This is a genomic window from Saprospiraceae bacterium, from assembly GCA_016712145.1.
Taxonomy (GTDB): Bacteria; Bacteroidota; Bacteroidia; order Chitinophagales; family Saprospiraceae; genus Vicinibacter.
This window is the reverse complement of the sequence record JADJRO010000001.1, coordinates 1-57,671: the sequence shown is the minus strand read 5'-3', so window position 1 is coordinate 57,671 and position 57,671 is coordinate 1. Positions and strand designations below refer to the sequence as shown.

Genomic DNA, 57,671 nt, shown 5'->3' with positions numbered 1-57,671 from the left:
AATTTTTACTAATTCTTCTGAATCAAAAATGCCGGGACGTAAGCGTAGTACTTTTAAATCTGTATGATGGTGATCCAGATTTGATAAACTGAAGGATGCCAAAAAAGATGCATACCTGTCCTGAAGGATGTTTTGTAGTTGGGATTTTGTCCAAACATAATAAGTGCCTTCATGTCCTTCAGAATCTGCATCCATTGCTGCATAAAACATGCCCGAAGCATCCTGCATGTGTTGCTCAAAGAAACGAATGGACTGTCGGGTTCTTTGTTTGAGAAAGCCATCATTGGTAATTCTACAAGCTTCAGCCATCGTTTGAACCAGTTGCGCATGATCGTACAACATTTTTTCAAAGTGTGGAACATCCCATTGGCCATCGACGGAATACCTGCAAAATCCACCTTCCAATTGGTCGTAGATCCCACCAGCCCCCATAGCTTTCAAACTGAATATACCATGTTGAATTAGACGGCTTTCTTTTTTTAGAATCCCCAATTGAAATAACAATCGAATCAAACTGGCATGTGGAAATTTTGGTTGATTTCCGAAGCCTCCTTGATTCAAATCAAAATAACCTGTTAGTTGAGTTATTAATTTTGGATAGTCAATTCCTTGATTTTCTGTACTCACTTTCTGACCTGCTGCACTCAGCTGAATCAAATGCTTTGAAAGTTCGTCTGCTTGTTGGGTGATTTCATTGTTTTTTTGAATAAATGCTTCATGAACAGATACTAAAATTTGCTTCCAGGAAGCTCTTCCAAAATTAGGCGTTGGGGGAAAATAAGTACCGCCATAAAATGGTTTTGCATCGGGAGTCAGAAAACAATTCAAAGGCCAACCTCCCGAAATACCCATTGCCTGAATGGCATTCATAAAATAATTATCAAGATCTGGACGTTCTTCACGATCAATTTTAATATTTATAAAATAATCGTTCATCAGTGTTGCAATGAGTGGATCTTCAAACGACTCATGCGCCATCACGTGACACCAATGACAGGTGCTGTATCCAATGCTTACCAGGATTGGTTTTTGTTCGCGTCGGGCTTTGGCCAAGGTCTCGGCGGACCAGGCATGCCAATCTACGGGATGGTCTTTGTGTTGTTTTAGATACGGACTGGTTTCAAACTGCAATGGGTTCATGACGAGAGATGGATTTGCAATCCATCATAGGCTAAACGAATTGAATCGTTTAATGTTTTTTCAGTAGCCGAATGGCTTCCCATTTGGTGGCTCAGGTGCGTTAAAAACGCTTGTTTGGGTTGTACCTGTTGAATTAATTCTAAGGCTTGTTCTAAATTAAAATGACTGTGATGAGTTTTGTGCCGCAATGCATTCACAACAAGACATTCACAATTTTTAATGAGATCAATTTCAACTGCATCCAAATGACTGGCATCTGTGATGTAAACAAACTGGTTCAATTTGAATCCTACAATATTCATCCGTCCATGTATCACTCGGAATGGGAGGATGGGATCTTCTCCGATGGTAAATGGTTGATTGGGTGTTATCTCAATCAACTCGAGTTGAGGCAAACCGGGATATTCATTTGGACCAAAAATGTAATAAAATCGTTGTTTTAAATCTTGGATCGTATGGCCTTCTGCATAGAGTGGAATTTTCCGGTCCATTGCAAAATTAATCGGACGGATATCATCCATGCCCGCTGTATGATCTGCATGTTCATGGGTCAATAAAATGGCATCTATCCTTGTAATCCCATGACGCAAGGCTTGCTGTCGAAAATCCGGACCTATATCAATTAAAATAGACTGTTGATTGGTTTCAATCCAAACAGAGGTCCGCAATCTTTGATTTCGCGGGTCATCTGAATTGCAAACCTGACAGGTACACCCTATAACCGGAATGCCTTGTGAAGTCCCTGTGCCGAGAAAGGTGATGCGCATAGGACAAAGGTATGGAGATTAATTAAAGGAGACAGGAATCGGGAGACAGGAGTCAATAGTTAGGGGTCAGGAGTCAAAAATTCAGAATTGTAGTATTGCAGGATTGCAGAATTGGAACATTTCTCCAAAGACTTCTTTTCTAAAGACTATTTCACAATAGGTATCACTACATCACCTAAAGCAATAATTTATCCACTGTTTCAATTACCAATTCAGTATAGGCTTTATAGGCATCCGGAAGTCTGTCGATGCTGGTGTCCAGGATCCAAAAGTTGTGTGTGGATTGCGATTTATACTCTATATAAACTCCGCCCTGGTCGTGGGCATCTGGTATTCCAAAAACTCTTTGAGAATCACTAAGAAATTGTTTTGGAAATTGACTCCACAGCTTTTTGGCCTCATTAAATTTTTCATTGGAACGCAATTCAAATTGTCCTTCATAAAATTTTGTTTGAGATGGATAGTCATCCCGGGTGTCTTCCAATAGTAAACTGTCTGACAATTTGAATATTGCAATGCATTTAGGTCCGCTGCAAAATCCTCGGTAAACTCCAAAAACTAAATAATCGGGTTCAAGGTTAACGCAACAATCTTTTTCACTGCATGCAGCTAAAAACAAAAAAATAATTAAAAAAAATAATGGGTATTTCATATGAGGATTTGATGTAAAACGTTTGATGGGGCTGGAATGTTATTGAATACTGTTGAGATGGCATTTAGTTAATTGAGACAAAATCAGGGAAAAATGAGCCTTCAGTTCAATTTAGTCCGATTCATGCGTTTAGTAAAAATTGTTGCTTTCCTATTCAATCTATTTTTTTTTGATTGCACTGCGATTGCAAATACGAATTGGGTCCATAAATATGGCAAACTCAACTTTTTTCAAGCGTTTGGGGTTCTTTTTTTATGAAAGTGCCTGATCGGGTGCCATAAGTCAATATTACAGAATTGCTCCCTTGAACCATTGGAACATTTACTACCTTTGTCGCGCTTTTTAAAAAGAGAACATTTGCAACCAACAGATATCAAAAATCCGGAGTATTTTCATAAGGTAGTGGACTGCCAATATGCTTGTCCTGCCCATACACCGGTTCCGGAATACATCCGCTTAATAGCGGCCGGAAAATATACCGAAGCGTATATGATCAATTGGGAATCCAATGTGTTTCCAGGTGTTTTGGGTCGAACGTGCGACCGGCCTTGTGAACCAGCCTGCCGTCGGGGTCGTGTTGAGGAAGAGCCTGTCGCAATTTGTCGATTGAAACGAGTCGCTGCCGATCATAAAGGAGATGTCAGTGACCATATGCCTAAAGGTCCCTTTCCTCCGAATGGCAAGAAAATTGCATTGATTGGTGGCGGTCCGGCATCTTTGACCGTTGCACGCGATCTTGCGCCCCTTGGTTACGAAATTCATCTGTATGATGACCAGGAGTTTGGCGGTGGGATGATGCGGAGTCAAATTCCTTCATTCCGTTTGCCGGATGAGGTGTTGTCGGAGGAGGTAAATTTCATCCTAAATCTAGGCATTCACACGCATTTTAAAACTTATGTCAGCAGCCTTAAAGAAATTCTTTCAAAAGGTTATGATGCAATCTTTGTTGGAACCGGAGCTCCAAAAGGAAAAGACCTTCCAGACTTACCAGGTCGGTGGGATGCTAAAGAAAACATCCATATCGGAATCCAATGGTTAGCTAATGTGGCGTTCGAGCATACTGCCAAAATAGGCAAGAAAGTAATTGTCGTTGGTGGGGGTAATACGGCTATGGACTGCTGTCGTACCTCACGCCGTTTAGGAGGCGAAGAAGTGAAAGTCGTAGTTCGGAGTCCATTTGCAGAAATGAAGGCATCGCCCTGGGAGAAAGAGGATGCGATGCATGAAGATATCCCAATACTCGATTGTCATGTTCCCAAATCTTTTGTAGTTGAAAATGGACAACTCAAAGGCATGCGCTTTGAAAAAGTTAAAGCTATAAAAGACGATTCCGGAAAACGAAAATTAGTCCCTTCTGGTGAACCCGAAGTGTTGATTGAAGCGGATGAAATCCTATTGGCTATCGGACAAGAAAACAGCTTTCCCTGGATCGAACGGGACTTAGGCATTGAGTTTGACCAGTGGGAAATGCCTAAAGTAGATGTGTTGACCCATCAATCATCCATTCCCAATGTATTTTTTGGTGGGGATGCGGCCTTCGGGCCAAAAAATGTAATTACTGCTGTTGCTCAAGGGCATCAGGCTGCAATATCCATTGACTTGTATTGTCAAGGCAAAAATCTGACCGAACGGCTTCATCCTATGGTCAATCTGGTTTCTCAAAAAATGGGTATTCACGAATGGGCTTACGACAGTAAAATTGTTGATGACCTTCGATACATCGTTCCACAAGCAGATAAAAAATTAACACTCAAAGACCGCAAGAAAGAAGTTGAATTGGGATTTGACCTCGAAAACGGATTCAAAGAAGCGCAACGCTGTCTAAACTGCGATGTGCAAACAGTTTTCACAACCAGTCGTTGTATTGAATGTGACGCATGTGTTGATATTTGTCCAACGTCCTGCATTTCTTTTGTCGATGATGGCGAAGAAATGGATTTGCGTACCCGTCTTTCTGCACCTGCAAACAATCTTACACAGGATTTATATGTTTCCGAAGTCCTGCCAACCAAACGGGTTATGGTTAAAGATGAAGATGTGTGTTTGCATTGTGGATTGTGTGCCGAACGGTGTCCGACAACTGCATGGGATATGCAAAAATATTTTTATCAAGTTACTAAAGCCGGTTCATGCAAGCACATTCTATAATTAATGATTTTGTAATTCGGTTTGCAAATGTAAATGGTACCGGAAGTGCGAGTGCCAACAATATGTTTGCCAAAGCAATATTTAGAATGGGCATACCAGTAAGTCCTAAGAATATTTTTCCATCGAACATACAGGGTTTGCCCACTTGGTATGAAGTGCGCGTCAACGACCAGTTTTATCTTGGCCGTCGAGATGGAATCGATTTGATGGTTTGTGTAAATCCGCAATCGATGTTGCAAGATGTGGCAAGCGTAAAACCGGGTGGATATTTTATTTATGACAATACAAAACCGCTTCACAAGGAATACATTCGGGAAGATTTAAATTATATAGGAATTCCTTTAACTGAAATAACCATTCAGGAATATACAGATCCGCGTCAACGGATGTTGTTTAAAAATATCATTTATGTCGGTGCTTTAGCTGCATTAATTGATATTGAAATGGATGTGTTGCAACAATTGGTCAACGAACAATTTAAAGGAAAGGAAAAATTAATTCAACCGAATCATCATGCTTTGGATTTAGGCTATCAATACATTCAGAAGCATTTTGCACATCCACTACCCTATCGTTTGCAAAGACGTGACCTTTTAAAAGATAAAATTTTATTTGAAGGAAATGCAGCAACCGCATTGGGTGCAATTTATGGAGGAGCAACTGTTGCTGCCTGGTATCCAATTACACCTTCTACTTCGGTAGTGGATGCATTTGCAGATTATGCTGCTGAATATCGGGTGGATCCTGAAACAAATGAAAACAATTATGCCATCGTTCAGGCAGAAGATGAATTGGCCGCTATGGGAATGGTCATTGGTGCGATGTGGAATGGTGCCCGCGCATTTACAGCAACCAGTGGTCCGGGTGTTTCACTGATGCAGGAATTTTTAGGACTAGCTTATTTTGCTGAAATTCCTGCAGTATTGGTCGATGTGCAACGCACAGGTCCATCAACCGGAATGCCGACTCGTACACAACAATCCGATATTTTAATTGCAGCCCACGCTTCACATGGCGATACCAAACAGGTATTATTGATTCCAAGTTCACCGAAAGAATGTTTTGAATTTGCTGCTTTGTCGTTTGACCTTGCAGAACAATTACAAACTCCTATCATCATCCTTTCAGATTTGGATTTAGGAATGAATGATCATGTAAGCGATGCATTGGAATGGAAAGCCACAGCCCAATATCGACGCGGAAAAGTGTTGACCGCTGAACAGCTGGATCAAATCGGTCGCTTTGGTCGTTATTTAGATTCCGATGGAGATGGAATTCCTTATCGTACCATTCCAGGGACACATCCTACAAAAAGGCTCTTTTTTACAAGAGGCTCTTCGAGAGATGAATATGCAATTTATACAGAAGATGGAAATGCATACAAACGCAACATGGATCGATTGTTAAAAAGTGGGAGACGATTAAATCCTATGTTCCAAAACCTGAACTCATGCAATCAGAATCCAATGCATCCATGGGCATGTTGTTTTTGGAACCAGTCATTTTTCATCTGTTGAAGCCCATGATTTACTTGCAAAAGATGGAATTGAATTGGATGCGATTCGTTTACGCGCGTTTCCTTTTACACAAGAGGTTTGTGATTTTGTAGAAGATCATGAAATTCTATTTGTGATCGAACAAAATCGCGATGCACAAATGCGGACTTTATTAATCAACGAATTGGAAATAAATCCGGATAAATTGATTCGCGTGTTGAATTACGATGGAATGCCAATCACAGCTGCACATATTTACAAAGAGATCACCAATTATATTCAAAAAGAAAACAAGAGAAGCAAAGACTTTTCTTTTGAAATGAATGCCTCATGAGTTATATAAAACCAAGTTTCAGACATCCAGATTTACCTGTAAATAATTTAGGGTATAAGCGAAAAGATTATGAAGGTTCGTTATCAACCCTTTGTGCCGGTTGTGGGCATGATTCCATATCAGGGGCATTGATTCAAGCATGTTTTGAATTAAACATCGAACCCCATCGTCTTGCCAAACTTTCAGGCATTGGCTGTTCGTCAAAAACGCCGACCTACTTTTTAGGCAATTCACATGGCTTTAATTCCGTACACGGTAGAATGCCGAGTGTGGCAACAGGTGCTAATCTCGCCAATAGAGATTTAATTTATCTTGGCGTGTCCGGAGATGGAGATACTGCTTCTATCGGAATGGGCCAATTTGTACATTTAATTCGACGAAATTTAAACATCACGTACATTGTAATGAACAATGGATGTTATGGTTTGACGAAAGGACAAGATTCCGCAACTGCAGATAAAGGTTCTAAAAGCAAAGCCGGTTCAACCAATCTATTTCAGAATATTGATTTACCTGGTTTGGCTATGGAATTGGGGGCTGGATTTGTAGCGCGCAGTTTTTCTGGTGATAAAGTACAGTTGATTCCATTAATTAAAGCAGCATTGGCACATCCTGGTTTTGCCCTCATCGATGTGATTTCACCTTGCGTAACTTTTAACAACAATGTTGGATCTACTAAATCATATGATTATGTACGCCAGCATATTGATGCAACGGCTACTGTAGATTTTGTGCCCCATGCATCTGAAATTAAGACTGATTATGAAGCAGGTAGTAACAAACTGGTTACCATGCATGATGGCTCATTCATTAAACTCAATAAATTGCAAGCAGATTGGGATCCAACGAATCGGGATTCGGCAGTACATGCATTGCACGAAGCCAATAAAAATGGTGAAATTTTAACCGGTTTGATCTATATCAATGAAGAAAGTCAGGAGTTACATCAAATATTAAATACAACAAAGAAACCACTCAACGCCTTAACCGAGTCTGAATTGTGTCCTGGCGATAACGCATTAAAATCGATTAACGAAAGTTTACGTTAATCTTTAAAAGAGTTTGTCCCGCAGATCTCGCAGATTTACGCAGAGTAATTTTTCTTATTATCGTCCGGCTCCATTATCAGAATGACACAAAAAGAATTTCCCGCAGATCTCGCAGATTTACGCAGAGTAATTTTTCTTATTATCGTCCGGCTCCATTATCAGAATGACACAAAAAGAATTTCCCGCAGATCTCGCAGATTTACGCAGAGTAATTTTTCTTATTATCGTCCGGCTCCATTATCAGAATGACACAATAAGAATTTCCCGCAGATCTCGCAGATTTACGCAGAGTTAATTTTTCTTATTATCGTCTTGATCCATTATCAGAATGACACATAAAGATTGTCCTTCAGATTATGCAGATTTTCGCTAAAGAGGTTTCCTTTCTGCGCTTTTCTGCGTAGTCTGCGGGACAATAAGAATTTCCCGCAGATCTCGCAGATTTACGCAGAGTTAATTTTTCTTATTATCGTCTTGATCCATTATCAGAATGACACATAAAGATTGTCCTTCAGATTATGCAGATTTTCGCTGAAGAGGTTTTCTTTGCTGCCTTTTCTGCGTAGTCTGCGGGACAATAAGAATTTCCCGCAGATCTCGCAGATTTACGCAGAGTTAATTTTTCTTATTATCGTCTTGATCCATTATCAGAATGACACATAAAGATTGCCCTTCAGATTATGCAGATTTTCGCTGAAGAGGTTTCCTTTCTGCGCTTTTCTGCGTAGTCTGCGGGACAATAAGAATTTCCCGCAGATCTCGCAGATTTACGCAGATAATATTTTCCTTTCTGCACATTCTGTGGGAGAACAAGAATTGGCTGCAGGTCTTACATCATTAAAGTTTATTTACTTTCCTAAATATGGCTTTTTCTATATCGACACAATTAAAATTTACCAACAAACCTAATTTCATTCCGGATAATTTCAAATAGGTCAAAACTTGCTTATGATGAACTTCCGCAAGGTTTTCAACGGATTTAATTTCAATGATTACTTTGTTTTCAACGAGTAAATCAATTCGAAATCCCACTTCCATTTTGACTTCGTCATAAATCACTGGCAATGGCACCTGACAATTTACAATTAAACCATCTTTGCGAATTTCATGTTTCAATGCGGCTTCATATACCGTTTCCAATAATCCCGGACCCAGTGTACGGTATACCCTAAAAATAGCTCCTCTTAATTTATAGGTAATTTCATTTTCTGTCATATCGACTTAATTGAAAATTTTTCTAAGCCTAATTTGCAAACCTCAAAAAATTTATTGGCGGTTCATAGTTCTCCATAGTTTTACAAAATTAGACGGATTAGGACAGCTTAATGTCAAATTATCCGGTTAAAATCGTTTACCTTTTTGGGCACCATAAATCCAATCAGTACATTTAGTAATGCCTCCGGATTGTTGCAAGAACAACTTTTGGTTCAATTCCAACAATCTGAATGAATTTTAAAAATAACCGATACCTTTGAAGTTCATATTCCTTCATTATGTTAAAAAATCTGTTTCAAAAAGTATACCCGCATCTGATTGTCATTCTGCTGTTTATCGCAGTCATTTCCTTTTTCTTTGCTCCACACTGGCAAGGAAAAGTATTACAACAAGGAGACGTTTCAAGTTGGGAAGGATCAGCCCGTGAAATATTAGAATACAACAAACAACATCCGGGAGATCCTGCTTTATGGACTGGAACCATGTTTGGAGGAATGCCAGCCTACCAGATATCCACCCCAATGGATTATAATTTCATGATTTATGTCCAAAAGATTTTGGCATTAGGATTTCTGAGTGGTCCCATTGCCATATTCTTCTTTTGCGCTTTATCCTTTTATGTATTGTATTTAGTTCTTGGCCTCAGTATCCCCTTTGCCTGCATGGGTGGATTGGGAACGGCTTTGGTTACCGGAAACTTTATCGTATTAGAGGCCGGACATGTTCCTAAACTGATTGTGCTCTCTATGATTGGGTTTATAATTGCCGGTATGATACTTTCGTATCGGGGAAACTGGTTAAAAGGTGCTGCATTATTTGCTTTGGGAATGGGCATTAATGTGCTCAACAACCACGTGCAAATGAGTTATTACACCATGTTGCTGATGTTGCCCTTGGTATTTGCATTTGCAATTCAATTTATTAAGGATAAGGATTTTAAAAACTTTATGATACCGAGTGGGATTATGGCAGGCATTGTTGTGTTGGCCTTGCTTGCTTCATCCAGTTCAATCCTTCCTACATATGAATATGCTAAAGAAACCATGCGGGGTGGTCACATCTTGAGTAAAAAAACAAACGATGTAACGGGAGATGTAAATACTGCCGGTTTACAATGGGACTATGCAACCAATTGGAGCAATGGCGGCATCGACCTGATGTCTTGTTTAATCCCAGGAGTTGCAGGAGGCGGGACTTCGGAACCTGCGGATGCAAATTCTGAACTATTGAAAAGTTTGCGTAAAAAAGGTTACAATGCACCCAAGCGATTTAAAGCCCCATTGTATTGGGGAGACCTTCCTTTTACCAGTGGCCCATTTTATTTTGGTGCTATCATGTGTTTGTTGTTTGTCTTGGGTATGTTTATTGTTAAGGGCCCAATCAAATGGTGGATTACCATTTCAGTCAGTTTGGGTTTATTGATGTCGATGGGTAAACACTTTGAAATTTTAAATCATTTTCTATTTGATTACTTGCCGCTTTACAGCAAATTCAGAGCACCGAGTAGCATGTTATCGGTTGTGTCCTACTTTTTTCCAATCCTCGGCATGATGGCATTGTATCAAATTTCAAATGCCGATAAAAAGGATGAATCTTTATTAAAAAAATTATATTATAGCATAGCGATTACAGGAGGTATTTGTTTGTTTTTTGCATTGTTGGGTCCGAGCTTTTTTGATTTTAAACACAGTTCGGATGCAGGTTACGCCAACCAAGGATTGGATACGGATGCATTGATCTTGGATCGTAAATCCTTAATGCAAAGCGATGCCTGGAGGTCCTTGATTTTTATCACATTAGCAGCAGCCATGCTTTGGGCTTATCTAAAGTCTAAAATTCAATTGCGTTATGCAGCAATTGCATTGGGGATCCTAACTTTAATTGATCTTGGTGGTGTGGCCACCCGATACATCAGTAAAGATGATTTCGTAAGTAAATCTAAAAAGAACAATCTCAAAACCACGACAAGTTGATACACAAATATTAGGTGACAAAGCAGATTACAGAGTGCTTGATTTAACGGTCAATACGTTTAACAGTTCGATGCCGTCTTTCTTTCACAATCACATCGGCGGCTATCATCCGGCAAAATTGCAACGATATCAAGATTTGATTGATCTTCATATCGAACCTGAAATTCAACAACTCAACGGTTTTTTGCAAAATTTTACTTCCGACAGTAGTTTAACAAATTCACTTTCCGTATTGAGTGTATTAAACATGCTCAATACAAAATATTTTATCTTGGGTCAGCCAGGAAAAGAAATGCCCTTACCCAATCCATTTGCAATGGGTAATGCCTGGTTGGTACATGATGTCAAAATGGTTAGTACACCGGATGATGAAATTGCTGAACTCAATAAAACTAATTTAAAACAATTTGCAATTGTGAATCAAGAATTTGATTCCAAACTAACACAAAAACAATTTGATGGAAATGGTTCCATTAAATTAACTTCTTATAGTCCAAATAAAATGGTCTATGAAGCCAATTGCAGCGGAAATCAATTAGCAGTATTTTCTGAAATCTGGTATGGTCCCGATTTAGGTTGGCATATAAGCATTGATGGGAAGGAAGTAGATTTAATCAGGGCAAATTATGTGTTAAGAGCATGTCAGATTCCAGATGGCAAACACCAGGTTGTAATGGAATTTAAACCCAATTCATTTATGTTTGGTAAAAATCTTTCCATGATTTGCTCAGTATTGTTAATTGGTTTGATGGGATTTGTAGCCTATAAGGAATTGATGAAATTTAAATAAGGATAATTTAATATCACTTATACATTTTCTTGGTAAAAAATTTGGAATTTAATCATTTGAAAATTGTTATTATCAATTCCATACAAAGTCCATTTTTAATTCATGCTTGTTTGAACTAAAAACTCTTTAAAGGGGCTTTAAATTTGTATTCACATTATGCCCATCGTTTCAAAGTTAAATTTTAACAACATCCATTTTGTTAAAACAAAAATTATTGAATCCAGAATCTTATAAATGTTAAGCCTTTGTCAAGGGGTTTGGGTTCGGAAAGTACATGAAATGAAAATAAATTACATGTAATTATCAAGATAATAATTCATTAAATCTGAAATTGCAGTTGTCAGATTTTTACGTGAATAGTTGGCAATTTTAGTTTCATTGTTTGGAAAGGAATTCATAGCAACCATTTCAAAAAGTTTTTCAAGATTCGAGTATAGTTGTTCCGCGTCGGCGTAATCAGCATTCAAACCTGCTTCCGTTTCTTTCAAAATAGTTACAACATCGCTGTCTGCCGGTGAAATTGAATAAATTGGTTTTTGCAAATAAAGGTATTCGAAAAATTTACCGGTAATTACTCCTTTATTTCCGGGCACACCCACCAACAAAAGGAGGTCTGCTTCAAATAAATAATGTTGAAGTTGTGCGTGTGGCATGGATGCAAGGACTTGCACATAAGGTGATAAGCTAGAAGCTTTTAATTGCGAAACGATCAAGGGATCTATATTTCCAATAAGGATCAATTCAAATTTATTTGAAATTGCAGGAACGTCTCTTAAATAATTTTCCAAAACTTTCCAAAAAATACTTGGGTTGCGATCTGCACTTAATACTCCCGCATACACCATTTTAATTTTAGAATGATCCTTCACAGGATTTTGTTTTGGAAACGTTTCATATCCGTTGGTAATTACATATACTTCCCGATTGACAAGTGATTCCAATCCTTTTTTACAATCCGGACTTACGGTAACTACCAAATTGGCTTCTTGCAATACAGATTTTTCCAGTCGATTGTGTATCTTTCTTGATAGCTTGCTTAAGTTGAGTTGTTTAAACGAATAAATCTGTGTCCAGGGATCCCTAAAATCAGCCAGCCAGGGAATATCCAATCGACGTTTTAATGAACGTGCGATTAAATGCGTACTGTGAGGAGGTCCGGTACTTACTATAAAATCAACCGGGTATTTTTTTAAATAGTTTTCTAATAAACGTATGGACGGACGAATCCAAAACATTCGTGCATCTGGAATAAAGAAATTTCCACGGATCCACAGCAAGAGCCGTTTAAACCAGGAACCGCGTTCCATTTCAGAAAAAATGCTTGGATTTACCTGTTCCTTGGTACCGGATAGCTTTTTAAATAAGGTATAAGGTTCCCAAATCGGGCCTTTTATAATTTCCAAATCATCCGGTATATGTTGTTGCAAACTTGAATCTATATAGGGATACTCCCCATTTTGAACCGTATAAATGATTGGTTCCCAATTAGCATCCCGAAGATATTTAGTAAAATACAACCACCTCTGGACACCTGACCCACCGGAAGGTGGCCAATAATAAGTGATAATGAGAACGCGTTTCAATGTTGGAGTACTTATAGCTTGCTTATGCGGGTAAAATTAAGCTTTGAAAAGCTGAATGGGAGAATTGTTTTAGTTTTCAAACTAACAAGATTGGATCAATAAGCCTTGAAGAAAAAGGTTTCCTTCTCTTTTTATAACTTTGCCCTGATACATGTGTGGTTTAGCCGGAATTTTTAATCTAGATGGAGCATCTATAAACAGTCAGGATCTGTTAAAAATGACCCGGATCATCCGTCATCGGGGTCCAGATGATGAAGGCTATTTACTAATCCATACTGCAAACAAGGCCATCCATCACCATGTACACGATGATACCATTTCAGAAATAAAAGCAAGATCATCCGTATTGCCGGTTCAAACCAAGTGCAATCTTGGCATAGGTTACAGACGACTTGCAATCATCGATCTCTCTGCCAATGGCCATCAGCCCATGGCAGACCCCTCAGGTCAAATTTGGTTAAGCTTCAATGGAGAAATTTACAATTACATTGAAATTCGTGAGGAATTGACCAAGCTGGGACATCAATTTAAAACAAACAGCGATTCTGAAGTCTTAATTCATGCGTATTTGCAATGGAACGAACAATGCCTTGGAAAATTTATAGGCATGTTTGCTTTTGTTATCTATGATAACCGGTCCGGTAATTTATTTATTGCAAGAGATCGCATGGGGATAAAACCATTTAATTATTATTTTGATGGCAATCAATTTATATGGGCTTCTGAAGAAAAGCAAATTGCTGCAATTATCCCGGACAAACTCAGTCCAAATCGTCAGGCCTTATTAGAATTTCTTCAATGGAATCGTCAATTTGAAACATCTGCAACCTTTATAACTGAAATTCAACAATTGCCAGCTGCACATTATGCAATTGTTTCTATAAAAGGTATTGAACAAAAAAAATATTGGGATATCCCATTGGTTTCAGAACAAGAAATGCTCAATGAATCTGATTCCTGTAATGTACTTCGAGCGCTATTAAGTGATTCCATTAAATTGCGTTTGCGCAGCGATGTTCCATTGGGTATTGCTTTGAGTGGCGGCATTGATTCTTCTTCAATTTGTTGCTTGGCAAGAAAATTAACCAACCAAGCTATACGCACCTTTTCCGTATATTATGAAGGAAAACAATATGACGAACGAAGTTACATTCAAGCTGTTTTAGACCAAGGTGGTTTTCAATCTACATTTCAAACGGGTAGCAAAGAAATTACTGTTGAAGAATTGAAAGCATGGACTTATCATCAGGATGCCCCAACTGCAGGAGGGAGTCCTTTCTCTGCATTTTTAAATTATCGCAATGTCCGCAAGGCGGGTATCATTGTGTTACTCAATGGACAAGGTGGCGATGAATTGTTTGCCGGCTATCCTTATTTTTATAAATATTATTTGGCACAATGTTATCAGCAAGGCAATATCATGGAACTCCTTAAAACTACTGCAACTTTAGCATATCACCAAGGTTTAAAAGCCGCCATCTCACATAATTATCTTGCAAAACAACGATTAAAGTTAGATTCAGTTGCGCTAAGAAAATTAGAACATAAAAAATATGCATCGCCTAACTTGTATCCAGAAACCCAGATGCAACTTAAAATGCATACCAATCACTCTTTGCTATCAACGGCTTTACAAAATGCAATTCAAATTACCCACTTACCACACATGTTGCATTGGGAAGATCGAAATTCAATGGCTAATTCAATCGAGAGCCGTGTTCCGTTTTTAGATCATCGGCTGGTTGAAAAATCATTTTATATACCCGATCATTTAAAATTGCATCAAGGCGAAACAAAATACATCTTACGAGAAAGCATGAAATCCTATGTTCCAGAAAGTATTCTTAAAAGGAAAGACAAAATTGGATTTGCCACTCCTACTTCTTATTGGACACATACTGTATTAAAATCAGCGATATTGGATATGGTGCATAGTTCCGGTTTTTTATCCAGAGATTGGTGGCACGGCAAACAAATACAAGATCGAATTACAAAAGATATCAATCAATTTGGTGAAAACGAATTGTGGAAAATTTTCACCAGCGAATTGTGGTACCAATCGACTTTCCAAACGAACCAATAAATTAAACTTCGTGCAAACCAATCCCAGTTTAAAAAGAATCCAAGAAGTAGCTTTTCAATTACAAAATGATTTGTTGCAACTTGATATCGATGCATTGGATGTTTCTGAAAGTGTTAAAAGTTATTTTCGATACGATCTTACGAAGTTGAGTTATGTAAGTAAATGCAATGCTTTTATACTATATCACTTATTATTAAATCCGAAATCAAATAAATCAAGTACGATTATTGTAGATCATGGTGCAGGTATTGGTTTATTTTCGTTTTTAGTAAAAAGAATGGGTTATACCTGCATCAGTCACGATTTATTTGATGAGTACCTTGATGGCATTCGAAAAATAGGCACTGCACTCAATGCAAGGCCGGATTATTTTGTATTAGGTGATACCAATGCCTTAGTTGCGTATTGTCATTTTCATGATATAAACATACTTGGCTTGGCTTCCCGCAATGTAATCGAACATTTACCCGATTATCGAGCATTTTTTAATGATATTGCCAGTTTAGGTCCAGAAGGTTTCAGTATTGTAATCACTACATCTGCCAACATACACAATCCGTTGGTAAAACGACTGCATTTAAAAATACATAAAGAATATGAATACAAAGGCAGTCGGGTTGATATGGACCACCCGGATTTGGATGAATCGCTCAGTGGAATTCAATTGCGTTCTGCGTTGATAAAAAATCATTTTCCACAATTAGATTCTGAAACAATCAGAAGGCTTGCCATTTTAAATCGCAGTTATATCGAAAAGGAAATTTTAAAACGCACCGAATATTACATTCAATCAGGCCACTGGCCTGCTCCTCCAAATGAATCAAGCAATACCTGTGATCCAATTACTGGAGCCTGGGTTGAACGCTTGGTAACTTATGCAGACTATCAATCTGCGGCACAAGCAGCAGGATTTTCAATAGAAGCATTGCCTGGTTTTTATAATACGAATTATTCTTCGTTTATTATAAATTGTATGTCAATTATACTAAATGGATTGCTTAGATTTAAACATCCATTCATTTTGAATCTGTCACCTTTTCTTGCCATGAAACTCACAAAAAAGTAAATGAACTTTTACAAAACAAGTTTTATGAGTGGCCTTTACGCTGTGATCAATATGATTACTGGCCTTATAATAACGAAGTTGAGTGCAAAAATAATAGGTCCGGTTGGTACGGCTTACATTGGTAAATTTGGAAACATCTCAGGACTGATCCTAATCATCGCGACTGCTTCAATTGCTACCGGCATTGTAAAATATGTTTCTGAGCACAAAGACAACAAACAGAAACTTAAAGAAATAATTCAAACTGCCTTTAGCATTATTGGAATTGGCTCGCTAATCTGTTGTCTCTTTGTATTAATCAGCTCAAGTTACTTGAATCAAGCTGCATTTAAAGATCAGGATTTTAAAATTGTATTTATACTGTATGGTTGTTTTTTAATACTTATTTCACTTCAAGTTTTAATCACAGGGATATTGAATGGCTTAGGTGAAATCAATAAACTGACTTACGTAAATATAGCCGCTTCTTTATTAAATTTAATCACTACGCTGATTCTTATTACAAAGTACAATGTAATAGGAGCCTTGCTTTCGAATTCACTGTTTGCACTATTTTCTACCTTAACAGGGATGATTGCATTAGGCAAATTGAAATTTCTAAATAGAGAATTTTTCAAATTTCATTTGAATTTGGAATTTGCAAAACAGTTGATTAAATATGGAGTTTTTTCAGCCATTACATCTTTTAGTTGGATGTGGTCTATGATAATAATCCGAGAAATGGTTGAATGGAATCTGAGTATTACAGATGCTGGATTGTGGCAAGCAATGTTTAGCCTTTCAGATCGCTATTTGGCTGTGATTACCGGCACGATGGTCGTTTATTTTATTCCAAAACTTTCAGGCATTTCAGAAACGAGTGAATTGGTTCGAGAAATCCGAAAAGCTTTTAAACGGATCATTCCGGTAATGATTTTTATAGCTGGAACTATCTGGCTTTGTCGTGATTTGATTATATCGATTTTATTAGCAGAAACCTTCAGACCCATGCGTGTTTTATTCGGCTTTCAAATGATGGGAGATGTTTTTCGCATTTCTGCGATCATACTGAGCTATATCATCACATCAAAAGCCATGTTTAGAAGTGGCTTGAAAGCTGATTTATCCTTTCATGCATTATTAATTGTCTGCACTTACTTTTGTCTTAAACAATTTGGTTTAGTAGGCTGTAGTTATGCATATGCAATTGCTTGTTTACTTTATTTCTGCATTTATCTGATTATTTTTAAAGACCTCATCGTACTTATCAAAAAAAGTGTATTGCCAAAACCCTGGAAACAGCAGATGGGGCTGAAGGGAGGAAGGGCTGGAGGGCTGAAGGGCTGAAGGGCTGAAGGGCTGATGGGCTGATGGGCTGATGGGCTATTAGACTGCTAGACTATTGGACTGTTAGGGTGGGGGTTATGAGTATTTTGAGCATTTTTGAATTTTTGTCTACTGACTACTGACTCCTAACTGCTGATTACTGATTTTGGGACTGTTAGGGTGGAGGGTTATGAGTATTTTGAGCATTTTTGAATTTTTGTCTACTGACTACTGACTCCTAACAGCTGATTACTGATTTTGGGACTGTTAGGGATGAGGGTTATTGGTATGTTGAGCATTTTTGAATTTTTGTCTACTGACTACTGACTCCTAACTGCTGATTACTGATTTTGGGACTTTTAGGGTGGAGGGTTATGAGTATTTTGAGCATTTTTGAATATCGAAACACTCCAACAAATATTTAATAAATACACGTGCCAGGATTTAAGAATCTCAACATGTCAACATTGCAGTTTTGCAACATTGAAGGATTGCAACATTGCAGTATTGCAGCATTACTTCATTGCAGGATTGAATTAGAATTTACGATCGCAGGATTCTGAGAAATTCCACCCATGGACCGGCATCCTCTTTGTATTGCTTTGCCATAACCCGTACTATTTGATAAATATGATCCAGATCATGAGCCATCCAGGTAGCAAGCAGTTGACTCAATGTTACTTGGCCAAATTGAGGATGAATGCCTGTTTTTATAAAATCGGATGCTCCTAGCTTCATTTCTTCCAATAATTTCAAATTCGAATTTCGTTCCTGGCGGAATTCAGTGCAAAGTTCGCTGATGGACTTCCCTTTTGAGTTTTCAAATTGTGCAAATCGATCGAAAGATTGAAATGTACCGGAACCATTTCCGTTTAAAATAACTTCAATACGTTGAATCCAGCTTGTCTTTTCTGCATGTACAACATGCCCCATAACATCAAAAGGAGACCAGCTTTCAGCTCCTTCATTAGTATAAATCCATATATCTGAACGACCCGCTACTAGACACTCCAATACATCTGGGCTTCGCTCGAGTACTTCTACTATTTGATTTAAATTAAACGTCATATCACTACTATTTTAATGAAAAATGAGTGATAGTAAGCCCGTAAGAATCATCGTGATTGCAGTCACAATTCCAGCATTGTGTTCCCATTTATGTGAATTGATTTTATTTAATCCACGATTTGCCAATAAGATTCCTGTTAACATTCCGGTCATACTAAAGACCACATAAATAGTCAAAGACAAGCCTAATATTTTCCAACCATAAAAACTGGCATTGATAAAATAGGCTTCTATTTCAAGACAAGGAGAAAGAAACATAAAAGCCAATAAAGCATAAATTACCTGTTTACGGGTTTTAGTTTGCTCCATCATCTGGTCATCAATATGGAAATGATGGTGGGTATGGTGTCTATAAATAAAATATACACCAGATAAAATTAATATTGCTGGACCAAGCCATAAAAGGATTTGTTGATAGGATTGGTAAAATTTATGTGCAAGACCTCCTAAAATCAAGCCCAACAATACGGTACTGAGCACATGAGCAAGCGATAATGAAAATCCAACTTTGATAAGTTCGGACTCAGACCATTTTTGAGCTTTGGCTAAACTCACTAAGGGCAACCAGTGGCTAGGGATTAAAGCATGCAATAGGCTGATAATGAATGTCCCGGTTAAAATTTCAATCATATGGATGCAAATATGGCTGTTTCCTTTTAAAACCCATGGGTTCTTTGATTGTAATTTGACAAGTATCAATAAGCTGATTGATGAAGGTCATGGGAAACTATTGGAAATAGCTGAATTTTTACAGAACGATTTGACTAAGCACTGAACAAAAGTAAATAGAAATAAAATTAAGAAAAGCTATTAAAATGGGTTAATAAAATGAATCACAAGTTATCGGTACAACTATGAAAATTGTAATTAATGATGCTTTAAGCATTCGTGAAATTCAGGAGCTCTTTTCTGCTCGCTACCCTTTCCTGAAAATTGAATTCTTTAGTAAAGGACATTCGAAACACACCGGATCAAAAAAAGAACTCATGATACCCGCAAACCTGATCTTAAAGGATTGCAGGTCAGTTCACAATAAAGGCAGTCTTGAAATTCATCCTTATACGACTGTAATGGATCTTGAACAAGAGTTTCAAGATTCATTTGGATTGTCAATCCAGGTATTTAGAAAATCAGGCGATGTTTGGATAGAAACTACCGTAACGGATGATTGGACACTCGCAAAACAAAATGAGGAAGCTGAGTCATTTTACAATGCAGTTCAAGAAGCAAAAAAGACAGATCGAAATCAAATGTTGTTGTAAGATCTCAACAATACTTTTACAATACCGCCCATTCCAATCAATAAAATTAATACTAAGGTCATTTTTTGAAATCGTTCTGATGGGATTCGATTCAAAATCAATTTACCTAAATAGGTTCCAATTAAACTTACTAGAATAAGCAAAGGCACTAAATAAAGGATGTCATTATGTACATACCCATTCATCACATATACCACGCTTCTGCTTACATCAACCCCAAGATCAATGATGGCAGAACTTGCGATATAAACTTCTTTTTCGAGTTGAAATGCAGATAAAACCAATCCTCTGATAGCACCACCGGTACCCATTAGACCAGCAACAAACCCAGAAAGTGCACCCCCTGTTATAGAATTTACAGGATTTATATTCAACTTTATATTGCGAAATAACAACAATGCCAAACCAAGTATTACCAACAAAATGGAAATACTCAATTCGAAAGTTTCTTTCTTGACATAACGACTTAATGCTGCTCCTAATATAACAAATAGAACTGCCGGAATTCCCAGATAGATCAGAATCCTAGGATCTATTCCTTTGCGAAATAGCCCAATTTTAGTAAGATTGCTTGATACATGAAATAATGCTGTAATTCCAAGGACTGTTTGGAAATCTAAAAAGTACTCTGCCAGAGGTACAAAATAAATTGAAGACCCAAAACCACCAACGGTTCCAAGAATTTCAGCCAGAATTGCCAGAAATAGAAAAACAGCTACGGTAAAATTGCTCAAGGCCAATCAGATTTAATGTAATAATACTCAAAAAGAGCAAGCGCATCAATAGCAATCATTTAGTTCTGGCAATTGATCAGAATCAAAAGATTAGGCAATCTTAATTTCCTTAGATACTTTTTCTTCAAACTGTTCAAGCTTAGGCAAATGAATTTTAAGAATCCCGTCTACATAAGCAGCTGTAATGTGAGATTGGTCTATAGAATTGGGCAAGGAAAACTTCTGTTGAATGCTGTATAGTTAAATTCTCTATGCTTCCAATTGGCCTTATCCATCGTATCCTGCTGGTCTTGTTTTTCCACTGAAATGGTCAATGTGGAATTATCATCAACTTTTAGTTTAAAATTAGATTTTGAAAAGCCAGGAGCGGCGATTTCAATTGAAAAATGTTTAATACTTTCCAAAACATTAATTGCAGGAAAGTTTAATGCATTCCCTTTGAATAGTTCTGAACCTGAAAAGTCATCATACCAGGTAGGAATCGTACTAAAAAAAGGGAAATTCCTGTTAATTCGACTTAAAGAATCCATATAATAATATTTATTGTTATCGCACAACCAGTACCGGGCAATTGGCATGTCTGACTACATCCTCCGCTACACTGCCCAATACAAAACGCTTAATTCCTTTTCGTCCATGGGATCCCATTACAATTAAATCTGCAGTTAATTCTTGCTGAGATTCAATAATGCAAGCACCAATATCATTACTTTCCTTACAGATTAAATGCAATTCCATCTCAGGATGGTCTATTTGTAATTGAGCCATCAATTCATCTAGTTGTACTTGATTTTCCTCTCGCAATTTACTTAAAAGGTCGTCTGCATAAATTTGATTTCCAAATACCGGACTCCCTGTTTCATACAACAAAGGATTAATCATAATATGCAAAATATAAATGGATAAATTATTTGATTCATTCAACTTTAATGTCCATGCTAATGCATGCTTAGAGTATTCTGAAAAATCGTACGGACAAAGAATTTTATTAAAAGGTACCATATTTGAGAATTTATAATTTTCCACCAAATATACTCATTTTAAGCTGGATTGCTGATATACCTTAAAATATCATAAGGCGTCACTAAGCCAAGCAGTTCGTCTTTTTGAACCACAGGCAAACAATGAAAATAATTTGTTAAAAATACATCAATTGCAACCTCAATTCGATCATCTGGCTCCAATTTCCCCAATCTGGTTACCATGATTTGCTTCACCTTTGTGAATTTCAATTTTTGATCACTATGAATTTCAACAGAATTTCCTTCTAATATCGAATTGGCAAATAATAAAAAGTCAGTTTTACTTACCAAGCCTACTAAATTTCGAAAATGGACTACAGGGATATGGTGGATGGAATGGTTTTCAAATAATTCCTTTACCATAAACAAATCATCCTCTGGAGTCAGGGTAACCAACTCACGTGTCATAATATCACTAACTGGCTTCTTCAAATTCATCATTTATTTTTTTGTAAAATTATCCGGGTAATACCAGTTTAATCCTGATCTTTGTCAACATTTAAAATGATATCGCTCAGGTAATGGACTCCAATTCACAACATTTTTATAAAACAGGAAACTTTTTAAGTTCTGTATTAGAAACGGCCATTGATGCGATCATTATTATTAACGCAGAAGGGACGATTCTTCTGTTAAACGAAGGCGCGGCCAAGATATTTGGCTACGAAAAATCTGAATTATTATTAATGAATGTCAATGTTTTAACTCCGGAACCTCACTTCAGTCAACATAATCAATATATAAAAAATCATATTCAATCAGGAATAAATAAAATAATTGGAATTGGTAGGGAGGTTGTTGGCGTTAAAAAAGATGGAACCCAATTTCCAGTTCGACTCGCAGTCAGCAAATTTACAGTTGAAGAACAAATTTATTTTACCGGAGTCATACATGATTTAACTGCCCAAAAAGAAGTCGAACAAAAACTGATCTATGTAAATAAAAATCTCGAAAATTTAGTGGATTCCAGAACAGGCCAACTTCGGGAAAGTATCCACCAATTAAGTTCGAATAACCAGGCACTGGAAACAGAAATCAATGAGCGCATTGAAATTGAGAAAAAATTAAAACTGCGGGAAAAAGAACTTTTGAATGCCTTGGAAAAAGAACGCGATTTGAATTTACTTAAATCCCGGTTTGTTTCAATTGCATCTCATGAGTTCCGAACGCCTCTGGCCAATATCTTAAGCTCAATTAACCTCATTGAGCGCTATGATTCTGAAGAAACCCGTGATAAAAAAATCAATCACTTAGGTAAAATTAAAAACAATATACACTATCTGAATGGAATTCTCAATGAATTTTTAACCTTAACCCGTATAGAAGAAGGAAAATTTAATATTAAATTAGAATCCATTGATCTCATCCATTTAGTCCATGAAATTACAGAAGAATTTAACTTATTAAAAAAACCAGAACAAACCATTCGGATGCGTTATGAAACCAATCCGGAATACCATATTTTAACAGATCAAAATTGCGTCCGGCATATTATAAATAATTTAATTGCGAATGCCGTTAAATATTCGGGAGACACTTCCAAAATCGATATTAAAATCAAGGATACGGAGGAGCAAACAGAAATTTCAGTGGCTGATGATGGAATTGGAATTCCAGAAAGCGAACAAAAATTTATTTTTGATATTTTTTACAGAGGATCCAATGTATTAAATATTCAGGGAACCGGACTTGGATTGAATATTGTAAAAAAATACCTGGATGTACTCCAGGGAAGTATCAGTTTTAATTCAAAAGAAAACGAAGGCACCCAATTTACCATTAAATTACCTAAACATGGCCGACAAAACTAAAATCCTGTTAATTGAGGATAATACAGAAATGCGTGAAAACATTGCAGAAATACTTGAGATTTCAGATTATATCGTATTTACCGCAGAGGATGGCTTAAAGGGAATCCAGGCAGCAAGACAACACCAACCGGATCTGATCTTAAGTGATATTATGATGCCCAATCTGGATGGTCTAGGCATGTTGAAAATCATCAATCAAGATGAGCATTTAAAGGATATACCTGTAATTTTTCTAACTGCCAAAGCCGAAAAAGATGATTTTAGAAAAGGAATGAATCTTGGAGCAGAAGATTATTTAGTAAAACCCTTTGAAGCGGCAGATCTTTTAGCAGTTATTGAAAAAAAGATTAACAAATACAAAAGAATATCCCGGTTGAAATTCGGAAAATCGCTTACTGGCTTATTGGATTTACATCAGATTCAAACGTTTCCCCAGGTCAAACAACTTCTTGATCAAACAGAAAGCAAAGTACTGGGTAAAAAAACAAAAATCTGGAACATAGGCGATAATGTTAACCATGTTTATTTTCTCGAAGGCGGTATTGCCAAAGAGGTCATAGAATCTGTAGGAGATAAAGAATTAATTTTAAATTTTTATCTAGGACCAGATGTCGTTGGCCTTAATCGAATCTTTCATATACGATATTCAAGTGTCTTGGAATTAATTGAGGAGTGTGCTATTAAATCAATTCCTAAAAAACTCATTGAAGACATTATTATTAAAGAAAATTTACTCTACGCATATCAGGCATTTTGTACCGCTTATTCACAAGAATATGTACAAAGACTTTCAATCAATTCTTATGGAAATGTAAGGGAAAAAGTGGCTTACCATCTGATACTTTTGTCAGGATTGTTTAAAGACAAAGCGATTGCGTTAAGTCGTGATGACCTTGCATCTTATTGTGGCATGGCTAAAGAAACCTTGATTCGTATGCTTACGGAATTTAAAGAAGAAAAATTAATACACCTGGATTCTGAAGGCATTAGTTTGCTCCAGGTTCAAAAGTTGAATGCCTTGTTTTTATAAATTTATTCGAACAAACCAATCAGAGGGATTGGCATGAAGTTCTTATAAACCCAATCCTACATGAATGCCAATCAATTGATTAAATGACTGTTTCTTAGCAAAACGAGTTGGTGCAACTAATTCTATAAAAAAATTGTAATTCTTGCTTAATACAAAGGCCTTATTAATTAATGGAGTAAAACCAAACTGATTTTCTCCTGATTCAAAAGCAAGCCTAAGGCCTAACGTAAAGTTGTTTTTCAAAGGAAGCAGGATCCCTGGATGATATAACAAGTGAACATTATAAGGAGTTTCTTCTTCTAAATAAGGTTTGATAACCGGAACGATTTCCAAATCAATTTTTAGTCTACTCCCAGTATTTAATGTAATCCCCATTGGAAACCCGATGGTATAAAAGTCCGACTTATCAAGAAAACTGATTTCTGACTTGTGGACTCCAAACAAAATCTGAACAATCCCTATGTGATAACCAGAAAGTTTCTGCATACCAATTTCTGGTTTCATAATTTCTTGTCCATGGACAAAAGAATAAACACCTAATAAAAGGATCCCTAAAATGCCTGACAATCTGGACATAACTAGAATTTATTTTTAATAATCTACGTCTATACAAAAGATTTTTCTTTATTTAAGACAAATATATCTTAATTTTGTAAACGAACCAAGTTTTTATAAAATCAATTGATTTTTAAGAACTTTTTTTCTTAGAAAGCCAATACATATGAAAACAATCATTGAACCATTCCGGATTAAATCCGTTGAGCCAATCCATTTTAATTCAGCTTTTGAACGCAGTCAGATACTAGCGCGTGCATTTTACAACCCCTTTCTTATACACTCAGAAGACGTGATCATTGATTTGCTCACTGACAGCGGTACAAGCGCTATGAGCAGCAATCAATGGGCCGGAATCATGCAAGGAGATGAATCTTATGCCTGCAGTCCGAGTTTTTATCGATTTGAAAATACCGTTCGCAGAATCACGGGTATGAACCATATAATTCCTACGCATCAGGGACGTGCTGCTGAAAACATTCTCTTTAATATTCTTGGCGGAAAGGGCAAAACCGTATTAAGCAATACCCTATTTGATACGACCCGGGCTAACATTGAATTTTCAGGAGCTCAAGGGATCGATCTACCTTGTGCTGAAGGTAAAATTCCATCTAAACCGGCTCCTTTTAAAGGCAATATTGACCTGGAAGCCTTGCTTAAGCTCATTCAGAATATTGGACCTGAAAATATTCCAATGGTGATTATTACAGTTACAAATAATTCCAACGGAGGACAACCGGTCAGCATGGAAAATATTCGAAATGCTTCGTCGATTTGTAAACAATATCAAATTCCTTTTTTTATTGATGCCTGCCGATTTGCTGAAAATTGTTACTTTATAAAAATCCGGGAAAAAGAATACAGTTCTCACAGCATTGAAGAAATCGCGCATGAATTATTTTCATATGCAGATGGTTGTACGATGAGTGCAAAAAAAGACGCATTTGCAAACATCGGTGGATTTCTGGCCACCCAAAATGCAGCACTAGCACAATCCTGTAGAAATTTATTAGTCATAACGGAAGGATTTCCAACCTATGGCGGATTAGCAGGCAGAGACCTTGAAGCAATTGCAATTGGTTTGGATGAAGTATTGGATGAACACTATTTGCAATATCGTATTCGCAGCATTGAATATTTGGCTCAAAAACTAATGGATCACAACATCCCCATCATGCAACCTGCCGGTGGTCATGCCGTTTATTTGGATGCTAAAGCATTTTTACCACAAATTCCACCGGATCAATATCCTGGTCAATCGTTGGTATGTGCTTTATATATAGAAGGAGGAATCCGCAGTGTCGAAATCGGCTCACTGATGTTTGGAAAGTACCAATCGGATTGTGATCCAAAGGTTTTAATTCCTGCAAACCAGGAATTGGTGCGGTTGGCAATTCCAAGAAGAGTTTATACACAAAGTCACATTGATTATGTTGCTGAAGTGATTATTGAAGTTTGGAAGAATCGGGTTAAATTAACTGGATATACGATTCTGGAAGAAGCCCCTTTATTACGTCATTTTACAGCTAAGTTAAAACCCATTCACACGAACTAATTAAAACACCATGTATATTAAAAGAAGTTGGGCTGAACCCTATAAAATGAAGATGGTTGAATTACTAAAAATGACGACGCCCAAGCAAAGAAAAAAAGCATTAATGGAAGCTGGTTACAATACGTTTCTTTTGCGTTCTGAAGATGTTTACATTGATTTGCTAACAGACAGTGGTACTTCTGTGATGAGTGATCAACAATGGGCAGGCATGATGTTGGGTGATGAAGCGTATGCTGGCAGCAGGAATTTCTATCACCTTGAGAACGTCGTCAAGCAAACTTATGGATACAATTACCTTATACCTACCCATCAGGGTCGAGGTGCCGAAAATATTTTATCCAAAATACTGATCAAGCAAGGGGATATCATACCAGGAAATATGTATTTCACTACGACCCGATTGCATCAGGAACTGGCTGGTGGAAGATTTGAAGATATTATAATTGATGAAGCACATGATCCTGAAAATGAATTTCCTTTCAAAGGAAATGTTGATTTAAATAAACTTGAACGGTTAATTCAAACTTATGGAGCTGATAAAATTCCGTATGTCAGTATTGCAACCAGCGTCAATATGGCTGGTGGACAACCCATCAGTATGTCAAATTTAAAAGAAGTAAGAGCACTTACCAACAAACATTCTATTCGCATTATCCATGACATGACTCGGGTTGCAGAAAATGCCTACTTTATCCAACAACGCGAAAAAGGGTATAAGAACAAATCGATTGCAGAAATCGTACTTGAACTTTGTAAACTTACCGATGGAGCAACCATGAGTGCAAAAAAGGATGCTTTGGTTAATATTGGAGGATTTTTGGCAATCAACGATTGGCAGGTATTTGAAGAAGCTCGCAATCTGGTAGTTGTTTATGAAGGATTGCATACTTATGGGGGCCTGGCAGGTCGCGACATGGAAGCAATGGCCATTGGAATCCGGGAAAGCATCCAAGATGATCATATTAAAGCACGCATTGGACAAGTTGAATATTTAGGAAATCAAATGCAATTCTTTAACATCCCCATTGTCAAACCAATTGGAGGACATGGCATCTTCGTAAATGCTTTAAAATTTCTTCCACACATCCCACAGGGAAACTTTCCGGCTCAAACTTTGGCAGCAGAAGTGTATCTCGATTCTGGAGTGCGAACCATGGAACGTGGCATTGTTTCAGCAGGAAGAAAATCAAGTGGAGAGCACTATTTTCCAAAATTGGAATTAGTGCGTTTTACCATCCCCAGAAGAGTTTATACCCAGGCTCATATGGACGTTATTGCTGAATCTACTGCCCGGGTGTATGATCGTCGCAAGAAAATCAAAGGCATGCACATGACGTATGAGCCGAAATATTTACGATTCTTCCAGGCCCGCTTTGAAATGCTTTCATCTTAAGGGATAAAAGATTCAAGCATTTGGCTTGAATCGATACTATATAGATTATCCTCAATTGAAATGGCTTTTAGCTCATTTCATACATACCGCTCTATTGTATGCATCGCTTTTTTATACCTTCGCCTTGTGACTATGAAACGGTATAGCAATAAGGAACCCATCGTGTTTTTATGGGTTATCCTTCCCTATATTCTGTTTATGAATCTGCTGATTTTTGGATTTTGTATATACAACACATTTGAAGGTGTTTATAAAAGTTTCGCAATCAGTGTTTTCTACTTTCTGCTGGTTTATGCAATTTTTGGTACCGTTGCGGTATTGATTAGTAGACGAATTTCTGCATCAGGAGATTTATTTAAACGGATTGCTGTAATGCTTCCAGTTTTTTATGTTCTAAATATTGTAGCCATTCATGGAATTTATGCATGCTACAATTACTTTCATTGGATGCCCTGTAAGCCATTAGATCAAAATTTGTGGTATACCATTTTATATGCCTGTGTCATGAGCACGGTCATTACATTTATTAATGAAGGAATGGCCAATTGGGAAAAATGGAAGTCTTCAGTTGCGGAAAGTGAAAAACTTCGAAATTCATACCAACGTAGCAAATTGCTTGGACTCAAAGGACAAATTAATCCTCATTTCTTATTCAATTGCTTTAATACCTTATCGGGCTTAATTCACGAAAACGAAGAGGATGCCATTCGATTTTTGGATGAAATGACCAAAGTGCATCGCTATCTATTAAGAAGCGATGAAGACTTTCTTGTAAGCCTGGAAGAAGAAATCAAATTTGCACAATCCTATCTTTATCTCACAAAAGCACGATTTGGGCAGGCGATTCAAAGCAGCATTAACATACCACATGAAATTCGAACTAAATTAATTCCCCCATTAAGTATGCAAGTTATCCTTGAAAATATAATTTATACAAATGCACTAAACAAAAAACAAGCCCTGCAAATTCATATTTATACTGAAAACCAGAAAAAATTAATTATTTCTCATACCCTCCATGAAAAAACCATCGTAAGTAATTTAAATTTGGATGAAGGGCTTGACAATTTAGTCAACAAATACAGACTGTTGAACGAAGATGAGGTTGAAATTTCAGATGATCGGGTGACACGAAAAATAACCCTTCCACTTATTCAAAACCAATAGCATGAGCTTGCATTTTCCTAAACCGCCTCGCTATCAATATATTGGATTCTGGATCTCGATGCCATTTATTACCTATTCATTATGCTGCATATTATTCGGTGAACGCCTATTTTCTGAATGGAACATTTGGTTGGTTTCATATCCAATCATTTATACGATCGGTTATCTATCCTGGAGATCCCATTATGTTTATGATAATTATCTCATTACAAAATATCCAGGATTGGATCAAACCCGTAAAAGGGTATTTTTAAAATTACCGATTAATCTTTTGGTAATGTCACCTTCTGTCCTGCTTATCATATACATTTTTCATTTATTTCATATACAAGGTTATATTTTGCAACAGGAAGACTTAAAATATGCTTTGTTGGTTGGCCTGACAGTGAATGTATTGTTTGAATCTCTTTGGGAAGTAATCTATATTATTGATAAATATAAAGAAGTAATTGAAGAAAAGGAATTTATAAAGCAATTGCAATTGCAACAAGAATTTGACAACTTAAAACAGAAAGTCAATCCGCATTTCCTATTTAATTGCTTTAACACCTTATCTTCACTTATATCTGAAGACAAAGATCAAGCTGAGAAATTTTTAGACGAATTGAGTAAAGTGTATCGTTATTTACTCAGAAACAATGAAAGCGGCATGAGTACGCTAGAGCAGGAGATTTTATTCATTCATTCATTTAATAAATTACTTAAAACAAGATTTGGACAGGCACTGGACATCCAAATGGAGATCACCCCGACCTACAAAGATTCTCAATTACCAACCTTATGCTTGCAACTATTGATCGAAAATGTAGTTAAACACAATATAGTTAGTCGACAAATGCCCATGATTGTGAAAATATATACAGAACCTTCAGGTCGGATCGTTGTAGAAAATAAACTTCAAAAGAAACTCCACGCAGTAGATTCTACCGGAATAGGCTTATCCAATATCAAAGAAAAATACCGACTTCTAAATCGGGAGGACGTATTGATTGAAGAAGGGCCAGATCATTTTAGGGTAAGTTTGCCTTTATTAGACTAAAATTTATGCTTACAATTCAAACATGGATTCTATCAATTCAATTTGGACAAATACCGATTCAACGGAACTCAATCTAAGTATATCTATTCGGATCGTACTTTTAACTTCTATATTAAAAACCGTAACACATTATGAAATTATTACTAATCGAAGATGAGGAACTTGCAGTAAAAAAGCTTCAAAAAACCTTGTTTTCGGTAGATCCGGATATTGAAATTGTTGGAACTGCAGATAGCATTGCCTCCTCAGTGGAATGGCTCCAAAACAATCCGCCGCCTGATCTGATCTTAATGGATATTGAATTGGCAGATGGACAAAGTTTTGAAATTTTCAACCGGATTGAGGTAAACAGTCCAGTTATCTTTACTACAAGTTATGACGAATATGCTTTAAAGGCTTTCAAAGTAAACAGTATCGATTACTTATTGAAACCCATACAAAAGGATGACTTAGAATCTGCACTTGATAAATTTAAACATCTTAAAAAATCATATTCTGGGTCGTCAGACACCTCATTAAATATGAATGTTTTGGTGAGAGAACTTCAATCCAAGCTTCAATCCAAACAGGAATTCAGAAAGCGTTTTCTAGTCAAGCATGCTCAAAAACTGGTTTCCATTGACATTAATCAGATCGCTTATTTTTTTAGTGATGACCGACTCAATTTTTTCAAAACATTTGATGATAAAAAATACCTTGTCGAATACAAATTAGATGAAATTGAAGAAATGATTGACTCATCTCAGTTTTTCAGAATTAACAGAGCCTACATTGTTTCTATAAAATCAATGGATCAAATCAATGATTATTTTGGAAACCGCCTGATCCTTGGCTTAAAACCAAAAAACGAAAAAGAAGCACTCGTAAGTCGCGAAAAAGTCACCGATTTCAAAATATGGATGGGCAAGTAGCATTATTGTTTTTCTAACATTCTTTTTCTAAATGTCCATATTTCTGTGTGGAATCTACCCATGAATTAATAATTGACACTTTAGGCTTTGGTCTCCAGTCAATAGGGCTATAAATCCCAGATTGAGCATATTATAACACCTTGATCAAGAAATTGATCATACACTCTAACGCTTCATTTTCAGACTTAAGATTTCTGAAAACTAAAAAAGGAATTACATATCAATTCAGTTTACATTTTCTACAATTCATGTAAAAGCACCTGGTGTAAAGCATTCAACATGTTCATCTTTGCGTGGTCAAATTAAATTTAATATAAAAAAAATGGATACTTTAAATTCACCTATCCTCACTCCCGATCAACGGCTCCGCGTGTTTATCAGTTCGACCTTACAAGAATTAGCTGAAGAGCGGGAAGCTGCAAGAAAAGCTATTCAAGAAATTCATTTAACACCGGTTATGTTTGAATTGGGAGCCAGGCCACATGCTCCAAGAAATTTATATCGCGAGTATCTCGCTCAAAGTCAGATTTTTATTGGAATCTATTGGGATCGGTACGGTTGGGTTGCACCTGAAGAATCCATTTCGGGATTGGAAGATGAATACCATCTTTCTGGCGATATGCCCAAATTAATTTATATAAAAAAGTCTGCAGGTCAGCGGGAAAATCGTTTGTCAGAATTACTGCATAAAATACAACGTGATGATAAAGTCTCCTACAAATCATTTTCTGAACCTGAGGAGTTAGAACAATTAATAATAAATGATTTAGCCGTGTTATTAACTGAGCGCTTTAATTTGAGTTTACATCGCAAACTAACAGATGCAAAATTATTTCATCTGTTACCAGCTGCTCCAAATCAATTAATCGGACGTGAAAAATGTCTCAATCACATTTCTCATTTATTAGAAAAACCATCCATTCGATTGATCACATTATTTGGTCCAGGAGGCATTGGAAAAACCCGTTTAGCGATTGAAAGTGCCCGAAACTCTGAAAGTTCATTTAAAGATGGAATTGCATTTATTGCGTTGGCACCAGTTAGGGATCCTTTACTTGCCGCTGAAACTATTTGTTACAATCTGGGTATTAAAGTATCTGCTGGAAATACCTTAGAAAGTTTGAAGTTTTTTTTACAAGATAAAAATTTGCTCTTGGTATTAGACAATTTTGAACAAATTACAGAAGCCGCGTCGATCATTGATGACTTATTGTATGCTGCACCCCAAATTAAAATTATGGTTACCAGCCGCGAACGATTGTCGCTTTCATTCGAACAGGTTGTTGCAGTACCCCCATTGTCAGATTCATTCGCAAGTGAAAACGATACACAAAATGATGGTTTACCTCCGGCAGTTGCTCTTTTTATTAACAGAGCACAGGGCATTCAACCAGACTTTGAACTGACAGATTTCAACAAACCTGTACTACTTCAAATTTGCAAGCGCTTGGAAGGATTGCCTCTTGCAATTGAATTAGCGGCAGGTCAAATCAATGCCTTGAGTCCACAGCTTCTACTAAAGAAATTGGACCATCGTTTGGACATCTTAAAGGGAAACTTCAGAGATATCCCGGACAGACAAAAAACAATTCGAAATACGATTGAATGGAGTTTTGATTTGCTTACTGAAAATGAACAGGAATTGCTGTTGCGGATTAGTTTATTTAATGCCGGTGCTTTGATGGAATCCATTGAATGGATGGGAGCAGATTTAAAAGACGATACATTGGGATTATTAGACTCCTTACTAAATAAAAGCTTGCTTACAAAACAAGATGAAAACATGCAAGTGAGATTCCAGATGCTGGAAAGTGTTCGGGAATTTTCACTAGAAAAACTCAGAGGACTAGGAAAACTGGATGCATTAAAAATGCTTCAGGCTGAATACTACCGAACTGCACTGCATACATTCAAATTACAAAAAAATAAAATTGATCAAAGTGAAGCTTTAGCGCTGTTGGAAAAAGAGCATCCAAACATCCGCCAGGTTTTAGACTTTCTACTTGAACGAAATGAAGTATCAAAATTAACTCAAATCGCATGGAATTTATGGTTGTTTTGGTGGGTAAATGCACATACAAAAGAAGCTTACAATTGGTTGAGAAAAGCCTGGGATCAACAAAAACAAGGCAATTCACCATTAGATGACAAAACATTGTGCCTCCTGGTTGCTAATGTTGGTATCATGTCATTTTTACAAAGAGATTTTGAAAGCTATCATGCAACATTACAAAAGAACCTGGACTTGATTCAATTACAAGAAGATGATGAACTGGTTGCAACCGCGCTGTTGATTGCAGGCGTAGTAGCAACCATTATAAAACAATACGAAATCGCAGATAAATATTTAAACTCCAGTTTAGAAAAATATAAAAAAATTGGACTTACAACCGGTATTAGTTTAGCTTTAAGTGGTTTGGGGCGCAATTCCATTTATATGGGAAATCGGTTGAAAGAAGCAAAGGAATATTACCAGCAAAGCATCGAATTAGCAAAAACAGATCACAATGAAATTTCAGTTATAATTTGTCTAAGTGGATTTGCACTGGTCGAGGTAATGCAAAAAAATTCTGATGCTAAAAACTATTTACGGGAAAGTATCTTGCTTAGTCAGAACTTACATTTTTATGAGGCTTTGGCATGGTCACTGGAAATTTGGGCGCTTGTCTCAATTAATGAAAATAAATTTGTCCATGCGGTTACATTATTAAGTGCTGTTGAACATTTACGGGAAACTACCCAAATGCCTGTATGGGATGATTTACAAGCAATCATTACAAATGCTAAAAACATTATTAAACAGCAAATGCCTGTAGAACTTTTTAACCAGGCATGGAACGAAGGAGGTCAAATGACGATTGACCAAATGATTGGATATGCAATGAAAGATTAATTAATTGAATATTATTTTAGAACAGGATTTTAATTTGATTCATTCGAATACGATTTGATACAATAATTAGGTGTTTCCCGGCCATCCTATATTGTAAATCCCTCAGCTTCGAAAATCAATGGCTCCCGCTTGGATCACAACTTAATAAGCGACTCATACAAGGGTCTATTAAAATATGCCATTTGTAACTGGAATCTAATTTGACAAGCTTTTGCAAATTTATGAGTGCTTTCCGGTAGTTGCCTTCTATAATTTGCTCACAAATTCTCACATATACTAATGGAATTTGGCTTTCAGGCAAGGAAATTAATAACTTCATTTCAGCTTTAGCTTGTTTTGTTTTTCCCATAGCAAATAAACATCCAATATAATTACTCAACAATATAAAATTCGTAGGATTGTTAACTAGTGAAGCTTGATAATAAACAAAAGCTGAATCCAATTGATGAAGTCCGAAATGATATATTTCTGCTAATTGCTCAGACTTGTCCGAATGCGTTTCCAAAAATTTAACAGCGCTTCTAAAATACCATTCTGAACTATCCGGTTGGTTTGAAATTTTGAAACAATACGCCTTCTCTGTCAAACATTCGGATGATAAAGAATCCAACTCTAAATAGCGATCTAAAATACTTATAGCATCTTGATATTGACAACGGTGTTTTTGTATCAATGCTAGGTAATAATAAGCCTCTCCATAATCCGGTCTGAATTTAATCAATTTAATTATCAATTGTTCTGCATCTCCATGATTACCCGCATCAAACAAAATCTTTGCTTTTAAAAGCAGGGTCCTTGGGCGATCAGGCATAACAGTCAAAGATTTGTTGACCAATTTTATAGCGAGATTATAATCTCTTCGCTTCCGGTATAAATCTGCCAAATTATTATATCCTTCGGGCAATTTGGGATTTAAGGCAATGGCTTGCTTTGCAATTTGAATTCCTTTTTCAAACTGATAAGTCTCCACATACATTTGAATTAAATTGACATAAGGTGGTCTGTAGTTCTTGTTTAATTCAATGGCACGTTTAAAACAATGGATGGATTCTGAATATGACTTCATATCTCCAAGAGTTATTCCAATACTATTGTAAGCTAATTCCGAATAGGGCAATAAGGTTAAAAAAACATTTAAATAATAATATGAACTATCCAGTTGCTGCATCGTTTGATAATACAAACCCAAGGTATAATGTACATAGGAGGCATTTGGCTCCAGCTGTTTTGAATCCTTCAGGAGTTGAATCGCCTCAACCAGCTTCCTTTGAAATAATGGACCATAATTATTGATGTGAATTCCATGTGCCTTGATCAGTGCTAGTACATAATATTTACGAGCTAAAAAATAATTATGCATATAATGATCTGTATCTAATAAGGCCAGACAAGAATCCAATTCTTCTGAAACGGCCAGACAGGTTTCCAATTTAAAATTAGGATTCTTCCCTTTAATTATCGGACTGACCAGAGAATCAAACCGCGCGTTCAATTTTACGATTAAAGCCCGCTTCAATAAATCGATAATGTAATGTTGCTTGTATTGAGATTCTAAATTTTTATAATAACCATAACTACTAGATTCTGTATGTAATAATGGATTGGTATGCAAACGTTGCTTAAAACCTTCCAGTTCTTTAAGTAAGATCGTATCCGTCATTGAATAAAATAATTGATCACTTCCTTTATAATTGACATTAGAATATACTCTATACTGCCTGGAATCTAATTCACGAATTGAATCGCAATATTGGGGTGATATTTTATTGACCACTTTATTTTGCGTTCCAAGAATTACAGGCGTTTGTCTTTTTTCGCTTTCTGAATACGTTTTATGAGTCACAAATTGATCTAATTCATAAATACTCACCAAATTATCCTGATCCGCCTCTGCTAATCCGATCAATCCCTGCTCGAGATAATAGGAAAACAAGCCTCTCCCTCCTCCCCAGGCTGCTCCCTCAAGAGATAGTTGATCTTCATCGCAAGACAACAAAACAGTGGATCGCTGAGATAGCAAATATTGAATGGCTCTTGAAGTATGTAACCTACCTTGTTCACCTCCTTTAAGTTTACCGGAATGGCAGGCATCTATGATATAAAAAACATCAACACCCATATCTGATAGCCGACCAAAATAATCCGCTAACTGGTTCACTTGTAAAACACCATCATTTAATCCAAAATAATCTCCCGGTGGACTGTCATATAACAAGAGTAATCCATTCTTTGCCTGACTGAGTGCTTCGATGTCTCCATGTCCTGCAAAGTAAAAATAAACCCGGTCGCCCGGTTGAAGTTTTTTTATCAGTTTTGAGATTCCATCACAAACATTAATGCGATTGGCTGCATCGTTAATATAAATCATCAAATTGGATGAATCAACGATTGGAATACTGATCTGTGAAAGAAATTTTCCAAATGCCATGGCATCCCGATCAGCATATTGCAAGTCTGGTATGTTCTTATAATCACTAATTCCAATTACAATACCATAATTCCTGTTAGGCATCACATTGGCAGAATTTAAAGGCTTCACCCCCGAATAGCTTGCCCAAATCCTTGAACCCTTAGCAAAAATAAGAACACTAAAAATATGTATTCCAAATTCTTCATGGTTGTAAAATTGTTGCATTTATTGAGATTCATTAACATAGCACTTTCCATAGGTCCTAAAAGAACATTCAGTTCTCTTAGCCCCTCCTCAGATCCAATTTTCATTTAATTAATAAACGAAATTAGCTAGACTGTGTCAGCCTGTCAACTGAGAAAATTCGCAGGTTATGTATTTCAAAAACAGTTTAGTAAGACAAATTTTATTACTTTTAATCGATCGATCAGCCAAAATGGGAAATCCACCGGAATATAAAAGCCTTACAAATCAACTTGTAACCGATATCCCGGCCGATCTCAATAGCAGCATTTATAAGGAACTAAAAAATAAGATTCAAAAGTTTCAGGATGAAGCTATTTATGTTTATTCCTTTAAAGAAAACAAAATGCTCTATGCAGAAGGTTGGGAACCTCTTCTCGGCTATCCTGATCATGAAATTACCATGTTGAAAATTGTAAGCATCACGGCTCCGGAATATGCACCGTTCTCCAATGACATAAACGATAAAGCTCTGATGTTTTTACAAACAATCCATAATAATCTGGAAGCTTATAGTTTTACAATAGAAATAAAAAAAATTCATAAAAAGGGACATGAGGTACCGCTAATTTCCAGAGTCGGAATTTATAAAGCGGAAAAAGGGAAAGTTTCAGAAATAATTGGGCGATCCCAAATTGCCAATGGAGTTCATTTTGGAAAAGTCATGCGATATGCTACTTATGGGCCTGAAAAATCAACATTTGAGGAAGAACTCAATAAAGCCCTCTTTAAGCATTTTGCTATTTCAGATAAAGAAAAAGAAGCGCTGGCATTAGTGGCAAAAGGGCTTTCCTTTAAAGAGATTGCAGGTCATTTAAAAGTTTCTTCTTCCGCTATTGAAAAAAGAATTATACCAATGTATCGGCGTTTCAATGTCAGGAGTTTAGCTCATCTGATCAGCTTTGCTTATGAAAATCATATATTGCCAGCCATATTTCCTTTAACTCTAATTTTTTGATAAATCAATTGTCATTTGTTGATCTTCTTTAATACCCATTTCCAGAATCATTGCTTTCCAACGCTTGATATTTAAATCATTCTGTTTTCTATTGCCCACAATCCAGATGACAAATTTATTACATAAAATTTGTGGATTAATTTCAGGATGTTTATTAAATTGTTTCGCAATAAGTAAAAAACGATCCGGGGAAATAATATATTTCCAAACGGGTCTGCCTGGATTGATTTCATCAATCACTAATAATTCAGATTGTTTCCAATCCCAAATAGTTTCGTCACGAGGATACGCTGAGTCCTTACCAAAAAACAAACTATACAAATTGTTTGCTGTCAGGTAGCGACAGGCAAACCTCCTGTCAGAAAGTCCACTAGCAATACCAATTCCCAAACTTGATTTACCAGACCTTTTGGAACCAAAAATTAGCAAATGTTTCGTATTACCTCCATTCTTCCGGTAATTCAACATACTTTGGATAAATTCATGGACACTCTTTTTTCCTTTTTCATCAATATCTAAATCCCATTGACTCAAATTAAATTGCATCGGGTAATTAGCACATTTTTGGTACATTTTATTGACAAACCAATAATAACAGGGTAAAAGTAGAATTATCATCAGGATGCCAATTGCAATTTTAGTCGGAACGCTTGGATGGAATACATAAGCTGCTAAAAAAGCACCAAAGGCAAAAACACAAACATCGGTAGCGGTGTCAAAACCTACAAACCACCAGCGAGGATTAAATTGATATTTTTTTCCCCCAACAAATAACAAATTTGAATTACTTCTCCTTTGGGTCAAAAGCGGACCTAAAAAGTTGACCGTTTCAAAAGCAAACCAAAACAAACTGACTAAAACAGCCGCTCCAAATGCTCGACCATAAGTATCTCCACCTAAGCAGTAAATTATTTCACAAAATTGACACTTACATAAATGAATGAGCAACATCGTATGAATAAAACCAATGGATAAATGGCCAAATTGATTGGCTAGCCAGGAATAGGTCAGACTCACTCCCCGAAATGAGTCCTTGCCAATTAAATCGTAAACCAATTGAGAGCCTATATGCTTCCAGGATATCCATTTATTAATTTTCATATTAGCTTGAAATGTTAAAATTTTAATGCTAATCTACAAAAATTAGAATAGGGTTACTGAATCTACTATTTTTAGTGGTTTAATATACAATATTCAAAACCTTAAAATCTAATTAAAATGCCTTCAGTAAATATTTATTTGACTTTTGATGGGAACTGTAAACAAGCATTTGAATTTTACCAGTCTGTTTTTGGTGGTGAATTTCCTTATGTAGGTACTTTTGGCGAAATGCCAGCTCAAGAAAATATGCCTCCGATTCCTGACGATCAAAAAGACCGTATTATGCATATGTCATTACCTATTGGAACGCATTCCGTTTTGATGGGAAGTGATACCGGAGGGGAATGGGCTAAATATTACCAGGCGGGTACTAATTTTTCTATATCAGTTACTGCCGATAGCATGGAAGAAGCAGACCGTATCTACCAGGGCCTGTCTCAAGGTGGAATCCAGACAATGCCGATGGGTAAAACCTTTTGGGAATCCTATTTTGGAATGTTAACAGATCCTTTTGGGATCAACTGGCAGGTAAGCTTTGAATTGGCAGCCCACAAACAATTTGAGGAAGACAACAAATAGTATTCCTTAGGCCTAAAAAAAATGCACCTGAACGTTTTGGCTCAGATGCATTTTTTTTAAAAATTACTTGAAATAAACCTTCCTGGAACGCTTTATTTCTTGCGAATACTCTTTAATATTTCTACTGCTTCGTCTTCAGCAACCTGATCATTGTCTGCAAACGTAATGGTTGCAAAAAAATTGGTGTCTGAATCGGGATCAATAAAACCCAAAACCAAAATCCGAACACCTTCTTTATACCCCTCCACATAAGCACCTTTCAATCCATTGAGTTCAATAACATCAACGTCATCTAACTGTTCGAGTTTTAAAGATTTTGCAATTTCAATCGTATAGGCTGTAATATTAGAATGATCCACCGTGTTATCATTAAATGGGAAAATGCCAAATTCCATCCCATCGCCGGAAGCTGTAAATTCATCTGCAGTATTTGTAACTTCTTTAAAATCTGATGCAAGGGTAAATACAATGTTGTAGTGTGACCATTCGTAATCAAAGGCCTTTTGAGCTTTAGCTGATTGTATAAATCCACCTATCAGCAATACTAAAATTACAGAAATTGATTTTAACATGATAACTATTTAAAATGATTTAGAAAAAATCACAAGCAAATTTAGTACTTGTTGGTTAACTCAGCAAATGTAGCAAAATATCCGAGGCTCATAATGAATAATTGATATCACCAGGTTTTTGAATGATATGGCCTTTTATATAGGTTTCTACTAAGAAATTTAAATGTCCAGTATTTCCAGTTAGTTAATCCATCAACAGCCGTATTTTGTCTGCTACACTCCCCCATTCAAACATCCTAAATCCAGACTTGATTTTAGAAATTGCGTTTCCCGGAAATAGAATCTTTTGGCTAAATGCAACAACTTGTTGATCTCTATTTATGAGATAGTTCCTCTTTTGAATCTCTTCCGTAATAAAGGCATATTCCAAAGCAACTTTCCAGGCAGCCTCTCTGGCAATATTCATAGAAAATCCGGCTATTGTATTTTCAAAATCGGAGGTGTTCATCCAACTGAAAAGCTTGCTAAATGGCCACATGGCATACAAATCAGTTTTAACACCATTCACTAATTCTGCCAATACGACATTAATCTTATCAAAATCATTTTTTAAACTATAGATTGCATCCCCAGGAGCTATCGTTGCCGCTGCAATTCCTAAATCCAAACCAATGTGCGCATTCATCCCTAATAATAAATGCTCCAATACCATAGGCTTGTTAGATTTCGCGGAATCAAAAGCAAATTTCCATGCCTCCGAACAAGTTTGATCGTTTAGATACTGCTCCCAAGCGAATAGATACCGATTTGCAAATACGACATCAAGTTTCTCCATCCGAATCGGATCTTCAAAATAATATTGGGTTAATTTATTAGCAACTTCTTGAGTTACCTTACGATAGAGCGCTGCAAAATATGCTCCCCGATCTTCATTTTGGATCCCCTTTGAAATAATATCATCCAACTGAGTAATGACTTCTTGTATTGTGTTTGCTTGCATTATTTAAATGGATACTATTTGATATCCTAAAATTAATCTTTAAAGCTAAATTAAAATAGCGTTATTTTAGAATTGGATTTATTGAATTCCATTGATGGCTGAAATCCAAATGACTTCCACTACTACTTGATTGCTATGAGACAGTTCATTTAATGCATTCAATTGCCTGGATTTTAAAATGAATAGCTGGATGTGTTTACTAGATTGAATCAAATTGCAATTTAAATCCAAAGTTTGAGAAGTTCTTTTGTTTTCGAGAATTTGCTCCTGCATGATTTTACTTTCAATAAAACCGGATTCCGTATCAATATCCAATTCAATACATTGAAAACCAACACGGTGTATCTTATTGAGCGTCCGAAAGTTTTGATGGAAGTTTAAAGATTCTAAGTGGAGCTTATTATGAATAACACAAACTGAATAAGCGTCCATTAGATGGTTTAAAGAATTGTTTGGCCTGCTAAACTTAAATCCTATAAATGATTTCCTTCCTCCTTCAGTTTTTAGTGCATTTATGGGATTGCGTCCTCCGCGGGGAGCGATTAAATCGTGTGCTTTTACTTTATAGAGTGTTTTGACCAATCGATTTTTTAGATCTGGATCGGCATCTAATCCTAAAAATGACCGAACGCAAACCCTTATTTTCTTGGCGAATTGAGTAACTGTTTTAAATTCATTCATGTTCTCCCGGCATCGTTCATATTTTATATCTGTTTTCAAATGTTCAGCACTTGGTCCGGTTTTTCTTCTCACAAAATATTTTCCTTTGAGCTTATAAAAACTCAAGTTTTCCAAATTACCCACCAGCTTTATTAAACCCTCCTGAATTGCCATTTTGTTAGTAATTTAAACTATGCTTCATTTTAAATGGAATTGTCAAGCATTAGAAATCCGTTTCTCGAATTGATTTTACTACTTTCTTTAATAAAGGAATTTCAATTTAACAAAGTTTCTTTCGTGTCGCTTTTGGCGCATTTGCCGCTTCTCAATTGCTGCTCTTACTATCCCAAATCGCAGCTTAAAAGGTGAATCAAGCTATAGTATACTTTAAAGCTTAAAATCAGCATATCAAAATAGTAGATATCTTACTGATTTCTTACTGCTGACTTACGGATGACTTTAGCATAACTATAGGCTGAGCTTGAGATGACCGTGAGATGAAGAACGGATAACTAATGGATGATTCATTAATTACTCATTTAAAAACAATAAATCATTTCTGCTTCGAATTTAAACATTTATCCCTGAACTGAAATCTAGAATGGCTTGAATTAGCGGCTATTTTCAGGCAGAATTTTCTTCCTCAAATTTTCTTAGTTTATCTTTGTTGTCTTGAGCCATAAAAAAGAATTAGTGATAATTGGAGGAGGAGCAGCCGGATTTATGGCTGCCATCCACTGCGCGCAAAACAATTCAGGTATTGCAATAAGTATTTTGGAACAAGGTAAAGAAGTCCTGAGCAAGGTCAGGATTTCAGGTGGAGGGCGGTGTAATGTGACCCATGCATGCTTTGATGTTCACGAATTGGTAAACTATTATCCTCGGGGTTCAAAGGAACTCATTTCTCCTTTTTATAAGTTTAATTGCCAACATACCATAGACTTTTTTGAAAGCCGGGGCGTTAAACTCAAGACTGAAGCAGATGGAAGAATGTTTCCGGTATCTGATGATTCATTAAGCATACTAGAATGTTTAAAAAGAGAAGCATTGAAATTGAATATAAAAATTATCCTTCATGCCAAAGTTTTAAAAATTCAAAAACCAGATAAATTTATTATATCCTTTAATGATCTACAGCTAGATGCAGACTACTTAATGATTGCCAGTGGAAGCAATAAAACAATATGGAATGAAATAAGTAAGCTGAATCATCAAATTATTGAACCTGTTCCTAGTTTATTCACTTTTAATTCAAAACATACCCTTTTTCGAAATTTATCGGGTATTTCATTAAATAACACATTGATAAAAATTAAAGACACCGAATTTGAGGCACAGGGTATCACCTTGATTACCCATCTTGGATTAAGCGGTCCGTGTATTTTAAAGCTATCCGCCTTTGCTGCCCGACATCTTGCTCAGCAAAATTACAATTTTACAATTAGTATCAATTGGATAAATCAAACCAAGCAGGAAATACTAAGTGAATTAAATTCAATTAAACTATTACAAGCTAAAAAATCAATCGCAAATTATTCTCCTTTCAAACTGCCCAATCGTTTTTGGAATAATGTATTAATTGAATTAAATTTAAATACTGAAAAGCAATGGGCCCAATTAAATAAACTGGAAATTCAATCCATGGTCGATCTCCTAGCAGTATGTGAAATTCCTATTTTTAGTAAGAATACCAACAAAGATGAATTTGTAACAGCCGGAGGGATTTCACTCGCGGAAATTGATTTTAAAACCATGCAAAGTAAAATAGTACCAGGTCTGTATATCGTTGGAGAAGCATTAAATATTGATGCATTAACGGGCGGCTTTAACTTCCAGGCAGCATGGACAACAGGATTTATTGCGGGAACAGCCATCGCAAAATCAGCGTCCAATTAAATATGACATCATCCCATAATTGTCATTACAATTTTAGGTCAAATAAATTCCTAGTTTGCATTCAACAATTCACTACAATTTAAACAATTTGAATGCATGTGTCCACTGATTCCTGATAAACCCGGGTGCACACCATAGTTGGCAAAGGGCTTCTATTGGACGCGCTGCCTCTACCCCACCCATGTCTTCTGATTCCCAGCCGAAACTCGTCAGGATACTGGCCACTTTTTCTTTTGCGCTGGAATCATTGCCACAGATAAACATGGTTGGTACTCCTTGTGAGAAATTAGGTTTATACATAAAGCTATTGCCTACGCTGTTAAATGCTTTGACAAATTTGGTATCTGGAAAACTATTTTGAAGTTGTTCCATCAATGAATCATTTGCATTTGTAAAATAACGAATGACTCCGTGGTCATGCACTGGAAAACCATTGTCAGCATGTATGATTGGATTACAGGCATCTATGACAATTTTGTTCTTCAGTGAATCTCTTCCTGCTAGATTTAAAACTTCCATTGCACTGCTTCCCTTTACAGCCAAAACCAACAAATCACTTTGCATACCTGCATCAGCATACGAGCAAACGGGTATTCCTGGATTGGCATCCTTCCATGTCGTCAAACCGTCCTTTGAAGGATTTCGAGTTGCTAAAACGACTTCATGATTTTCACTCTTAAAGGCAGCAGCCAAAACCTGTCCAACACTTCCACTTCCTAAAATTCCTATTTTCATACTGTTTTATTTTTAAAAACAGGATATTGATGGAATGGTTTGATTTTTTTTAAATTTAATAGATGATTGGCAACCTGGTGCCTTTAAATAATGGATAAGTGCCAGGTTTTAGATGAAAAGAACTTCTGATTTTATTACAATGATAAAAGTATTGTGAATGCTTTAAAACTTTTATTTATTGTGCAATATACCACAGCCTATAGACTATAGACTATACCTAGTTTCTTTCTATCGAATCAAAGTAACATCCCCGGAAAGAATATGCAACTCCCCTTCTGAATCTATCCATTCCACGGTGCAAACAAAAACAGCAGGATTTGATTTTTGATTTCTGAAATTTCCATCCCATCCATACGATACATCATTTGGTGGAAAATTCTTTAACTCATAGAGCAATTGGCCCCAACGATCGTATAGTCGGAGTCTCTGAATTTCTTTTATCTCAGGAGTCGAAAATACTGTGAATCGATCATTGACTCCATCCCCATTTGGAGTAAATACATTGGGTATAAATACATCCCCTCTTTTCCTGATTTGAAGAATTAATACATACAATGAATCGCAGCCATTCACAGTTTGATACCGGGATTCATAAATTCCTGCCTGATCATAAATTCTATTTGTTACTGGCCAAAAATATCGACCCAATGCACTGACGGTATCTGTTATATGAATATGAGGATCTACTGTTAAATGTAAATGAATCAAAGAGTCACATCCATGTTTTGATTGCAATGCAAGCTTATAATCTCCACTAGCGTTATAGTTTTTCTTTGCAGGAATCCAATAATAGGATCCGCACTGCCTTTGCGTATCTCTTCTTTGATAATCCGGATAAATTGCAAGATCTAACAAGACAATAGAATCGCAACCCAAATGATTTTGAAGCGTATCCCAATAGCGTCCGCTTTTATATAAATCACGACCATTCAATGGCCACTTATAATAATTACATTGACCAACTCGCAATGTATCACTGCTCCTTTCCAAAATATTTAAATGCAGGATGCGCAAAGAATCACAACCATTTGTATTTTTAAACAATTCAGTATAAGTACCGCTTTTAGCATACAAACGATCGTTAGAAGGCCATCGATACGTATCACATGACTTAATAGTTTCTTCAATTCTATTTTCGCTGAGGATCTCCAGTTCGAGCAGCAAAATGGAATCACAACCATTGACTGTCAAAAGCGTATCTGAATAAGTTCCACTTTGGTCGTACTGCTTCCCATTTACCGGCCAATTATAGCTCTTGCATGAACGGATAGAAATATTTTGAAAAGATGGCTCCGATATTTTCAATTGCAATTCCAGAATCGAATCACAACCAAGACTATTGACTAAAGTATCGCGGTAAATACCACTAAGATTGTAATAAAGTTTAGAAACGGGCCAGTAATAGGATTTACAGGCTTCTACTTTAAACGTCTCCAAGTTGGATTTAAGGATACTTAAATTCAAGATGAGGATACTATCACATCCAAATTGATTGACCAGGGTATCGCGATAGATTCCGCTTTTTATCATAGGTTTCATTCCGCGCTTGCCAGGTAAATTGCTCGCACGAAACTTCAAACAATGGTGTTTGTGAGGTTTTATGGATCCGTAAATCAAGTTTTGCTAAACTATCACATCCACTGGCATTTTGTGTTAGGATCGAATACGTTCCACTCTCTGTATAAGTAGAATCATTCCATGAAAAGAAGCCACATGCTTCAACAGACAACCGTCCACTGGGAATGCTGTCAAATACAACAGACACCGGAGCAGACTCCTGAAATTCACCACATGGTAAAAGTTCGCTTATATGATAAACGCCGGCTTGAGTTGCTAAAAAGAAACTATCGTTGGCACCAGATATAACTTTTCCATCCAGGTACCATTGATACTGTGTTCCTTTGCTACCAGCTGTAAGCAAAGCCGAACCTGTTGGACATTCGCCTTGCTTGATGTACAACACATTTGGCAAAGCTGGTTGCTCAATCAGATTTGAAAATGTAGCTGACATTGAAAATCCTCCACCAATTTGTATAATGGCAACGTATAATTTTACCGAACTGGAAATTGAAATAGTTTTAGGATTGCCAACCTGGTTGCTATTGAAATTGATCATATACCAGTTGGTACTTCCAATTTGTTTGCGTATTGAAACAATCGTTTCTAAATCCGCACCATTAAAATTTACCTGGGCATTCGCATCTTCAAGCAGGATATAACAAAAATAAGGCAGGTCATTTCCTCTGTAGGCTTTGAATTGAGAGGTTTCTACAAAGTTGGATCCGTTGCAAGGAGAAGATACCGGGAAGCTGGTAGATATATCTACCTCACAGGATTGCGCTGAACCGGTAAATACGGCCAGTTTTTTATCACTTACAATTTCGGCCACAGAAAATGGAGTTGCTCCATCCCCATTCGAGATTGTTAAAAAATTTCCGGCAGTTGGCAGGATACTCATTGTTGATGTTAAAAATCCACCGCTTGCATTAAATCGATTGATTGTGATAGTGGTACTATCTTCAACAGCCACAATGGAAGATTGCTCGCTGATGGAATTTCCCTGAGTGCGCACGATAAAATAGCGATTCCCCAAGCTACTCACCGGAGGTATTTGATCAAACGTACCGTCGCCACAACCTCCCGGAGCATCCATAAAAGCACTGGTATTCATGACACAAGGTTTACTTGCTTCTACCAGTGATCCTATTGCACTTCTGAACAAATAACATTCCCCTGCATGCAGTTCAATTGTTTGCACCCCATTAATAGAGACTTGCGTTTGGTCATAGATTGCCATGATCGTATAGACCGGCAATTCTGAAGGCAAGGGTCCGTCGCGGTAATAACCTACCCTGAATGCTAGCCCGATACCAGGATTCCCAAGGCTGGTTAAAGAAGCATTTCCTTTGATGTAGGCATCAGTACCTAATTGGTCAGAAGCTACATTTCGAACGTTAACTGAAAAGATCTGGTCGCTTTTTAAATGAATCCCGGCGCCTTTAATTATAGAATTTAAAGGATAGCGGTTAACGTCTCTGAAATTTCCTGTGGGTCTGAAAACCGCTGGCATACCTTCTTTAGCAGTAAGCGTGGTGAGAAATGTCCCATCGCTTTTGCGGACTTCGATATTGATGTTGGTATCAGAAGGTGTGGCCAGAATGATTTCATTCGCGTCATGCCAGTACAACCAGGGAGCAGGAGCGATGTGGTGTTCATTGTAATATTGCGCAAATGCAGAGTGCCTCCAAATAACACTCAAGCAAAAGATACAAAACAACCTCCAACACAGACTACAATTGCTTATCACCCGATTTTTATCTTGTACAATCTGTAAATATACATTTTTAATGCCAAAATTGGCCACTTTAGAGAGATCCTGCTTGGGCATTCAGGTACTACCTTATTTGATTTTAATACCTTCTGATCAAATTCAAGAATGCTGCTTGACTCACATAATAAAACAAGCCGGCTGAACTTAGCCGGCTTGTTTCAAAGGATTATAAGAAGTAGGTTAAAACTCTTATTAATAATTAAAGATCATACTCTTCGTTTCAACCTTTCTATCGTCGATAACCAAAGAATAATAGTACGTACCACTTGCAAAGCTGGAAGATTGGATATTGACCGTACCGAAACCCTTTTCAAGTTGATCAAATTCCATCACCACACTTCCGCGTTCATCCGTAATCATCAACTTAGCAGATTTAGAAGCTTTGGGTATATAAAATTTGATGTAAGTAGAATGACCAAATGGATTAGGAACATTTTGCTCCAGTCTTGGTGCATCGCCTTCGTTGAATCCATGCTGATCTCCGGCTTGTGTACAACATTTGGACAGAGACTCATCAAATGCATTCAACTTATTGAGTACTTGATCCAGCTTTGAATTCAAATCATCGATTTGTTTTTGTTGATCACCGATGATTTGTTTTTGATCATTGACCTGATTTTCCAAAGCTGTCATTTTTACCTGATCAGCTACTGCGGGAGCATTCATAGTTTCTACTTTATCGGAAAGTTCTTGCACCGCTTTTACAATTGGTACTACGAAATCAGCATAACGTAAACCCATAATTTTTCCGGTTCTGTCTATACCGCTAAAGTTATATCCAATTCTTTGAGCTGCTGCATCGACATCCTGAGCAAGGAATCCTGTAAATGGAATTTCTTCAATTTCACTGCGATCTCTACTTTCAATCTTCGATTCAATTCCCATCAATTTATTCTGCTTAGCAATATTGTAATGGAAGGTCACAGGTTTCAAGGCATTAATAAATTTCAACCCCGGAACGTTTTCCTTAACCTGATCTTTTACCCTTGCATCGCTGTAAATAGTCCAGCCAACTTGACCACCGATACTGGTGACATATCCACTACCAATGCGAACTTTGTTGCTAGCATCGACAATTGCATCAGCACCAATTGCAGTTGCATCGGTTAGATCACCTGCTCCTACATTAGCCCTGAATCCAAAGGCTGAGTTTCTGCTTCCTGAAACGTTATCTTGCAGAGCCTGTGTACCACAGGCGGTATTGAGAATGCCTGTTTCATTAAAACTCATAGCTCTTGCCCCTAAAACAGAGTTATTTTGTCCTGTTGTATTGCTATATAGCGATGCTCTACCTACGGCCACATTATCGGTGCCACTTGTATTACCTCCTAGTGACTCATAACCAACTGCAACATTCCAATTTCCATTATCATTATTTATCAATGCATAGTTTCCTAAACCTATATTACCTACGCCTGAGGTATTTCTTAATAGGGTCCAGCTTCCGATTGCGGTATTTGCACCGCCTGTCGCATTACTCTCGAGGGACTTCCAACCTAATGCTGTATTTTGATGACCTGAAACGGCACCAGACATCGAACTTGATCCAACAGCTGTATTGCCAAATCCAGTGGTAAGTGATTTAAGTGTGTGCTTACCTATCGCAGTGTTTTCTCCACTGGCACTATTTTGCAAAGCTTCGTATCCCACTGCAGTATTTTCAATAAGATTTCCATTTCCTCTGCCAACCCGAACGCTATTAATTAATGCATCACCTCCATCTACTTCAAGTTTTGCAGTAGGTGATGTTGTACCGATGCCTACATTAGCACCAGATCCAAGCACTAGACTGTTGCTTGCACTGACCACAGCATTAGCACCTATAGCGGTGGCATTGCTCAAATTGCCCGATGCAACATTAGCTCCAGAACCCAAAGCAGTATTATTGTTTCCGGTGGTGTTTGACCGCAAAGAGTTAATACCGACAGCAGTGTTGTTAAATCCTGTTGTATTACTTTGCAATGAAAAAATACCATTAGCTGTATTATTATAACCTGTTGTATTACTTTCAAGTGATAAAATACCTGTCCCGGTATTTTGACTTCCGGTTGTATTAGCATTAAGAACAGAAGCACCTAAGCCGACATTGCTATTGCCTGTTGTATTGTTCCAAAGGGTAAAATATCCTAAAGCAATATTATCACCACCTGTGGTATTTCGATATAATGCACCATTTCCCATTGCTATGTTTGCGCTTCCAGTAGTGTTTGCTGGAAGAGGTTGACTCCCTATTGCAATATTGAAACTACCGGTCGTGTTGGATAGCATTGCATTACCTCCAATTCCAACATTGGAAGACCCTATGGTATTACTAAGCAATGCCATTCTTCCAATCCCGACATTATCAGAACCTGTTGTGTTATTTAAAAGACATGCAGAACCTAATGTAGTATTCCTGCTTCCTGTTGTGTTATTTTGTAAAGCGGCATTACCAACAGCAGTATTTTCATTTCCTGTACCACTGCCTTTTCCTACTCTTAGACCATTAATCAAGGCATCCGCTCCAGCTACTTCCAGCTTTGCTCCAGGTGTAGATGTTCCGATTCCAACATTCCCTCCATTGTTAAAAATATTACTGGAATTGACTACCCACTGTGAACCATTCCAGTATGGTGTATTTCCTACTGCTGTACCTGGAGTGAGTAAACCAGCTGGTCCTTGAGGACCTTGTGGGCCTGTTGCACCAACATTTCCTTGTGGACCGACGGGGCCTTGTGGACCCGCTGGACCTGTTTCACCTTGCACGCCTTGTTCTCCTTGGGGGCCTGCTGGACCTTCTGGACCTGTTGGGCCTTGCTCTCCTTGCTCGCCTTGGATTCCTTGTTCGCCTTGTATTCCTTGCTCGCCTTGTTCTCCTTGGGGGCCTGCTGGACCTTCTGGACCTGTTGGGCCTTGCTCTCCTTGCTCGCCTTGCTCTCCTTGCTCGCCTTGGATTCCTTGTTCGCCTTGTATTCCTTGCTCGCCTTGTTCTCCTTGGGGGCCTGCTGGACCTTCTGGACCTGTTGGGCCTTGCTCTCCTTGCTCGCCTTGGATTCCTTGTTCGCCTTGTATTCCTTGTTCTCCTTGTGGTCCGGTTTCTCCTTGTGGTCCCTGTGCTCCGGTTTCTCCTTTTACAGACGATACAATTAAAGTTGTATACCGCATTATTACAGTTTTACCATTGTTTGATGTACATGTAGCATAAACCTCCACGGCCTTTCCTGCACCGATGTACGCAATGGCTTTAATTGATAATGCATTTTCATTATCTTTGTCTTTATCTAAAAATTGTTGAGTAGCTTCTGGAAGCGCAACTCCATCAACATAGATAGCCAGTTTGAACACTTCGCTTTTTGTTACAACAATATTTCCAGATAAGCTGACCTGATAATAATCGCCATTGGTTACAGTAATCTTATCATTGATATGATCCGGAGTAGTTTCAGAACTCTCCCCATTGGTTGTAAAACCAGTGAGCTTATACCAAACATTTTGAGTAGTCAGCGTTTGCGATGCAGTCCCATCACTCACAGATAGTTCTCCATAGTAAGGAGGTGCTATTAAGCTCATTTTATGTGTTGCGACAGGATGGACGCTTTCCGCTGACACAGGTTTCACTGAGCATAAAATAGCAATCAAATTTGCCAAGAGTAAAAGCTTCATTTTCATATTGAAATATTTTTATGTTGTTAAAAAATAAGTTGATTTACTTGTTGTCACAAAGTTGCTTTGCATTCAGTATGCAGTCTATTATTGAAATCATTGAAGTTCAAGATCATTTGCGGTATTTATCAATGATTCCATTGAGATAAGACCTTAACCATTGGTTCTATAATCATGTATCTTTGTATGATTAAATTCTATGCGTTTAATTTATTATCTTTTCTTATGCTTAATATTAACTGAATGCTTACCCGCTCAGAAACTATTAAGTATAAGAGATTCTCTCGAACTAAACATAGAGTTGATTGGCCCGGAGCAAGGGCTTTCACAAGGACAGATTAATGGGATCGCCGAAGATCAGGAAGGATATCTTTGGATTGCAACAAAAGATGGATTAAACCGCTATGATGGACATTCATTTCGTGTCTTTCGCAACGATCCTGATAATCCTTATTCGATATCGGAGAATTTTATCACGGCTGTTTATGTTGATTCAAGGAACTTGCTTTGGGTTGGCACGAATTCTTCCGGACTTGAGCTCTTTGATCGAAAGCATGAACGATTTATTCATATTTCAAATGACAAAGCGATTCAATCAAATGAGCAGGTTCATAATGTTTCAAGGATCATTGAAGATTTTTCCGGGCATATTATTATTCATGATTTGACAGGAAGTAAAATACAAGTCATTTCATCGAAAAACATCGACAATACTTTATCCTACTTGCCTCAGACGAAGTTGCTTGAATTGTATCCCGGATTAAAAAATCTTGACCTCCCTTTAAATGGTTTTAATCTACTTGCTATTACAAAAGATGGTACATTGTGGTATGCAGAAAATAAAGTAGTGTATGGCTATAATTTTTCTTCTGATAAAGAATCTTATCGGATCGATGCAAAAAGTATTCTTTTGCATCCAAATGCTGCACCTTATGTGCAGACTTCTGTTGATAAATATCAATTACTTCAAAATCTCTATTTCCTGGATTCAAAAAATTGTATTTCGAAAATAGACCTTTGCACTCAATCCTTAATGCCTGACTTTCAGGTCTCGTCTGTTCAGAGACTAGGAGTAAATCAATTATTTTTCGACCGAAACAATCGCATTTGGATAAACCAAGGTGCTCTGAATTTTCTTCGTATTAATTCCGAGAAGGGAATCTTGGATACTGTAAAAATCAATCCAATATTTCAAAATAAATGGGATAATTTATCTTTTGAAATTTTATGCCAGGATAAGCATGATAACATATGGTGTGGAACGAATGGGTATGGGTTGATAAAATTGAGTGCCCGAAATGACTTGTTCGCTCCAGTCAATTTTAATTACAGGGAGCCTAAATTTATTTTGTGTGATAAAAATGAAAGAAAATTATACAGAAACAAATTCAAGAATTTTGATTTAAACTTTATCAATCAATTAAATCTGGAGAATGAAGGTCTTCAAAAAAATTGGGTGCCTTGGAGATTTGCACTTGATCGACATAATTCACTTTGGTGCATCGCCGATCATCTGTTAAAATATTATACCCTAAAAATAGATCCTGATGATCATAGTTATGTAAAGAAAGCAATTAATCCTAAGGATGCATATCCAGTCTTTTTTCGGATCTCAATGGAGATATATGGTTGTGTTCTGTTGAAGAAAACAAGTTGCCTAGAATTTATTGTCAAGAACAAAACATTAATAATATTAAGTTTCTTTACTTTCCTATAAACCAGATCCAGGGAGATCGTAATTTTCTTTGTGATTGGAAATTTACTAAAGAAAATCAATTTTGGCTTGCGACAACGCATGGCCTCTTTCATTTTAATCCCAAAACTGAAACATGGAAAAAATTTCAAGCTGAAAAGAATAATCAAAGCAGCCTTGCTTCTAATTATGTATTGTCACTTTGTTTTGACCCTGCTGAACCTACACGGTATTTATGGGTAGGAACTGATGGAGGAGGGTTGCATAAGTTTGATATCCAATCTGAACGATTCACAAGATATTCGATAAAGGATGGATTACCTAATAATGTCATTTACGGCATTCAAAGTGATCAGCATGGCAATCTTTGGATAAGCACGAATTACGGACTTTGTCATTTTAATCCTCGTAATTTAGAAATTCAAAATTTTACTTCAAAAGATGGACTTCCCGGAAATGAATTTAACAGAACACAGTATTTCAATTCTGATGAAGGTAAATTGATTTTTGGAGGAGTGAATGGCTGGACAAGTATTGACCCGGAGAACTATTATAAAAATAAGAAACCTTCACGAATAGTAATCAATAGAATTAAATTATTAAACAAAGAAATATTTTATAATACGGGTGACTCATCAGAATCGATAGAAACTTATAAACTCCCTTTGCCTATTGAACATTGTAAGCGACTCGAATTTCAATACAATCACAGGATGATAAGTTTTGGGTTCTCGGTATTGGACCTAACCAATCCTTCTGGAAATCGCTATAAATACAAAATGGATGGATTTAATAAGGACTGGATTGATGCAGGAACAACGAATGAAGCAACCTATACGAATCTCAGTTCTGGCCAATATACTTTTAGAGTGCTCGGCTGCAATAGTTCGAACGTTTGGAGTGAATTACCTGCAAGTATAGAAATTATCATTCACCCTCCCTGGTGGGCTAGTTGGTGGTTCCGAATTTGCATTTTGATCACTGTGATGGGCGGAATATATTTGTTTTATCAATACCGATTGCGCCAGGCTTTAAAAATCCAAGCCATACGAAATCACATTGCAGCAGATTTGCACGACGAAATCGGCAGTACACTAAGTAGTATTTCTTTGGCCAGTTCATTAATTCAGCAAAAATTAAATCGAATGAACCTGAAGTAAATGTATTACTCAATAACATCAATCATAATTCTGAGAATATTATGGAATCTATGAGTGATATTGTGTGGGCCGTAAATGTGAAAAATGATCGTTTCGATAGTGTCGTCAACCGCATTCGAGCCTTCGCATTCGAAATTCTGGAACCTCAGAATATCCAGATTCATTTTGATATTCAGCCACAGGTCAATCAACTTGAGTTGAATATGCAGCAGCGAAAAAATGTCTATCTTATTGTAAAAGAAGCTATCAACAATGTTGCAAAATTCTCAAACTGCAAGAACTTCTGGCTCAACATAGACTATTTAAATAGAAGATTGAGTATAAGTATAAAAGACGATGGCAAGGGTTTTGAATACAGCCAGAATGTTGAAGGAATCAATTTGCATAAAGCCGATGAAGACATCATAAAGAATTTTAGTGGCAACGGACTTTACAATATGCAGAAACGGGCTGAAGATTTGAATGGCAAATTTAGTATTAGCTCAACTCCAAATAAAGGTACACTCATCGAATTCGATTTTATAATTTAATTTTAGTTTAAAAATAAATCAATGAAATCATTGATGTTCATCTCAGATTGTCATCTTAAATTTGTCTTGTGCAAAATCTAAAAATATCCATTTTTGATGATAACAAACCCAGAAGGGATTTATTGCAATTGTTAATCAATTCAACGACAGGCTTTAGTTGTAAAAATGTCTATAATGACTGTCGCAATGTACTAAAAGAAATTGCAGCAAATACACCGGATATTATTCTCATGGATATTAATATGCCGCATGTAGATGGTATTGAAGGATTGAAATTGATAAAGAGCCAATTTCCTAGAATAAAAATCCTCATGCAAACCATTTTTGAAGATGAGGATAAAATATTTAAAGCTATTGTTGCCGGGGCCGATGGTTATATACTGAAGAAGACTTCACCAGATAAGTTGATTGATGCCATAAGGGATTTAGCTGAAGGAGGAGCTCCGATGACGCCTACCGTAGCCAAGCAGGTCCTGACCTTGTTTAACAATAAACACCATCACATTCCAAAAAATGACTTTAACCTTACTGCACGCGAATCAGAAATACTGAAATTCCTAGTAGAAGGCTATAGTTATAAAAAGATTGCAGAAGAATGTAACGTATCTTATGCAACAGTGAATTCACATATCTGCCATATCTATGAGAAATTACATGTCTCTTCTGGGACGGAAGCAGTAGCGAAAGTACTGGAATACAGGATCATCCGAGATAAATAAAGCAACCACTAAAATAATTTTTCGGTCTCGCGCTTTACTCATAACACAAGCCAGTTTAATTTTTCCAGAATGAGCGAGTGCATGAAATTTGTATCTAAATTGTTGATAAAATCAATGCTGAAAAATATCAGTTTATAGGTGATGAGATCTCCTTTAAAAAATACTGATACAACAATGCAAATGCAATAGCCAATCCAAAACTAACCAAAGTGCCTATCAGAAAATATTCGGTAAGTTTTCGGTCTTTCGCCCTCGAAAGATCATTAAATCTGAAAACCGATTTTGCGGCCATCAGCCACCCGATCGCAGACCATTGATTTAAGACAATAAATCCAAAAACAAATAAGCGCTCTAGCATCCCAATGTACTTGCCTGCATTTTTGAGTGAATCATCTGCACCGGCGTCTTCAAATTTCCAGGAATCCAGCAAGAACATCATAATTACCGATGAGACCCTGGTCACACAAATCAATTCCACAATAAACAGGATGGTTGTATCTTGAAACAGAAACGCTGTTGAAAAATTAATCGAAAAATAATAATGGGCGACCGCAAACAAAACGATAAAATGCAATACCTGATCCACAAAGAATAATAATTTATGATTCCACTTCCCGCTCAACGAAACTTTCATCAGGTCGATGAGGTAATGAGTTCCAGCTATGATCGCAAAGACAGGCCAATAGTTCAAATCAAAATTCAAAAGGAAAAACAACAATGCAGTATGAATGAGAATATGCAGATACAAATAAACAGATCGGCCTTTACGATCAGCTTTATCTTTTACCCATTTTTCAGGCTGCATAACAAAATCACCAAGAAGATGAGCCAATATCAGCAAGAGCAGACTACTCATGATAATCGACCTATTTGTTGCTGAAAATAAATTTCCATCTGCATCACCTCGTCAAAGCCTCCCCTTTTAAAGCTTCACTCACCGTGCTTTGAGATTTTTCATTTTTTTAGCGATTTCCAATTGACTTTTTCCAGGATTTTCCAGATTCTGGACGATGACTTTACTTACGGCAACACTCCATTCATTCATGGTACGTAAAGCCAATGAGAACATCACATTCAAACTCCTGTCCAAATCCGTTTCTCCCGACAAAATAGCCAAATTTTGCTTTTTTAAGCCATCAAAACATTGACCGGATTTGACAAATGCCTCTCCGGAGGCTTCAGTGATTTTAACGATTTTCGAGGATTGCTTTCCGAGTCCGATACCTATTCGCACATCCAATCCGGGCTTTTGCCTGATCCCCGCTTTGATGTGAAAAGCCAATTGCAAAGCCAAGTTCGCTTTTACCGCGATCTGAAAACTATCGCCCCTGTAAACCTCCCAGTTCTTGCCCTCCGTTCCATATTGGCTCAGGATCCCTTTAAGCTGGGGCAACCAAATGCGCTGTGGCCTGGTTCGGGAGGACACGATATCTCCTGTTAAGACTGCAATCATAGATCGTATTTGTCTTTGCAAATATCGCTTTTATAGACGATATTTCATAATATCGTTCTAATATACGATAAATAAAAAATTCGTCCAGACGAGCGATGGTGAAGAATGTACAGTTTTTACCAAATAAATGCAGGTAATCATTCAATGGAAATTGCTTAAGCGATATAAATGCTCGTATTTTTTAAATACTAGTAAGACTATTTCACAACCAGCATTTCATTTGAATAACACGAGGGTCAATGTCCGACTTTTGAATCTTATCAACCGTTGACAAAAGCATGAAACTCAGCTGTTACTTTCTAATGCTAAATGCAATATATATTGATATATTGAATATATATAATAATAGTACATATATGAACATTTTTGAATTTTTTATGAATTGGACAACGCCACTTCTACCGTTTTGTAAATCACAATATTATTATATTTAATTGTTATTCTGTTACTTATGATTTTTTTTGCATGAATTATGAACTATATTATTTATATATTCGTTTAAATAGTATAAATTTGTGAATCACAAGGACATGGAACGTAAACTACTTCAATTGAAAGCAAGACTTAAACCCGGCACTGTTTACCGGAGGGAAGATCTTTTACTTTGGTCTAAATCGATAGATAGACATTTGGAGCAACTTCATGGTGATGGCTCAGTAGAAAAATTATCTCAAGGGCTTTACTACGTTCCTGAAAAGAGTGTCTTCGGCAACGTACCTCCAGATGAAAAAAAACTTGTACGCGCCTTTCTTAAAGAAGACCATTTTTTACTAACCTCCTTTAATGCTTACAATAGTCTTGGTGTTGGCACAACACAGTTATACAATGAACGGATTGTTTATAACAGGAAGCGTCATGGAATAGTAAAATTTGGTAATCGCCACTTTCGTTTTTATAAAAAATTTGCTTTTCCTAAAAAAATCACAGAAGAATATCTGTTAGTTGATTTAATAAACAATCTGGATCATTTGGCAGAAGATCAGGAGATCGTATTAACAAAGGCTATGC

Annotated in this window: 48 protein-coding genes and 1 pseudogene (1 of these 49 running past the window's edge); 25 read left to right on the top strand and 24 right to left on the bottom strand. The window is 36.9% G+C overall.

Annotation, left to right across the window (positions count from 1 at the left end):
• The 3 genes from IPK91_00245 to IPK91_00235 all read right to left on the bottom strand — a co-directional run.
• On the bottom strand, positions 1-1,140 hold the 5' portion of the coding sequence (locus IPK91_00245; GenBank protein ID MBK8295731.1) for a thioredoxin domain-containing protein. It extends 825 nt beyond the left edge of the window; 1,140 of the gene's 1,965 nt are visible here — the first part of the coding sequence; it begins with the start codon at positions 1,138-1,140; its stop codon lies beyond the left edge, outside the window.
• Positions 1,137-1,907, bottom strand: coding sequence for an MBL fold metallo-hydrolase (locus IPK91_00240; GenBank protein ID MBK8295730.1), 771 nt, complete (start codon positions 1,905-1,907; stop codon positions 1,137-1,139). The genes IPK91_00245 and IPK91_00240 overlap by 4 nt, the downstream gene beginning before the upstream one ends.
• Positions 1,908-2,082: 175 nt before the next feature.
• Complete coding sequence (locus tag IPK91_00235; protein MBK8295729.1) at positions 2,083-2,559, bottom strand: hypothetical protein; 477 nt, start codon at positions 2,557-2,559, stop codon at positions 2,083-2,085.
• A gap of 357 nt (positions 2,560-2,916) precedes the next feature.
• On the opposite strand from IPK91_00235, the gene IPK91_00230 reads away from it, so the two are divergent.
• The 3 genes and pseudogenes from IPK91_00230 (at position 2,917) to IPK91_00220 (ending at position 7,586) form a co-directional block, all read left to right on the top strand.
• Positions 2,917-4,707, top strand: coding sequence for an FAD-dependent oxidoreductase (locus tag IPK91_00230; protein ID MBK8295728.1), 1,791 nt, complete (start codon positions 2,917-2,919; stop codon positions 4,705-4,707).
• Positions 4,689-6,537 (top strand): annotated as a pseudogene (locus tag IPK91_00225) (2-oxoacid:acceptor oxidoreductase subunit alpha). The gene IPK91_00230 and the pseudogene IPK91_00225 overlap by 19 nt, the downstream one beginning before the upstream one ends.
• Positions 6,534-7,586 carry a 2-oxoacid:ferredoxin oxidoreductase subunit beta gene (locus tag IPK91_00220; protein ID MBK8295727.1) on the top strand — a complete coding sequence of 351 codons (1,053 nt, stop codon included), beginning with the start codon at positions 6,534-6,536 and terminating at the stop codon, positions 7,584-7,586. Before IPK91_00225 ends, IPK91_00220 begins: the two are co-directional and overlap by 4 nt.
• 837 nt (positions 7,587-8,423) lie before the next feature.
• On the opposite strand, the gene IPK91_00215 is transcribed toward IPK91_00220, so the two are convergent.
• Positions 8,424-8,801: a GxxExxY protein gene (locus IPK91_00215; GenBank protein MBK8295726.1), complete on the bottom strand. Its 378-nt coding sequence runs from the start codon at positions 8,799-8,801 to the stop codon at positions 8,424-8,426.
• Positions 8,802-9,079: 278 nt separating this feature from the next.
• Between IPK91_00215 and IPK91_00210 the strand changes: the two genes are divergently transcribed.
• Both IPK91_00210 and IPK91_00205 read left to right on the top strand, forming a co-directional pair.
• Positions 9,080-10,774: a hypothetical protein gene (locus IPK91_00210; GenBank protein ID MBK8295725.1), complete on the top strand. Its 1,695-nt coding sequence runs from the start codon at positions 9,080-9,082 to the stop codon at positions 10,772-10,774.
• 34 nt (positions 10,775-10,808) lie between these two features.
• Positions 10,809-11,564, top strand: coding sequence for a YfhO family protein (locus IPK91_00205; protein ID MBK8295724.1), 756 nt, complete (start codon positions 10,809-10,811; stop codon positions 11,562-11,564).
• 290 nt (positions 11,565-11,854) lie between these two features.
• Here the strand turns inward: IPK91_00205 and IPK91_00200 are convergent, their stop codons facing one another.
• A complete protein-coding gene (locus tag IPK91_00200; protein MBK8295723.1) occupies positions 11,855-13,147 on the bottom strand; it encodes a glycosyltransferase in 1,293 nt (430 codons plus the stop codon).
• 151 nt (positions 13,148-13,298) lie between these two features.
• Between IPK91_00200 and asnB the strand changes: the two genes are divergently transcribed.
• Genes asnB through IPK91_00185 form a run of 3 tightly spaced genes read left to right on the top strand, consistent with a single transcriptional unit; the run spans position 13,299 to position 17,622 of the window.
• Entirely contained in the window at positions 13,299-15,230 is a 1,932-nt protein-coding gene (gene asnB / locus IPK91_00195) for an asparagine synthase (glutamine-hydrolyzing) (GenBank protein MBK8295722.1), read from the top strand.
• A complete protein-coding gene (locus IPK91_00190) occupies positions 15,160-16,296 on the top strand; it encodes a hypothetical protein (GenBank protein ID MBK8295721.1) in 1,137 nt (378 codons plus the stop codon). The genes asnB and IPK91_00190 overlap by 71 nt, the downstream gene beginning before the upstream one ends.
• 24 nt (positions 16,297-16,320) lie before the next feature.
• The gene (locus IPK91_00185) at positions 16,321-17,622 is read left to right on the top strand and encodes an O-antigen translocase (GenBank protein MBK8295720.1); all 1,302 of its coding nucleotides are present in this window, start codon (positions 16,321-16,323) and stop codon (positions 17,620-17,622) included.
• A gap of 522 nt (positions 17,623-18,144) precedes the next feature.
• Here the strand turns inward: IPK91_00185 and IPK91_00180 are convergent.
• Together IPK91_00180 and IPK91_00175 are read right to left on the bottom strand one after the other, a co-directional pair.
• A complete protein-coding gene (locus IPK91_00180; protein ID MBK8295719.1) occupies positions 18,145-18,669 on the bottom strand; it encodes a DinB family protein in 525 nt (174 codons plus the stop codon).
• A gap of 12 nt (positions 18,670-18,681) precedes the next feature.
• Entirely contained in the window at positions 18,682-19,368 is a 687-nt protein-coding gene (locus IPK91_00175) for a hypothetical protein (GenBank protein ID MBK8295718.1), read from the bottom strand.
• Between the two features lie 155 nt (positions 19,369-19,523).
• On the opposite strand from IPK91_00175, the gene IPK91_00170 reads away from it, so the two are divergent.
• Entirely contained in the window at positions 19,524-19,931 is a 408-nt protein-coding gene (locus tag IPK91_00170; GenBank protein ID MBK8295717.1) for a hypothetical protein, read from the top strand.
• Here IPK91_00170 and IPK91_00165 read toward each other — a convergent pair.
• The 5 genes from IPK91_00165 to IPK91_00145 form a co-directional block, all read right to left on the bottom strand.
• The gene (locus tag IPK91_00165; GenBank protein ID MBK8295716.1) at positions 19,916-20,626 is read right to left on the bottom strand and encodes a sulfite exporter TauE/SafE family protein; all 711 of its coding nucleotides are present in this window, start codon (positions 20,624-20,626) and stop codon (positions 19,916-19,918) included. The genes IPK91_00170 and IPK91_00165 overlap by 16 nt on opposite strands.
• A 129-nt stretch (positions 20,627-20,755) precedes the next feature.
• Positions 20,756-20,878, bottom strand: coding sequence for an Hsp20/alpha crystallin family protein (locus IPK91_00160; protein ID MBK8295715.1), 123 nt, complete (start codon positions 20,876-20,878; stop codon positions 20,756-20,758).
• Complete coding sequence (locus IPK91_00155) at positions 20,863-21,195, bottom strand: Hsp20/alpha crystallin family protein (GenBank protein ID MBK8295714.1); 333 nt, start codon at positions 21,193-21,195, stop codon at positions 20,863-20,865. The genes IPK91_00160 and IPK91_00155 overlap by 16 nt, the downstream gene beginning before the upstream one ends.
• A 16-nt stretch (positions 21,196-21,211) precedes the next feature.
• Complete coding sequence (locus IPK91_00150; protein MBK8295713.1) at positions 21,212-21,667, bottom strand: universal stress protein; 456 nt, start codon at positions 21,665-21,667, stop codon at positions 21,212-21,214.
• Positions 21,668-21,705: 38 nt separating this feature from the next.
• A complete protein-coding gene (locus IPK91_00145; protein MBK8295712.1) occupies positions 21,706-22,119 on the bottom strand; it encodes a CBS domain-containing protein in 414 nt (137 codons plus the stop codon).
• A gap of 89 nt (positions 22,120-22,208) precedes the next feature.
• Between IPK91_00145 and IPK91_00140 the strand changes: the two genes are divergently transcribed.
• The gene (locus IPK91_00140) at positions 22,209-23,498 is read left to right on the top strand and encodes a PAS domain S-box protein (GenBank protein ID MBK8295711.1); all 1,290 of its coding nucleotides are present in this window, start codon (positions 22,209-22,211) and stop codon (positions 23,496-23,498) included.
• Complete coding sequence (locus IPK91_00135) at positions 23,482-24,528, top strand: response regulator (GenBank protein MBK8295710.1); 1,047 nt, start codon at positions 23,482-23,484, stop codon at positions 24,526-24,528. Before IPK91_00140 ends, IPK91_00135 begins: the two co-directional genes overlap by 17 nt.
• Before the next feature lie 42 nt (positions 24,529-24,570).
• On the opposite strand, the gene IPK91_00130 is transcribed toward IPK91_00135, so the two are convergent.
• The gene (locus IPK91_00130; protein ID MBK8295709.1) at positions 24,571-25,104 is read right to left on the bottom strand and encodes a hypothetical protein; all 534 of its coding nucleotides are present in this window, start codon (positions 25,102-25,104) and stop codon (positions 24,571-24,573) included.
• A 145-nt stretch (positions 25,105-25,249) separates the two neighbouring features.
• Here IPK91_00130 and IPK91_00125 point away from each other — a divergent pair, with 145 nt between their 5' ends.
• The 6 genes from IPK91_00125 to IPK91_00100 all read left to right on the top strand — a co-directional run bounded on the left by IPK91_00125 (position 25,250) and on the right by IPK91_00100 (position 34,041).
• On the top strand, positions 25,250-26,638 hold the full coding sequence (locus IPK91_00125) for a tryptophanase (protein ID MBK8295708.1): 1,389 nt from the start codon (positions 25,250-25,252) through the stop codon (positions 26,636-26,638).
• 10 nt (positions 26,639-26,648) lie between these two features.
• Positions 26,649-28,031, top strand: coding sequence for a tyrosine phenol-lyase (locus IPK91_00120; GenBank protein MBK8295707.1), 1,383 nt, complete (start codon positions 26,649-26,651; stop codon positions 28,029-28,031).
• Positions 28,032-28,091: 60 nt separating this feature from the next.
• Positions 28,092-29,198 (top strand): histidine kinase, encoded by a 1,107-nt coding sequence (locus IPK91_00115; GenBank protein ID MBK8295706.1) that lies wholly within the window; start codon positions 28,092-28,094, stop codon positions 29,196-29,198.
• A 1-nt stretch (position 29,199) separates the two neighbouring features.
• On the top strand, positions 29,200-30,237 hold the full coding sequence (locus IPK91_00110) for a histidine kinase (GenBank protein ID MBK8295705.1): 1,038 nt from the start codon (positions 29,200-29,202) through the stop codon (positions 30,235-30,237).
• 131 nt (positions 30,238-30,368) lie between these two features.
• Positions 30,369-31,148: a response regulator transcription factor gene (locus IPK91_00105; protein ID MBK8295704.1), complete on the top strand. Its 780-nt coding sequence runs from the start codon at positions 30,369-30,371 to the stop codon at positions 31,146-31,148.
• A 322-nt stretch (positions 31,149-31,470) separates the two neighbouring features.
• A complete protein-coding gene (locus tag IPK91_00100; protein ID MBK8295703.1) occupies positions 31,471-34,041 on the top strand; it encodes a DUF4062 domain-containing protein in 2,571 nt (856 codons plus the stop codon).
• A gap of 115 nt (positions 34,042-34,156) precedes the next feature.
• Here the strand turns inward: IPK91_00100 and IPK91_00095 are convergent, their stop codons facing one another.
• Positions 34,157-36,553, bottom strand: coding sequence for a caspase family protein (locus IPK91_00095; GenBank protein ID MBK8295702.1), 2,397 nt, complete (start codon positions 36,551-36,553; stop codon positions 34,157-34,159).
• Between the two features lie 334 nt (positions 36,554-36,887).
• On the opposite strand from IPK91_00095, the gene IPK91_00090 reads away from it, so the two are divergent.
• Positions 36,888-37,652: a helix-turn-helix transcriptional regulator gene (locus tag IPK91_00090; GenBank protein ID MBK8295701.1), complete on the top strand. Its 765-nt coding sequence runs from the start codon at positions 36,888-36,890 to the stop codon at positions 37,650-37,652.
• On the opposite strand, the gene IPK91_00085 is transcribed toward IPK91_00090, so the two are convergent.
• Positions 37,641-38,753: an ATP-binding protein gene (locus tag IPK91_00085; GenBank protein MBK8295700.1), complete on the bottom strand. Its 1,113-nt coding sequence runs from the start codon at positions 38,751-38,753 to the stop codon at positions 37,641-37,643. The genes IPK91_00090 and IPK91_00085 overlap by 12 nt on opposite strands.
• Before the next feature lie 117 nt (positions 38,754-38,870).
• Here IPK91_00085 and IPK91_00080 point away from each other — a divergent pair, with 117 nt between their 5' ends.
• On the top strand, positions 38,871-39,332 hold the full coding sequence (locus tag IPK91_00080) for a VOC family protein (GenBank protein ID MBK8295699.1): 462 nt from the start codon (positions 38,871-38,873) through the stop codon (positions 39,330-39,332).
• 92 nt (positions 39,333-39,424) lie between these two features.
• On the opposite strand, the gene IPK91_00075 is transcribed toward IPK91_00080, so the two are convergent.
• The 3 genes from IPK91_00075 to IPK91_00065 form a co-directional block, all read right to left on the bottom strand.
• Positions 39,425-39,904 carry a hypothetical protein gene (locus IPK91_00075; GenBank protein MBK8295698.1) on the bottom strand — a complete coding sequence of 160 codons (480 nt, stop codon included), beginning with the start codon at positions 39,902-39,904 and terminating at the stop codon, positions 39,425-39,427.
• A gap of 184 nt (positions 39,905-40,088) precedes the next feature.
• Positions 40,089-40,844 (bottom strand): hypothetical protein, encoded by a 756-nt coding sequence (locus tag IPK91_00070; protein MBK8295697.1) that lies wholly within the window; start codon positions 40,842-40,844, stop codon positions 40,089-40,091.
• 78 nt (positions 40,845-40,922) lie between these two features.
• Positions 40,923-41,678: a hypothetical protein gene (locus tag IPK91_00065; protein ID MBK8295696.1), complete on the bottom strand. Its 756-nt coding sequence runs from the start codon at positions 41,676-41,678 to the stop codon at positions 40,923-40,925.
• A 498-nt stretch (positions 41,679-42,176) separates the two neighbouring features.
• Between IPK91_00065 and IPK91_00060 the strand changes: the two genes are divergently transcribed.
• Positions 42,177-43,400 carry an NAD(P)/FAD-dependent oxidoreductase gene (locus IPK91_00060; GenBank protein MBK8295695.1) on the top strand — a complete coding sequence of 408 codons (1,224 nt, stop codon included), beginning with the start codon at positions 42,177-42,179 and terminating at the stop codon, positions 43,398-43,400.
• 72 nt (positions 43,401-43,472) lie between these two features.
• On the opposite strand, the gene IPK91_00055 is transcribed toward IPK91_00060, so the two are convergent.
• From IPK91_00055 to IPK91_00040, 4 genes are all read right to left on the bottom strand, one after another.
• On the bottom strand, positions 43,473-44,135 hold the full coding sequence (locus IPK91_00055) for an NAD(P)-binding domain-containing protein (GenBank protein MBK8295694.1): 663 nt from the start codon (positions 44,133-44,135) through the stop codon (positions 43,473-43,475).
• A 228-nt stretch (positions 44,136-44,363) separates the two neighbouring features.
• Positions 44,364-45,665 (bottom strand): gliding motility-associated C-terminal domain-containing protein, encoded by a 1,302-nt coding sequence (locus IPK91_00050; GenBank protein MBK8295693.1) that lies wholly within the window; start codon positions 45,663-45,665, stop codon positions 44,364-44,366.
• Entirely contained in the window at positions 45,613-47,523 is a 1,911-nt protein-coding gene (locus IPK91_00045; GenBank protein MBK8295692.1) for an IgGFc-binding protein, read from the bottom strand. Before IPK91_00045 ends, IPK91_00050 begins: the two co-directional genes overlap by 53 nt.
• Positions 47,524-47,658: 135 nt before the next feature.
• Complete coding sequence (locus IPK91_00040; protein ID MBK8295691.1) at positions 47,659-51,114, bottom strand: tail fiber domain-containing protein; 3,456 nt, start codon at positions 51,112-51,114, stop codon at positions 47,659-47,661.
• 193 nt (positions 51,115-51,307) lie between these two features.
• Between IPK91_00040 and IPK91_00035 the strand changes: the two genes are divergently transcribed.
• The 4 genes from IPK91_00035 to IPK91_00020 all read left to right on the top strand — a co-directional run bounded on the left by IPK91_00035 (position 51,308) and on the right by IPK91_00020 (position 55,210).
• On the top strand, positions 51,308-52,825 hold the full coding sequence (locus tag IPK91_00035) for a hypothetical protein (protein MBK8295690.1): 1,518 nt from the start codon (positions 51,308-51,310) through the stop codon (positions 52,823-52,825).
• Positions 52,762-53,961 (top strand): hypothetical protein, encoded by a 1,200-nt coding sequence (locus IPK91_00030; GenBank protein ID MBK8295689.1) that lies wholly within the window; start codon positions 52,762-52,764, stop codon positions 53,959-53,961. The genes IPK91_00035 and IPK91_00030 overlap by 64 nt, the downstream gene beginning before the upstream one ends.
• A 50-nt stretch (positions 53,962-54,011) precedes the next feature.
• Positions 54,012-54,491: a hypothetical protein gene (locus IPK91_00025; protein MBK8295688.1), complete on the top strand. Its 480-nt coding sequence runs from the start codon at positions 54,012-54,014 to the stop codon at positions 54,489-54,491.
• Between the two features lie 68 nt (positions 54,492-54,559).
• Positions 54,560-55,210, top strand: coding sequence for a response regulator transcription factor (locus IPK91_00020; GenBank protein MBK8295687.1), 651 nt, complete (start codon positions 54,560-54,562; stop codon positions 55,208-55,210).
• A 127-nt stretch (positions 55,211-55,337) separates the two neighbouring features.
• Here the strand turns inward: IPK91_00020 and IPK91_00015 are convergent, their stop codons facing one another.
• Together IPK91_00015 and IPK91_00010 are read right to left on the bottom strand one after the other, a co-directional pair.
• The gene (locus tag IPK91_00015) at positions 55,338-56,066 is read right to left on the bottom strand and encodes a DUF3307 domain-containing protein (protein ID MBK8295686.1); all 729 of its coding nucleotides are present in this window, start codon (positions 56,064-56,066) and stop codon (positions 55,338-55,340) included.
• A gap of 78 nt (positions 56,067-56,144) precedes the next feature.
• A complete protein-coding gene (locus IPK91_00010) occupies positions 56,145-56,663 on the bottom strand; it encodes a transcriptional regulator (protein MBK8295685.1) in 519 nt (172 codons plus the stop codon).
• Positions 56,664-57,193: 530 nt separating this feature from the next.
• Here IPK91_00010 and IPK91_00005 point away from each other — a divergent pair.
• Positions 57,194-57,671 (top strand): hypothetical protein (locus IPK91_00005; protein ID MBK8295684.1); only part of this gene is annotated, 478 nt, incomplete at its 3' end.

What these genes read in the sequence shown, in the direction of transcription:
- IPK91_00240 (MBK8295730.1), bottom strand. Translation starts at nt 1,907, where the DNA reads ATGCGCATCACCTTTCTCGGCACAGGGACTTCACAAGGCATTCCGGTT.
- IPK91_00235 (MBK8295729.1), bottom strand. Translation starts at nt 2,559, where the DNA reads ATGAAATACCCATTATTTTTTTTAATTATTTTTTTGTTTTTAGCTGCA.
- IPK91_00220 (MBK8295727.1), top strand. Translation starts at nt 6,534, where the DNA reads ATGAGTTATATAAAACCAAGTTTCAGACATCCAGATTTACCTGTAAAT.
- IPK91_00215 (MBK8295726.1), bottom strand. Translation starts at nt 8,801, where the DNA reads ATGACAGAAAATGAAATTACCTATAAATTAAGAGGAGCTATTTTTAGG.
- IPK91_00210 (MBK8295725.1), top strand. Translation starts at nt 9,080, where the DNA reads ATGTTAAAAAATCTGTTTCAAAAAGTATACCCGCATCTGATTGTCATT.
- asnB (MBK8295722.1), top strand. Translation starts at nt 13,299, where the DNA reads ATGTGTGGTTTAGCCGGAATTTTTAATCTAGATGGAGCATCTATAAAC.
- IPK91_00185 (MBK8295720.1), top strand. Translation starts at nt 16,321, where the DNA reads ATGAGTGGCCTTTACGCTGTGATCAATATGATTACTGGCCTTATAATA.
- IPK91_00180 (MBK8295719.1), bottom strand. Translation starts at nt 18,669, where the DNA reads ATGACGTTTAATTTAAATCAAATAGTAGAAGTACTCGAGCGAAGCCCA.
- IPK91_00170 (MBK8295717.1), top strand. Translation starts at nt 19,524, where the DNA reads ATGAAAATTGTAATTAATGATGCTTTAAGCATTCGTGAAATTCAGGAG.
- IPK91_00155 (MBK8295714.1), bottom strand. Translation starts at nt 21,195, where the DNA reads ATGGATTCTTTAAGTCGAATTAACAGGAATTTCCCTTTTTTTAGTACG.
- IPK91_00150 (MBK8295713.1), bottom strand. Translation starts at nt 21,667, where the DNA reads ATGGTACCTTTTAATAAAATTCTTTGTCCGTACGATTTTTCAGAATAC.
- IPK91_00140 (MBK8295711.1), top strand. Translation starts at nt 22,209, where the DNA reads ATGGACTCCAATTCACAACATTTTTATAAAACAGGAAACTTTTTAAGT.
- IPK91_00135 (MBK8295710.1), top strand. Translation starts at nt 23,482, where the DNA reads ATGGCCGACAAAACTAAAATCCTGTTAATTGAGGATAATACAGAAATG.
- IPK91_00130 (MBK8295709.1), bottom strand. Translation starts at nt 25,104, where the DNA reads ATGTCCAGATTGTCAGGCATTTTAGGGATCCTTTTATTAGGTGTTTAT.
- IPK91_00125 (MBK8295708.1), top strand. Translation starts at nt 25,250, where the DNA reads ATGAAAACAATCATTGAACCATTCCGGATTAAATCCGTTGAGCCAATC.
- IPK91_00120 (MBK8295707.1), top strand. Translation starts at nt 26,649, where the DNA reads ATGTATATTAAAAGAAGTTGGGCTGAACCCTATAAAATGAAGATGGTT.
- IPK91_00115 (MBK8295706.1), top strand. Translation starts at nt 28,092, where the DNA reads ATGGCTTTTAGCTCATTTCATACATACCGCTCTATTGTATGCATCGCT.
- IPK91_00110 (MBK8295705.1), top strand. Translation starts at nt 29,200, where the DNA reads ATGAGCTTGCATTTTCCTAAACCGCCTCGCTATCAATATATTGGATTC.
- IPK91_00105 (MBK8295704.1), top strand. Translation starts at nt 30,369, where the DNA reads ATGAAATTATTACTAATCGAAGATGAGGAACTTGCAGTAAAAAAGCTT.
- IPK91_00100 (MBK8295703.1), top strand. Translation starts at nt 31,471, where the DNA reads ATGGATACTTTAAATTCACCTATCCTCACTCCCGATCAACGGCTCCGC.
- IPK91_00095 (MBK8295702.1), bottom strand. Translation starts at nt 36,553, where the DNA reads ATGCCTAACAGGAATTATGGTATTGTAATTGGAATTAGTGATTATAAG.
- IPK91_00090 (MBK8295701.1), top strand. Translation starts at nt 36,888, where the DNA reads ATGGGAAATCCACCGGAATATAAAAGCCTTACAAATCAACTTGTAACC.
- IPK91_00085 (MBK8295700.1), bottom strand. Translation starts at nt 38,753, where the DNA reads ATGAAAATTAATAAATGGATATCCTGGAAGCATATAGGCTCTCAATTG.
- IPK91_00080 (MBK8295699.1), top strand. Translation starts at nt 38,871, where the DNA reads ATGCCTTCAGTAAATATTTATTTGACTTTTGATGGGAACTGTAAACAA.
- IPK91_00075 (MBK8295698.1), bottom strand. Translation starts at nt 39,904, where the DNA reads ATGTTAAAATCAATTTCTGTAATTTTAGTATTGCTGATAGGTGGATTT.
- IPK91_00070 (MBK8295697.1), bottom strand. Translation starts at nt 40,844, where the DNA reads ATGCAAGCAAACACAATACAAGAAGTCATTACTCAGTTGGATGATATT.
- IPK91_00065 (MBK8295696.1), bottom strand. Translation starts at nt 41,678, where the DNA reads ATGGCAATTCAGGAGGGTTTAATAAAGCTGGTGGGTAATTTGGAAAAC.
- IPK91_00055 (MBK8295694.1), bottom strand. Translation starts at nt 44,135, where the DNA reads ATGAAAATAGGAATTTTAGGAAGTGGAAGTGTTGGACAGGTTTTGGCT.
- IPK91_00050 (MBK8295693.1), bottom strand. Translation starts at nt 45,665, where the DNA reads ATGATAAAAAGCGGAATCTATCGCGATACCCTGGTCAATCAATTTGGA.
- IPK91_00045 (MBK8295692.1), bottom strand. Translation starts at nt 47,523, where the DNA reads ATGCCCAAGCAGGATCTCTCTAAAGTGGCCAATTTTGGCATTAAAAAT.
- IPK91_00040 (MBK8295691.1), bottom strand. Translation starts at nt 51,114, where the DNA reads ATGAAAATGAAGCTTTTACTCTTGGCAAATTTGATTGCTATTTTATGC.
- IPK91_00035 (MBK8295690.1), top strand. Translation starts at nt 51,308, where the DNA reads ATGCGTTTAATTTATTATCTTTTCTTATGCTTAATATTAACTGAATGC.
- IPK91_00025 (MBK8295688.1), top strand. Translation starts at nt 54,012, where the DNA reads ATGAGTGATATTGTGTGGGCCGTAAATGTGAAAAATGATCGTTTCGAT.
- IPK91_00015 (MBK8295686.1), bottom strand. Translation starts at nt 56,066, where the DNA reads ATGAGTAGTCTGCTCTTGCTGATATTGGCTCATCTTCTTGGTGATTTT.
- IPK91_00010 (MBK8295685.1), bottom strand. Translation starts at nt 56,663, where the DNA reads ATGATTGCAGTCTTAACAGGAGATATCGTGTCCTCCCGAACCAGGCCA.